41 protein-coding genes (2 of these 41 only partly in view) are annotated in these 57671 nt (G+C 51.4%); 8 read left to right on the top strand and 33 right to left on the bottom strand.

The features are described from left to right. A protein-coding gene (locus tag B5F83_RS03825; protein ID WP_087276345.1) for an OmpA family protein crosses the window boundary here: on the bottom strand, positions 1-322 show its 5' portion. 896 nt of this gene lie to the left of the window's left edge; only the first 322 of its 1218 coding nucleotides appear in the window; it begins with the start codon at positions 320-322; its stop codon lies off the left edge, out of view. Positions 323-572: 250 nt separating this feature from the next. Between B5F83_RS03825 and B5F83_RS03820 the strand changes: the two genes are divergently transcribed. The 4 genes from B5F83_RS03820 (at position 573) to B5F83_RS03805 (ending at position 7311) form a co-directional block, all read left to right on the top strand. Continuing rightward, positions 573-1784 (top strand): DUF2130 domain-containing protein, encoded by a 1212-nt coding sequence (locus B5F83_RS03820; RefSeq protein ID WP_087276349.1) that lies wholly within the window; start codon positions 573-575, stop codon positions 1782-1784. Between the two features lie 75 nt (positions 1785-1859). Then, on the top strand, positions 1860-3002 hold the full coding sequence (locus B5F83_RS03815; protein WP_239383816.1) for an efflux RND transporter periplasmic adaptor subunit: 1143 nt from the start codon (positions 1860-1862) through the stop codon (positions 3000-3002). An 11-nt stretch (positions 3003-3013) separates the two neighbouring features. Continuing rightward, entirely contained in the window at positions 3014-6136 is a 3123-nt protein-coding gene (locus B5F83_RS03810; protein ID WP_087276351.1) for an efflux RND transporter permease subunit, read from the top strand. Further along, positions 6133-7311, top strand: coding sequence for a TolC family protein (locus B5F83_RS03805; RefSeq protein WP_087276772.1), 1179 nt, complete (start codon positions 6133-6135; stop codon positions 7309-7311). Before B5F83_RS03810 ends, B5F83_RS03805 begins: the two co-directional genes overlap by 4 nt. 31 nt (positions 7312-7342) lie before the next feature. Here the strand turns inward: B5F83_RS03805 and B5F83_RS03800 are convergent, their stop codons facing one another. The 8 genes from B5F83_RS03800 to B5F83_RS03765 form a co-directional block, all read right to left on the bottom strand. After that, positions 7343-8635, bottom strand: coding sequence for an Ig-like domain-containing protein (locus tag B5F83_RS03800; RefSeq protein WP_087276354.1), 1293 nt, complete (start codon positions 8633-8635; stop codon positions 7343-7345). A gap of 18 nt (positions 8636-8653) precedes the next feature. After that, a complete protein-coding gene (locus tag B5F83_RS03795; RefSeq protein ID WP_158094139.1) occupies positions 8654-9952 on the bottom strand; it encodes an Ig-like domain-containing protein in 1299 nt (432 codons plus the stop codon). Between the two features lie 2 nt (positions 9953-9954). Next, a complete protein-coding gene (locus tag B5F83_RS03790; protein WP_158094138.1) occupies positions 9955-11508 on the bottom strand; it encodes an Ig-like domain-containing protein in 1554 nt (517 codons plus the stop codon). A gap of 11 nt (positions 11509-11519) precedes the next feature. Next, positions 11520-13040, bottom strand: coding sequence for a BACON domain-containing protein (locus B5F83_RS03785; RefSeq protein WP_087276364.1), 1521 nt, complete (start codon positions 13038-13040; stop codon positions 11520-11522). 61 nt (positions 13041-13101) lie between these two features. Continuing rightward, on the bottom strand, positions 13102-15444 hold the full coding sequence (locus B5F83_RS03780; protein WP_087276367.1) for an ABC transporter permease: 2343 nt from the start codon (positions 15442-15444) through the stop codon (positions 13102-13104). Positions 15445-15670: 226 nt separating this feature from the next. After that, positions 15671-16762, bottom strand: coding sequence for a butyrate kinase (gene buk, locus B5F83_RS03775; RefSeq protein WP_087276369.1), 1092 nt, complete (start codon positions 16760-16762; stop codon positions 15671-15673). A gap of 11 nt (positions 16763-16773) precedes the next feature. Then, positions 16774-17679 carry a phosphate acyltransferase gene (locus B5F83_RS03770; protein WP_087276372.1) on the bottom strand — a complete coding sequence of 302 codons (906 nt, stop codon included), beginning with the start codon at positions 17677-17679 and terminating at the stop codon, positions 16774-16776. A gap of 42 nt (positions 17680-17721) precedes the next feature. Further along, a complete protein-coding gene (locus B5F83_RS03765) occupies positions 17722-18942 on the bottom strand; it encodes an acetate kinase (protein WP_087276375.1) in 1221 nt (406 codons plus the stop codon). 81 nt (positions 18943-19023) lie between these two features. Here B5F83_RS03765 and B5F83_RS03760 point away from each other — a divergent pair, with 81 nt between their 5' ends. Beyond that, entirely contained in the window at positions 19024-19956 is a 933-nt protein-coding gene (locus tag B5F83_RS03760; RefSeq protein WP_087276378.1) for a ComEC/Rec2 family competence protein, read from the top strand. Between the two features lie 6 nt (positions 19957-19962). Here B5F83_RS03760 and B5F83_RS03755 read toward each other — a convergent pair whose 3' ends face one another. The 8 genes from B5F83_RS03755 to B5F83_RS03720 form a co-directional block, all read right to left on the bottom strand. Then, entirely contained in the window at positions 19963-22080 is a 2118-nt protein-coding gene (locus tag B5F83_RS03755) for a S46 family peptidase (protein WP_087276381.1), read from the bottom strand. Positions 22081-22160: 80 nt separating this feature from the next. Beyond that, on the bottom strand, positions 22161-23486 hold the full coding sequence (locus B5F83_RS03750) for a hypothetical protein (protein ID WP_158094137.1): 1326 nt from the start codon (positions 23484-23486) through the stop codon (positions 22161-22163). Positions 23487-23527: 41 nt separating this feature from the next. Further along, a complete protein-coding gene (gene gyrA / locus B5F83_RS03745) occupies positions 23528-26038 on the bottom strand; it encodes a DNA gyrase subunit A (RefSeq protein ID WP_087276775.1) in 2511 nt (836 codons plus the stop codon). Positions 26039-26159: 121 nt separating this feature from the next. Beyond that, positions 26160-27014, bottom strand: a complete 855-nt coding sequence (locus tag B5F83_RS03740) for an MBL fold metallo-hydrolase (protein ID WP_087276386.1) — start codon at positions 27012-27014, stop codon at positions 26160-26162. A gap of 45 nt (positions 27015-27059) precedes the next feature. After that, positions 27060-28361, bottom strand: coding sequence for a tRNA (N(6)-L-threonylcarbamoyladenosine(37)-C(2))-methylthiotransferase MtaB (gene mtaB / locus B5F83_RS03735; protein ID WP_087276389.1), 1302 nt, complete (start codon positions 28359-28361; stop codon positions 27060-27062). A 29-nt stretch (positions 28362-28390) separates the two neighbouring features. Then, positions 28391-28813, bottom strand: a complete 423-nt coding sequence (locus B5F83_RS03730; RefSeq protein ID WP_158094136.1) for a dihydroneopterin aldolase — start codon at positions 28811-28813, stop codon at positions 28391-28393. 31 nt (positions 28814-28844) lie between these two features. After that, positions 28845-29573, bottom strand: coding sequence for an SAM-dependent methyltransferase (locus B5F83_RS03725; RefSeq protein ID WP_087276395.1), 729 nt, complete (start codon positions 29571-29573; stop codon positions 28845-28847). Further along, positions 29573-34159 carry a translocation/assembly module TamB domain-containing protein gene (locus B5F83_RS03720; protein ID WP_158094135.1) on the bottom strand — a complete coding sequence of 1529 codons (4587 nt, stop codon included), beginning with the start codon at positions 34157-34159 and terminating at the stop codon, positions 29573-29575. The genes B5F83_RS03725 and B5F83_RS03720 overlap by 1 nt, the downstream gene beginning before the upstream one ends. 78 nt (positions 34160-34237) lie before the next feature. Between B5F83_RS03720 and tsaD the strand changes: the two genes are divergently transcribed. Further along, positions 34238-35266 carry a tRNA (adenosine(37)-N6)-threonylcarbamoyltransferase complex transferase subunit TsaD gene (tsaD, locus tag B5F83_RS03715; RefSeq protein ID WP_087276401.1) on the top strand — a complete coding sequence of 343 codons (1029 nt, stop codon included), beginning with the start codon at positions 34238-34240 and terminating at the stop codon, positions 35264-35266. A gap of 9 nt (positions 35267-35275) precedes the next feature. Then, a complete protein-coding gene (locus B5F83_RS03710) occupies positions 35276-36850 on the top strand; it encodes an FAD-dependent protein (protein WP_087276405.1) in 1575 nt (524 codons plus the stop codon). Between the two features lie 505 nt (positions 36851-37355). Here the strand turns inward: B5F83_RS03710 and queF are convergent. The 5 genes from queF to pdxA form a co-directional block, all read right to left on the bottom strand. Then, the gene (gene queF / locus B5F83_RS03705; protein WP_087276408.1) at positions 37356-37811 is read right to left on the bottom strand and encodes a preQ(1) synthase; all 456 of its coding nucleotides are present in this window, start codon (positions 37809-37811) and stop codon (positions 37356-37358) included. After that, complete coding sequence (gene queC / locus B5F83_RS03700) at positions 37795-38538, bottom strand: 7-cyano-7-deazaguanine synthase QueC (RefSeq protein WP_087276410.1); 744 nt, start codon at positions 38536-38538, stop codon at positions 37795-37797. Before queC ends, queF begins: the two co-directional genes overlap by 17 nt. 7 nt (positions 38539-38545) lie before the next feature. Then, positions 38546-39229 carry a queuosine precursor transporter gene (locus B5F83_RS03695; protein ID WP_087276413.1) on the bottom strand — a complete coding sequence of 228 codons (684 nt, stop codon included), beginning with the start codon at positions 39227-39229 and terminating at the stop codon, positions 38546-38548. 88 nt (positions 39230-39317) lie between these two features. Continuing rightward, positions 39318-39776: a ribonuclease HI gene (gene rnhA / locus B5F83_RS03690; RefSeq protein WP_239383815.1), complete on the bottom strand. Its 459-nt coding sequence runs from the start codon at positions 39774-39776 to the stop codon at positions 39318-39320. Continuing rightward, positions 39776-40858 carry a 4-hydroxythreonine-4-phosphate dehydrogenase PdxA gene (gene pdxA, locus B5F83_RS03685; RefSeq protein ID WP_087276416.1) on the bottom strand — a complete coding sequence of 361 codons (1083 nt, stop codon included), beginning with the start codon at positions 40856-40858 and terminating at the stop codon, positions 39776-39778. Before pdxA ends, rnhA begins: the two co-directional genes overlap by 1 nt. A gap of 81 nt (positions 40859-40939) precedes the next feature. Between pdxA and recG the strand changes: the two genes are divergently transcribed. After that, entirely contained in the window at positions 40940-43081 is a 2142-nt protein-coding gene (gene recG / locus B5F83_RS03680; RefSeq protein ID WP_087276419.1) for an ATP-dependent DNA helicase RecG, read from the top strand. Between the two features lie 90 nt (positions 43082-43171). On the opposite strand, the gene pyrF is transcribed toward recG, so the two are convergent. The 11 genes from pyrF to B5F83_RS03625 form a co-directional block, all read right to left on the bottom strand. Beyond that, positions 43172-43966, bottom strand: a complete 795-nt coding sequence (pyrF, locus tag B5F83_RS03675) for an orotidine-5'-phosphate decarboxylase (protein ID WP_087276423.1) — start codon at positions 43964-43966, stop codon at positions 43172-43174. 140 nt (positions 43967-44106) lie between these two features. After that, on the bottom strand, positions 44107-45453 hold the full coding sequence (locus B5F83_RS03670) for a dipeptidase (protein WP_087276426.1): 1347 nt from the start codon (positions 45451-45453) through the stop codon (positions 44107-44109). 100 nt (positions 45454-45553) lie between these two features. Further along, the gene (clpX, locus tag B5F83_RS03665; protein WP_087276429.1) at positions 45554-46888 is read right to left on the bottom strand and encodes an ATP-dependent Clp protease ATP-binding subunit ClpX; all 1335 of its coding nucleotides are present in this window, start codon (positions 46886-46888) and stop codon (positions 45554-45556) included. Positions 46889-46933: 45 nt separating this feature from the next. Further along, the gene (locus B5F83_RS03660) at positions 46934-47599 is read right to left on the bottom strand and encodes an ATP-dependent Clp protease proteolytic subunit (protein ID WP_087276432.1); all 666 of its coding nucleotides are present in this window, start codon (positions 47597-47599) and stop codon (positions 46934-46936) included. A 2-nt stretch (positions 47600-47601) separates the two neighbouring features. After that, positions 47602-48921 (bottom strand): trigger factor, encoded by a 1320-nt coding sequence (gene tig / locus B5F83_RS03655; RefSeq protein WP_087276435.1) that lies wholly within the window; start codon positions 48919-48921, stop codon positions 47602-47604. Positions 48922-48994: 73 nt separating this feature from the next. After that, the gene (locus tag B5F83_RS03650) at positions 48995-51025 is read right to left on the bottom strand and encodes an HDIG domain-containing metalloprotein (protein WP_087276438.1); all 2031 of its coding nucleotides are present in this window, start codon (positions 51023-51025) and stop codon (positions 48995-48997) included. A gap of 6 nt (positions 51026-51031) precedes the next feature. Continuing rightward, positions 51032-51850, bottom strand: coding sequence for an SDR family oxidoreductase (locus B5F83_RS03645; protein ID WP_087276441.1), 819 nt, complete (start codon positions 51848-51850; stop codon positions 51032-51034). After that, the gene (locus B5F83_RS03640) at positions 51850-53112 is read right to left on the bottom strand and encodes an aminotransferase class I/II-fold pyridoxal phosphate-dependent enzyme (RefSeq protein ID WP_087276442.1); all 1263 of its coding nucleotides are present in this window, start codon (positions 53110-53112) and stop codon (positions 51850-51852) included. Before B5F83_RS03640 ends, B5F83_RS03645 begins: the two co-directional genes overlap by 1 nt. Positions 53113-53181: 69 nt before the next feature. Continuing rightward, positions 53182-55164, bottom strand: coding sequence for a DNA topoisomerase (ATP-hydrolyzing) subunit B (gyrB, locus tag B5F83_RS03635; RefSeq protein WP_087276445.1), 1983 nt, complete (start codon positions 55162-55164; stop codon positions 53182-53184). Positions 55165-55207: 43 nt separating this feature from the next. Further along, on the bottom strand, positions 55208-56926 hold the full coding sequence (locus B5F83_RS03630; RefSeq protein WP_087276448.1) for a hypothetical protein: 1719 nt from the start codon (positions 56924-56926) through the stop codon (positions 55208-55210). A gap of 6 nt (positions 56927-56932) precedes the next feature. Next, positions 56933-57671, bottom strand: the end of a protein-coding gene (locus tag B5F83_RS03625) for a tetratricopeptide repeat protein (protein WP_087276450.1). 2279 nt of this gene lie beyond the right edge of the window; only the last 739 of its 3018 coding nucleotides appear in the window; the start codon falls outside the window, past its right edge; its stop codon occupies positions 56933-56935.

Below are 57671 nucleotides of genomic sequence, written 5' to 3'. Positions count from 1 at the left end.
AATCAGGATGCACCGTACCGTACTGGCCGCCCATGAGGCCGACCCTTACAGCTACAACCGGATGGAACCATTTTGCCGCGCTGATTTCGCCGGAAAATCCGAATTTCTGCCCGAAAGTACCGTAATTGCCACCGCTATAAATGGCAAAACCAGTACCTACGCTTGCTGAAAGTTCCCAGTTATCCCAGAACTTGTTCGTCATAAACCCTTTGAAGCTCGGATACTTGTCGACAGCGGCCTTAGTCGTGTCTGTTTCCGCAGCCGACAACGCAACCACGGAAAAAAACGATAACAACAGTGTTGCTAAAAGAAATTTTTTCATTGCCTTTATTGTTTTAGCTATTGCTTATTAAAATACACTGAAAATTCAATCTTGTGCAAAGATAATCCAAATAATAATATAACCGAATTTTTTTTTCAATTTTTATATAAAAATCTCTCACCTTCCGCCGCAAGACAACCTGCACGACAGCCGCAGCAAGGTTTGCATCGAGCCTTCCGTATCACTATATTTGCAGACACATATATAAAGACACATATATAAAAAACATGCAAATTTAAGCACAACAACCATGAACGAAATAAAGTGTCCGAAATGCGGAAACGTTTTTTCCGTGGACGAAGCCGACTACGCATCGATAGCCAACCAGATACGCAACAACGAGTTCAACGAGGAACTGGCCCGCCGCACGGCAGAGCAGGAAAAACGGTTCACGATAAAGCAGGAACTGGAGCTGAACAAAAAGGAGCTGGAGTTCCGGAAAATCCTGGAAAAGAAGGAGCAGGAAATCTCAAGGCTCGGAACGGAGGTCGCCAGAAACGACAGCCTGCGCAAAATGGCCGTGCTTGAAACCGAAAACAGTTTCCGCGAGAAATTGCAGGCCAAGGACACGGAAATCGCCGAACTCAAAGGGAAAATGACATCGGAAAAGGATGCCGCCATCATTCGCGAAAAAAGCCTGGCCGACAAATACAACAGCCAGTTGAAAGAAAAACAGGAACTTATAGATTATTATAAAGACCTGAAGACACGCATGTCCACGAAAATGGTCGGGGAAACACTCGAAATACATTGCAGCACCGAATTCAACAGGATGAGGATGTCCATGTACCCGAGAGCGTATTTTGAAAAGGACAACGACATCAGGGGAGGCACAAAGGGAGACTTCGTATTCAGGGACTACGACGAGGACGGGACGGAATACATCTCTGTAATGTTTGAAATGAAAAACGAGATGGACGGGACCGCCGTGAAACATAAGAATGAAGATTTTTTCGCAAAACTGGACAAGGACAGGAACGAAAAGGGCTGCGAATACGCCGTGCTCGTATCGCTTCTCGAACCGGACAGCGAACTTTACAATGCCGGAATCGTGGATGTCTCCTACCGTTTTCCAAAAATGTATGTCATAAGGCCGCAGTTCTTCATGCCGATAATCTCCCTGCTCACCCAGGCGGCGAAAAACAGCCTCGGATACCGGAAAGCTTTGGCAATAGCGCAGAAACAATCCGTCGACGTCACGAATTTCGAAGAACAGCTCAACGATTTCAAGAGCAAATTCGCGAATAATTACCGCCTCGCAAGCGAAAAATTCAGAAAGGCAATAGAAGAAATCGACAAGACAATCGACCATCTCCAGAAAATCAAGGACGCCCTGTTAGGCTCGGAAAACAATCTGAGACTTGCGAACAACAAGGCCGAAGAACTGACAATCAAGCGCCTTACCCGCAACAACCCTACGATGAAAGCGAAATTCGAGGAAGCCTCCGGCGGTACGCATTGACCCATAGAAGAATGCACTTTAGTTGCATCGGGATATGGATATCTTTGCCGCGGTAAAATGGAAAAACACACAGCTATGAGAAAATTCATGACCATGAATGCCGCCGCGGCCATATCCATATTATTGTCAATCTGCGGATGCGGGCATTCCGATGCAAACCATGACCACGGCCACGAAGCCGACGGCGGGCAACACGGAAGCGATGAAATCGTCTTCGAAGCGGCGAAGGCCGTCGAAGCCGGAATAACATGCGACACGGTACGGGCCGGAACTTTCAGGGACGTCATTTCCACAAGCGGCAAAATAATCCCGGCCACAGGCCATGAAACGGCCGTAATAGCGGGAAGGGCAGGAATAGTTTCATTTTCCTCCCCTGTCGCCGAAGGTTCCCCGGTGAACTCCGGAGATGTCATTCTCACGATTTCCTCAGGCAATCTACAGGACGGGGACCCCGCACAGAAAGCGTACATCGCCTACCAGACGGCCCTCAGGGAATACGAAAGGGCCGCAATCCTCGTAAAGGACAAAATAGTATCGCAGCAGGAATTCGAAAGGGTCAGAAGCAATTACGAAACAGCGAAAATAGCATACGAAGCCATCGGAGGCGGTGAAAACGGAGGGACTCCGGTCAAATCCCCGGCGACGGGCTATGCAGGCAAGATAGCCGTAAAGGACGGGGACTATGTCGCTACCGGACAGACACTCATGCGAATAACAAACCCGGACAGGATGTTCCTGCAGGCGGATCTTTCCGGAAAATACATTGACAGGCTCGGAAGAATCGCATCCGCCAACTTCAGGCTGCCGTTCAGCGACAAAATCTACCGCCTCGAAGAACTGGGAGGCAGACTCATAGCCGAAGGCCGCGCCCTGGACGAAACATCGGCGTACATACCTGTAACCTTCGAATTCGACGGGAAGGGGGAGATAATCCCGGGCACATTCGCTGAAATCTACCTGCTTTCCACGGCAAGGGACAATGTCATCTCGCTTCCGCTTACGGCCCTGATTGAAGAACAGGGGGAATACTATGTTTTCAAAAAACTGGATGCGGACTGCTATGAAAAGGTCCATGTCGGCACAGGAGCCTCTGACGGAACCAGAATCGAGATAACGGAAGGGCTCGAAGACGGTGACGTCGTAGTCACCGAAGGGGCGATGCGCATAAAACTCGCCTCGGCGGGCAATACCATTCCGGGACATACCCATAACCATTAAAAACAGGTCCGATGCTTAACAAAATCATACATTTTTCATTACAGAACAGGCTTCTCGTCCTGGTCGCATCCGCCCTGCTCTTCGTGGCCGGCATTTACTGCACCGTCAACGCCGAAATAGACGTATTTCCGGACCTGAACGCCCCTACCGTCGTAGTCATGACGGAGGCCAACGGCATGGCGGCGGAAGAAGTGGAACAGTTGGTCACCTTTCCGATTGAAACTGCCGTAAACGGAGCTACCGGGGTACGCCGCGTACGCTCTTCCTCCACTACGGGATTTTCCGTCGTATGGGTCGAATTCGACTGGGGCACGGACATTTATCTTGCAAGGCAGATTGTTTCCGAAAAACTTTCGGCAGCCGCCGGAGAACTGCCTGAGACGGCAGGAAACCCTACCCTTGGCCCGCAGTCTTCCATTCTCGGGGAAGTGCTCATCGTCGGTCTGACGGCGGACAGCACATCGATGCTCGACCTCCGCACCATAGCGGACTGGACTATCCGTCCGAGACTCCTTGCCACGGGAGGAGTCGCCCAGGTGGCGGTACTCGGCGGGGACATCAAGGAATACCAGGTGCTCCTGCATCCCGACAAGATGAAACATTACGGTGTCACCCTCTCCGAAGTCATGTCGGTCACGCGCGGAATGAACCTGAATGCGAACGGAGGTGTCATCTACGAATACGGGAATGAATATATAGTCAGAGGTGTGCTTTCGACCGACGATGTGGCGAAAATGTCGGCGGCCGTGATAAAAACCGATTCCACAGGGGCCCCGATAACATTGGGAGACGTTGCCGATGTAAAAACTGGGGCGCAGCAGCCAAAACTCGGACTCGCCTCCGAAAGGGGGAAACCGGCCGTCCTGCTTACGGTAACGAAACAGCCCGACACCGGGACAATCGAACTTACCGGAAAACTGGAAGCGGCCCTTGAAGACATAGGGAAAAACCTTCCGGAAGACGTAAAGGTTTCGACGGATATTTTCCGCCAGTCAAAATTCATCGAAAATTCCATAGACAATGTGAAAAGCTCGCTGTACGAAGGCGCCATCTTCGTCGTAATCGTCCTTTTCATCTTCCTTGCCAACGCACGCACGACCATAATATCCTTGGTTACGCTTCCCCTCTCGCTGATGATTTCCATACTCATCCTACAGGCATTCGGGATAACGCTCAACACCATGAGCCTCGGAGGACTTGCGATAGCGATAGGCTCATTGGTGGACGATTCGATAGTGGATGTCGAAAACGTATGGAAACATCTCAGGGAAAACAGGGCCCTCCCGGCGGAAAAACGCAGGCCGGTAACGGATGTCGTCTTCGACGCTTCGAGGGAGGTGCGCATGCCGATACTGAATTCCACCCTGATTATCGTGGCCAGCTTCGTTCCCCTGTTTTTCCTCAGCGGAATGGAAGGACGGATGCTCATACCGCTCGGAGTCGCCTTCATCGTCGCACTCTTCGCATCCACGATAGTAGCCCTTACGCTTACGCCCGTGCTTTGCAGCTACCTGCTCGCAAAAGGGAAAAAGGACGGAAGCGTTCCGAAAGAGGCTTTCGCCGCAAGGTGGCTGAAAAAGCATTACCGCAATTCACTGAACTGGGCCCTGGAACACAAGAAGACGGTGCTCGGGGTGACACTGGCTCTTTTCGCCACGGCACTCGGACTGTTCTTCACCCTCGGCCGCAGTTTCCTTCCGGCCTTCAATGAAGGCTCCTTTACGATAAACATAAGCTCGATGCCAGGCATCTCGCTCGAAGAGTCTGACAAGATAGGACGTCAGGCAGAAGAACTCCTGCTCGGCATACCGGAAATACAGACGGTCGCACGCAAGACAGGCCGTGCAGAACTCGACGAACACGCCTTGGGCGTGAACGTATCCGAAATAGAGGCCCCTTTCGAACTCGACGGACGTTCACACAGGGAACTGCTCAACGATGTCCGCGAAAAACTCTCGGTGATAGCGGGTGCCAACATTGAAATCGGGCAGCCAATCAGCCACAGAATCGATGCCATGCTGAGCGGGACCCAGGCAAGCATCGCAATAAAGCTTTTCGGCGAGAACCTGAACGAAATGTTCCGCATCGGCAATCAGATAAAAGAGAAAATCAGCGGAGTCGAAGGCATAGCCGACCTGAATGTGGAACAGCAGATAGAAAGGCCTGAACTCAAGATAATACCACGCAAAGACATGCTGGCCAGATACGGAATCCCTCTCCCCGCATTCTACGAGTTCATCACCGTGAACATGGCCGGTGAGACCGTATCCCAGGTATATGAAGACGGAAAGACCTTCAACCTCGTAGTCAGGGCGGACGAAGATTACCGCAGGGACAGGGAAGCCATTTCCAACCTGATGATAGACGATGCCGACGGATGCAAGGTGCCTCTCTCATACGTGGCCGACATAGTATCATCCTCAGGCCCGAATACAATCAACAGGGAAAACGTACAAAGGAAAATAGTGATTTCCGCCAATACCGACGGACGTGACGTCGGAAGTGTCGTGAACGACATACAACATATAGTGGACAGCGAAATCGAACTTCCGGAAGGATACCATATCGAATACGGAGGACAGTTTGAAAGCGAAAGGACGGCAAGCCGGACATTGCTGCTCACGTCCCTGATGAGCATCGTTATCATATTCCTGCTGATGTACATGGAGTTCAAGAGTCCAATGCAAAGCGGAGCCGTGCTCCTGAACCTCCCGCTCGCCCTCATAGGAGGGGTCTTCGCCCTGCTGCTGACGACAAAGGAAATCAGCATACCGGCAATCATCGGTTTCATATCCCTCTTCGGCATAGCGACCCGCAACGGAATGCTGCTTATCAACCGGTACAACGCCCTGGAACATGAAAACGGGAGAAACCGGCTGAGGGAAAACATAATCCACGGCTCGCTCGACAGGCTGAACCCAATCCTGATGACGGCGCTCTCAACCGCACTCGCACTGATTCCTTTGGCTCTCAGAGGCGACCTTCCAGGAAACGAAATCCAAAGCCCTATGGCAAAAGTGATACTCGGAGGATTGCTGACTTCGACTTTCCTCAACGCATTCATAGTCCCTATCGTATACGAATGGATGACTTCAAAGAAGGACAAAAGGACAAAAACAGAAGAATCGAGATGAAAAACATAATCGCATTTGCAATGCTTTTTACTGCAATATCGCAGTTCTGCCCGGCACAGGAAATAGACACGGTACTTGCAAACATAGAACGCAACAACCTGGAACTCCAAGCCCTGAGGCAGGAAAACGAGGCCTCCGCCCTCGAAATAAAGGCTGAAAACAACATACAGCAGGACCTTTCAGTATCCTACAGCCCGTTCTTCACAAACGGGGTCAACGGAGTCGCAAGCTCGGAATTCGTTGCATCCATGGGCTTCGATTTCCCTACGCAATACGCCGCCCGCAAGAAATGGGGAGACTTCCGCAGCGAAGAACTCAGGCGCCTGTACCTACTGCAACGCCGGGACATACTTTTCGAAGCAAAGACACTCTGCCTCGAATTAATCAGGCTGAACGCTGAAAAGAAACTCCTCGACAACAGGCTTGAAAATGCCGACGAGCTCCTTTCGCTTGTCGAAAAGCAATTCGATGAAGGCGGGGCCACCGTAATAGAAGTGAACAAGGTAAAGATGGAGCGGATGAATGTCCGCACCCTCAAAGCCCAGAATACCGCATCCCGCAAAAGCATACTCCGCAACCTTGAAACTCTCAACGGAGGACAGCCGTTGGACATAGAGCCCTCGGGGTATCCGGAACTCCCAGCAATACCGGATTTCGAGCAATATTGCAAATACATCGAAGAAGCAGACCTTGGCGTACAGTCGGCAGCCGCTTCCGTGGATGCCGCAGCACAGGAAATAAAGGTCAACCGGCAGAACTGGCTGCCGAAACTGGAAGTGGGATACAGGAGGAACACGGCACTCAACGAAGCATCCGACGGATTCATAGTAGGCATCTCGATTCCTCTGTTTTCCGGAATGAACAAGACGAAAGTCGCAAAGGCAAGGCACAGCGCCGCCCTCTCCAGCCTGGAAAACGCACGTCTCGAATCAATCAACGCGATACGTTCGAGCTATTATGAAATGGAGGAACTCGGCAACGCACTCAAAGAATACGACCTTCCTCTCATGCGCAATACGCTTGCCGCATTGAAGAAGGCCGTAATAAACGGTCAGCTGTCGATAATGGACTATTATGTCGAAGCCGACAATATTTTCACAAGTCTCGGAGACTATATCAATACCGAAAACAGATACCAGATTCTGATGGCGGAGCTGTACAAGAACGAGCTATAAAGCCATAACCGCACCCGCCGCCGTGACACCGTCAGAATGCCAGTACGTAACGGAGCATGCAATTCATCGCACCTTTGGTATTGTATGCCACAAGGCCGTTATAGAACCCGACACAGAAAGCGTTCTGGGCATCATATTCCGAACTGCACCAATACAGTTCCGGAGAGAACTGGTCGGCAAGTATCAGCTGCGAGAACGATTCGTTCAGGATATCGCGCACAGGCATATCGTTGGTATACAACCCGTTGATATTGCCTTCCATGTCGCCCACTATCATAAGGGTAAGTTCTTTTGCAGACGGAACGTACCAGCCGCTCGTACCCTCGGGAGCCGCAAATTCCTTGTTTCCGAGGAAAAACTGCAAACGTTTTACCATGTCGACCTTATAGCCGATATTGTCATAATCCGAATTGAAAGCCTTGATCGCCTGGGTATTGTTGTAACCGACAATCTTGTTCAGGTTGTCCTCCAGTTCCACCCCGGTAGTCGGCGACATGTATTCTGGAGCGTTTTCCGAAACCCATTCCCCTACGGTCGAATTGAACGACCTGTAATTGCTCTGCCACGTACTGGCCTCCTCTATCAGGGAAACGACGAGCCCGTGGGTACAGCCCGGGAAGTCCCTGCGCAGGGTCGGGTCGTCGGCCGTAGGGTCTCCTACCCAGAATACGACACCTATGGCATCCTTTTTAGAAAAAAGTTCTCCTGAATACGTACCGTCCGAATAGTAGAAATCCCCTACTTCCGGTTCTCCTACCACATAAACCTCACACGAGTCGGAAAGCCCGTCCACAGAAACCCTGACAACGGCAATCCCCTTGCCGACGGAAGAGACGGCGCCGTCCTGCGTAACCGTAGCAACAGATTCGTCCGAAGAACTCCATACTATGCCTTCTACACCTGTAGCAGGCACTGTTTCCAGAGTAAGCGATATATCCTCGCCGACTTCCAGAGTCACATACTCTTCCGTAATCGCAAGTGAATCAGCCACGCGCACATCTACAATCACGGTAGCGAATTCATTCCCGGCCCCGGCAGTAACGAACGCCCTCCCGGAAGCAATGGCAGTAACCAGACCGTCCGGCGAAACCGTTGCCACCGACTCGTCCGAACTGAACCATTCCACATCGACTTTCCCGGCGACATCCTCCGGATAAACGGTAGCCGTCAGTTGCAGGGTCTCCCCCTTGCAAAGCTGTGCCATGTCCGTATCGACGACCACATCGCCGACGACAATCATTTCCTCGGGTTCCGCGCACCCCTGGAACATGAGGGGCATCAGAACGGAAACCGAAACATATAATAAAAATCTACCTATTTTCATTTATTAAAATTTCTTAATCTAAAATGCGACGATAAAACGCAGCAGGCCGTTTTCAAAATTCTTCGGAGCTATGCTCGCACGGCCTCCGGAAACATTGACGAAATAAGCGTAGGATTCATCATACTCCGATGAAGTCCAATAACTTCCTCCGGCTATAACGCAGTCGGGACGAATTTTTCCGATAGAAGCATTCACAATATCCAGATTCGGCGAAGAATCATCCTGGATATCCCAAATGTTCCCTTCATGGACACCGCGCACAAGCAGGGACATCTCCTTGGCCGACGGAATATACCAGCCGCTCGTACCTTCCGGAAGGGACCATCCGTTTTCAATGATGTAATAACAATACTCTACCGCAGCAGCGACCTTCCAGCCGCGATTCGCCAGATCGGAATTGAAATCCAGCAGGGCCATGGTATTGTTGTAACCGCAAATCCTGTTCAGCGGGGCGCCGGAATCTGTCCCAGTAATCGGCGACTCATAATCCGAATTGTCATCGCACCAGTCCCCTACGGTCTTCCCGCAGGCCGAATAGGCCGGCTGCCATGCCGAAGTCAAATCCTCGCCTATCGAAACCGCAAGGCCGTGGGTACACTTGGGATGTTCGGCCTTCAATGCCGCATCTTCCGCTGTCGGATTGCCAGCATAAAAAACAACTGCCACAGGATATTTTCCCGGAAGCAGGACGGAACATACGCTTCCGTCATCGAAAAGGAAGTCTCCCGGCTTTATGGGCCCCTGCGCCACCCTTATCTTGCAGTTCGCCGTCTTTCCGGCAATATTCACCGTCACGAAAGACTCGCCTATGGAAAGTCCCTTGAACTCGCCGGGCCCTACGGGCATCACAACGGAACTGTCGGAAGAAGTCCATACGGTTCCGGAGGTATCAGCCGATGAAGGTTCGAATACAATGCCCGTAACCACCGTTTCACCGAGGGCAACTTCATATTCGCTTTCCGCAAATCCCACGGACTTCAGAGGACTTTGCCCCACCGTCACTATGGAAGTGGCAGATACCCCGTCCACGGTCACCTTGATCAAAGCCTCCCCCATATTTTCAGCGGTAATCACACCTTCCTGCGTAACGGAGACAATCTCAGGATTGAGGCTCGTCCATTCCACGGAAAAGTACTCCGCATCCAACGGCTCCACTACAAGGGTAAGCTGGTATGTATCACCCTGCATCAGGGACAAATCGCTTTCATAGATGTCCACGGACAACTGCACAGGCTCTTCCTCGACGGCCTTTTCCATACAGGAGGGCAATACGGCCGCCGCAATGAGCAGCGGCAGCATGTACAAAAAACGCTTCATGACTAAAACGCCAGGACACATCTGATACTACGAGGAGGATAGCCTTTGCTCTGAGGGCCTACACTGCCGTTAGACATGAGTACGTAAATGGCCTGCTGATATGCGGAAGATTCCGCGCTCGACCAATAATAAGATTCATAAGTCCCGCTCGGCGTAGTGTTGTTCAGAGGGGTCCCCCCGATAGCGGACAGTTTCCCGTTTATCACTTCGAGATTGTCGGTTTCATTGAAAATATCGTTTATACTTCCATTGTATTCTCCCGTACACAGCAAAGAAAGCTCTTTCGGAGAAGGCCAGTACCATCCGCTGCTGGTTTCAGGGGCGGCAACCGACTCCCTATAATCCAGAACGCACTGAATGGCGTCCACGTTCCAGTCCCAATTGGCCTCGTCTTCATTGAAAGCCTCGATAGCCTTGGTGTTATTGTATCCCATTATCAGATTTATTGTCTCATCATCCACGACCGTCGTCTTATATCCGGTACCGGAAGCTGTCACCCAGTCACCTACATGTCTCTGATAAAACTGGATTCTCAACTGCCAGTACTGCATTCCTGCATCCTTCAGAGCCACTACAAGGCCGTGCGTACAGTCGGGATGATCCCTCATCAGCGCTGCATCGTTTACGGAAGGGTCTCCCACATAAAAGACAACGCCCACGGGGGTCTTGCCCTCGACAAGTACCGGAGACGTGGTACCGTCAGAAAAATAAATGTCCCCTATATTGATTTCATCCGTAACCGGAACTTCCGACACAGTTACGGTGCAGGAAGCCTCTTTGCCTCCGGCTGTCGCAGTAATCACTGCCTCTCCCTGTGACAGTGCCACGACGGAACCGGCATCCACGCTCGCCACCGCCGCATTGGAAGATGTCCAGGTAATCCCGTCATAATCCGCATCTTCGGGCTGGACAGAAGCGTTTATCACCGCAGTCTCCCCCACCATAAGGTCCAAAGAAACCGGCTCCAGCGTTATGTTTTCAACGCCTACGCCCGCTACGGTCACCTGGCACTCGGCTTCCAGACCTCCGACAGCCGCCTTGACAGCCGCATTTCCGATAGCCACGGCAGATATCATCCCGTTTGCATCCACAAGCACCACGGACTCGTCTGACGAACTCCAGGTAACTTCCTTGTTATCTGCATCTTCCGGGGTTATTTCCACCGACAGCTGCTGCGTGCTTCCCCTCGTTATGGTTATCTCGGAAGGGACCACTTTCACACCGGTCACGGGAATTGCCGTAACTGTAACCAGACATCGTGCCGATACATTTCCGCACGTAGCCTTGATGACAGTCTCACCTATCGCCACGGCCGAAACCAGACCGGTCTCGTCCACCGAAGCTATGCTTTCCTTCAGAGAAGTCCACCGTACTGTCTTGTCTTCCGCATCCTCGGGAAGGACTTCGGCCGTAAGCCTAAAGGTATCTCCCTTTGTAAGTTCCAGAGTTTCACGGCTGAGCTTTATGCTCTCAGCCTCCACCGGAATGTTTTCATTCTGCCCGCATGAACAAATCGCGAGAAACAATGCCGATATGGCCAATATCCTGTTTTTCATAATTTCAGTCATTATTTTTTATTGATTTTATAGTCAGTCAGTACTGGAACCGGAGTTTCACGGTCCAATTTAAGATTAAGGCGTCCCGCTCCCACGGAAGACGTACCGCCGGACGGAGTGGTAAAATATTCCTTCACAAGGCCGGTTGTAACCGTGCCGCCGGAATAACCGAAAGCGAACATCACATATTCTGTTCCGGGGGCAAGCGGAGAAAGGCTTCCCGTAACATCCCCGTTTACAAGTGTTATCAGATTGTCGTTAATCAGAGCGGCTATGATCTGATCGTCCGCCATGCCTTCCACCTGCCTGGAATCCAGGGCGGCCAGTGCATACTGGTCGTTATTTGTCGTATATATCGCATACTCGGCATAGTCCGGCTCCAATTTGGTAATCTCGATTGTTATGACATTGTCAGAAGGCTGTGCGGACCCGGTACTGAAATCCTTGGTGGACACCTCGGAATTGAGATACCCGGACAAGCTTATACTTACGGCAAAGGCAGTATAGTCGGAATTCGGATTAAGATCCGCCTCTATGGCATCCGGACCGACATGGGCGATGCTCTTCACCGCATCCGCAGCCGACTGTCCGAGCATGGTATATATATTAATCACGTCATTGATATAAGTCTGATAGCTTTCCTTGAGCCATTCCCCGTCTATGCCGCGGCCTGAATATGCGTCCATGACATAAGGCACGGTATCATCGGAAGGGATGGCCTCTATCACCACATGGTTTCCGTCCACTGTAGGATTCAGATCGAAATCAATGTCGACGAAAGGCACGCTCTCGGTAACGAAGAATTCCGGCACATATCCGGTCAGACGTTCAGCCCCTGAAGTCACACCATAGACATATATGCAATATTCCGTATCCGGAGTGAGGCTGGTCACGGAAACGCCTATGGTATTTCCTGTTTTCAGGTTCTGCCTGAGCAATTCTTCCAGACTCAGGCCATTGGCCTGGGCTACCTGGTTGAAATAAGCCATGTCGTTTGCAAAACGTGTGTCTTCATCCTCGAACATGTCGTAAGATGCCTTATCCATCAGAAGATTGAGATAAGTCATCTGCGTATCCGAAGGATAGACACTGTAAATGACGGAAGATTCCTTTATCTGGTTGACGGTTATCTCGAAAATGGCATCCTCGCCATCATCTGGGATATCGGGCGAAGACGGGTCCCTCCCGTCCTGCATGACATAAACCGTTTCGGAGCCGCCGTACCAGCCTACATTGAGGACGGCAACACGGTCCGTAGTGTCGGGATTGGCTTCGACACTGACGATAATCTCCCCGGGAACATCGTAAATCTTCTCGGTAATCCAGGAACTCGGGCAATCAACTCCGATAGAAGCGATATTGTCCCGGCTTCCGGTAAAGGAATAAGGCGCCCTTGCATAGCCGCCTTCGGCAGACACATTGATTTCGGTAGAATCGAATGTGATAACGAACGGCTCGTCATCCGGCTCAGGAGTCTGCGTACATGCGGCGCAGCAGCAGATGGCGAGTGGCAGAAGCAGAAAGTTTTTCATTTCAATAAATAAATTACACGAATTAAAATTAAGCAGAAATTTTAAAAAAACTGCATCTGTCCTAATCTTTTTTCAGAACTTCCGCCGGATTTATGTTCACAAGCATGTAAACCTGCCTGAAAATCGAAATGAAAGCCACGGACAGCACCACGATGCAGCCTGCCGCATATACCCACCACAGTCCCTCCGCCTTGTCGGGATAGTTTTCGAGCCATCTCGAAACGATGGCGTAAGACAGGGGAACCGAGAGCACGGCGGCAGCGGCCACTATCTTCAGAAAACCTGAAACCGTCGACCGGAAAGCCGCTTTGCGCGAAAGGCCGAATATCTTCCTTATGGCGACATTGCGTGCATGTTGATGGGCATAGTAAGTACTCATCGCAAGCATGGCCATAGCCGAAAGCATCAGAGTCAGCGCCGTAAAAATCGCAATCAGCCATCCGTTGCTGTTTTCCTTCTCATAATAAAACCTGAATTTTTCGTCCAACGACCCGACCGTCACTGCCGTCGCAAGCCCGCGGTCCTCATAGAACTCCCTTATTTTCCTTACCGCCTTTTCCGTATCCCCGGATACTTTCACTATCATCTCCCTGAGGAACATGAAATCCTCGGGCGAATCCATATTCATGACATAATAGCATATATTCATTCCCTTGCAGTCATCTTCCGCCATATTGCCCTTGACGAAATCCCCCATGATACCGCAGACATTGAGACCCAGGGAATTCAGCTTCGGGCCGGAAGAACCGTAATCGGCCCCGAGGCCTTCCATTGCGCTTTCGGTAAGCCACGCCGTTCCCTCAACCGGCTCGGACATTACGGACACGGGCCTGAAACCGAGTATCCTGAAAGCGGCCATATCGCCGTAAAACCATTCTATGCTCACCCGCGAACCGTCTTCAAGGTCATAGCTGCCCGAAGTCCGTCCACCGTCGACAGGATCGAACTGAACATAACCTATATCCGACACCTCCGGCATGGCCCTCAGCTCATCGGCATAAAACTCCGCAGCGGAGCTCACCCCGTTCACATAGATTACGCCGTCCCGTGAATACCCCCTGTCCACATCGAGCATGTGCTTCAACTGGACGGACATGGCTATCGCAATGCACAATGCGGCCGCGGCGACAAAATTCTGGATGAAGACGAAAATATTTCCGAGCACCTGTTTTCCTCCTGCCACGGACTGGCCCTTCATTAGGTACACAGGTCTGAAACGCGAGAAAATCAGGGCCGGGACTATGCCGGCGACAAACGAAACCGCAACCACGAACAGGACAAGGATACAGGCCTGCGATATGTCCATATTGGAAAAAACATCCACTTGCTTGCCTAAAAGCCTGCCCATCATCGGCGAAAAAGCCGGAATCAGCGCAAGTGCGAGCAGGAAAGCGACAGCCGTCATTACAAAGGCTTCGGACAGGAACCTTGCCACTATCCCGGACTTACGTTCTCCGAGCAGCCTCCTTGCGGCCATTTCCTTTGCACGGAAAACCGTCTGGGCGACGGTAAGCGATATATAGTTGAGTATGGCGAAAACCAACAACAGGATGCCGGCCGCCACGAACAGGTTGATAAATCCTTTGTCGACACTGTCGGTGAAAGGCGCGCTGTATTCCATAGCCCCGAAATGAATCTCCTTGAAAGGTACGAGAAGGACGCGCGTGGATATTCCCGACACATAAAGATTGTCTTCTTTGTTCAAAATCCCCAATATCCCTTTTTCCAATCCGCGCAAATCCGCACCTGCATTTATGCGAAGAAAAGTATTCGCAGTCCCGTTGCCGTTGGAAAGCAATGCCGGAAAGGCCTGCTCGTACAGTTCAATCCTGTAAATCATGTCCACATACGGGAAAACGCTGTTTTTGAAATCTTCGAACACGCCGGTAACGGTAAGGGAAACCGTCTCTTTGTCGATTGTAATATCGAATGTCTTCCCTATTGGGGAGCCGTCTGGAAAATACCTCGCGGCAAAACTTTCGGAAACCGACACGGCATATTTTTCCGTCAGGGCCTTGTCCCTTTCCCCGGCAATGAACGGGAAGGTGAAAAAGTCGAAAAAGTCGGCATCGACCCCCAGGGCCTGCTGCTTGAAAGTCTCCTCCCCCACAGTGGCGGTCAAAGTAAGGCCTCCGAGGAAAGCGGTCGAAACCATCCTCGTCCCTTCCGTGATTTCCGGGAAAGCCCCTTCAATCTGTTCCATCATGGTCGCACTGCCGGACGGAAAGACACCATCGCTGAGCAAATATATGTCCTCAGTATCTTCAAGACAGGAATCGTATGACAGCTCGGAAAAAACATAGTATGAAATGAAAACTATGAATATCATTGCTATGGACAGGCCTGCCACCTCCACAGCCGTATAAAGTTTGTTCCTTCCGAGGAATCTGAAAAAAGAAATCATATCGCAGCCTTTATCATATCGCGGTTACACATAAAAATTTTCCCGGAAAGCCTCATGGCCTTCCGGGAAAACCTTGCAGCAAAAACCGTATGATTTTTATATAATTTATTTGCGATACTGATTTCCAGCGAGTTCCAATCCGGACGAAGTTTCAGTCATGTATAAAATTTTTACACTTCCGTATCCGGCTGTAAAAAAATCATACAGTCCGGCCGCTCTCGGAAATCTATTCGTAGATCCTTGCTTTGGTCTCGCCGTCGAGTACCATCTCGGCACACTCGGCAAGGGCCTGCATCTCGTCTTCACCCGGATAGTGAACCACCGGAGCCAGGAAGCTTACCCTTTCGGCTATCATGTCGCAAAGATGCCTGTAATATGCAATGCCGCCGGTAAGGATTATCGCATCGACTTTCCCGGAAACGGCAGCTGCAAGTCCGCCTATGGATTTTGCAACGTGGTAGGCAAGCGAATCCACGAATCTGATGGTTGCAGGGTCTCCGGCCTTGTAATCATCCTCGACCTTGAAGAAGTCGTTGGTTCCGAGATGGGCCACTGCTCCGCCCTCTCCTACTATCATCCTCTTGATCTGGTCATATGTGTATTCGCCGCTGAAACACATCTTGGCCATTGTCAGCGCCGTCACTCCGCCTGTACGCTCAGGGCTGAAAGGCCCCTCGCCGTTAAGGGCGTCATTGACATCGGTCGTCATGCCTTTCTCGTGGAGGGAAATGGATACACCGCCTCCGAGATGTGCGACAATGACATTCAGTTCATCGGCCTTCTTTCCGCATTCCTTTGCATAGCGCCTTACTACCGCCCTTGAATTAAGGGCATGGAAGATGCTCTGTTTCGGGAATTTCGGATGGCCTGTCATACGGGCAAGGTCCGAAAGTTCATCCACGGTGACAGGGTCGGCGATATATGCCTTGCATGCATCGTTGCCGTTCTTCAGATTGGCCTGCCTTGCTATGGTATCGGCGAGTATCGCCCCGAGATTGCTGGCGTGTTCTCCGTAAACCGCATTAGCAAGGTCGGATATCATCTTGTCATTCACCATGTATGAGCCTGCACGGTTAGGTTTTACAAGACCGCCGCGGCCCATTACAGCATCGAGGGTCTCCACGCCCACACCGGCCGTTTCCAAAGCCTTTACTATGGCCTCGTAACGGAAATCCTTCTGTGAACTGACGTTAGGGTATGAAGATATGACCTCGGTCGAATGCCTCAAAGTCTCTTTGTAAATCTGATTGCTTCCTTCGAAAATCGCTATCTTGGTCGAAGTGGAGCCTGGATTGATTACCAATATCCTGTGTGCCATGCCGATAAAGATTATTTAGCCGACAGGGCCGCGAGGGCTATCGAGTTCAACTTGGTGTCGATGGAATCGGCACGGCTTGCAAGTACGCACGGAGCCTTTGCACCTGCGACCATCGCACCCATCTTGACACCCTTGCAAAGTTTCGAATTGACTTTGTAGAATACGTTGGCGGATTCGATGTTAGGGAAGAGCAGGCAGTCCGCATCTCCGGCAACCGGACTTACGACTTTCTTGACTGCTACGGATTCGGCATCTATGGCGACATCCAAAGCAAGAGGGCCGTCGGCTACGCAGCCTTTGAGCTGTCCCCTGTCGGCTTCCTTGGCGATGATGGCCGCATCGACACATGCCTGCATGCCCGGAAGCATCTGCTCGGTAGCGGCGATGATGGCAAGTTTCGGTTTCGCGATACCCATTGCATGGGCTGTCGAAATAAGATACTTGGCTATGGCCTCTTTCTGTTTCAGGTCTGGAAGCGGAATGACAGCCATATCTCCGAGTATGAGGAGTTTATGATAATTTGGAGACTGCACTACGGCAACGTGGCTCAGCACCGCCTTAGGAGGAAGGAGACCGCGCTCCTTGTTAAGGATGCCCCTCATGAATTTGTCCGTAGAACACAGGCCTTTCATAAGGATATCGCCCTCACCGGCATTGATCATATCGACACCTGCCGCTATCGAAGCAAGCTCGTCCGTATTGTTTACGATATTCAGGATTGACGGATCGAGTTTCTCCGCCTTGCAAACTTCATGGATCATTTTCTCGTCGCCCACAAGGGTAACATCAACGATTCCCATTTCCGCCGCACGGTAGGCGGCAGTCACGGTATGGTCATCGACTGCCCATGCCGCTACGAGTCTTTTTTTCTGTTTGGACTTAAGCTCGGTAAAAATGTCCTCGAAACTTTTAATCATAAGATAGATTTGATTTTTATATAAAACTTATCAAAATCGGAATTAAGAACGCATACGTTCGCCAACGATTCTCAGGGTATCCCTTGCGATAACGAGTTCTTCGTTGGTAGTCAATGCCATGACTACGGTCTTCGCCCCTGGCTTAGTCAGTATCACGTCTTCGCCGGAAACGCTGTCGTTCGCCTCGTAATCGAATTCGACCCCGAGGAAATCCAGGTGTTCGCAGACCATGCGGCGCATGCTGCGGTTGTTTTCACCGATTCCTCCGGTAAACACCACCAGGTCCACACCGTCCATGACGGCCGAATACGCACCTATATATTTCAGTATGTCGTATGCAAGCTTTTTAAGAGTGAGTTTCGCCCTTTCGCTTCCCGCATCGGCGGCGTCGGTAAGATCCCTACAGTCGGAAGAAATTCCCGAAAGTCCGAGGAAACCGCTCTTCTTATTGAGTATCGTGTTCATTTCGGACGGAGTTATCCCCTCCTTCTCCTCGATGAAGGAAACCGCTCCCGGGTCTATGTTTCCGCTGCGCGTTCCCATGATAAGGCCTTCAAGAGGGGTGAATCCCATTGAGGTATCTATGGATTTGCCGTTCTGGATGGCGGTAATGGAGCTTCCGTTCCCGAGATGGCAGGTAATGATTTTCATCTTGTCGATATCCTTGCCGAGAATCTTGCAGGCCTTCTCCGCCACGAATTTATGCGAAGTCCCGTGGAACCCGTAACGGCGCACGCCGTATTTCTCATAGTATTCGTACGGTATGGCGTACAGATATGCATAGTCGGGCATTGAAGAATGGAAGGAAGTATCGAATACGGCCACCTGCGGAACGTCCGGCAGAAGTTCGGACATCGCCCTGATTCCGAGAAGATTGGCCGGGTTGTGCAGAGGGGCGAGATCGCAGCATGCCTCGATGTTCCTCTCGGCCTCCTTGTCCACAAACGCGCTTTCGGTAAAATACTCGCCGCCATGTGCGACACGGTGGCCTACCGCCTCTATTTCCTGTACGGAAGAAATCACGCCGTGGCCTTCGTCCAGCAATTCCTTGAAAACGCAGGATATGGCGACCTTATGGTCGGCAATCGGTTTCTCGATTACGAATTTGTCCGCGCCGGTCTTGCGATGCGTGAGGACGGACATGTCCATCCCTATACGCTCAACAAGGCCTTTAGCCTTCAATTCATAGTCATCCGCGCTCTTCATATCAAGCAACTGATACTTCAAGGAAGAGCTGCCGCAATTCAATACCAGAACTTTCATCTCGATAAAAATTAAAAATTATCGCAAAAATATAGATTAAATAATTAAATTGCAACGAAATTCCGTTTAAGAGAGAGAAAGATGAGAGGGGAAGGATTCGGAATCAGGGCAGCCGCGGCCTGCATCGGCATTTTATATCTCGCGGCCTTCGTTTACATAAGGATAATATCGGGCTCGGAACTGCCGGAGATGAGGAAAAACATCTCCGCGGCCCTTTACGCGGAATGCGAGACGGCCATCGAAGGCACGATGCCGGAAGACCCGAGGGGACGTGCCTTCGCAAAGGCGCTTTTTCTGGGCGACAAAAGCGAAATATCCAGGGAGGACAAGGAATATTTCCGCATAAGCGGCGTATCCCACCTGCTTGCCCTTTCCGGAATGCATCTCAGCATATTATACGGGATTTTCACCGTCCTGACCTCCTTCATCCCTTCAGGCAGGGCAGGGACCGCCGTCAGAAGCACGGTGAATGTCTCCCTTCTTTTCATTTATTCCCTCATGACCGGAATGGCCAATTCCATTGCACGCGCCTTCGTAATGATATTCATATACGAGACCGGAAAAATCCTCGGAAGGAAGCAGAAGCCCCTGTGGGTACTCGCGCTCAGCGCGATAATAATCCTTTCCTACAATCCGGAAGCCGCCGCCGACGTGGGATTCCAGCTTTCATACAGCGCCATGATAGGGATTTTCACGATTTTCCCATACCTTAAAGACCTGATATATACGAAAAACAGGGCGATGAAGTACATCTGGAACACCATCGCCCTGTCAGTAGCCTGCCAAATATCCACATTGCCGTTGATACTGTGGTATTTCGGCTATTTTCCCAAATATTTTCTGGTCACCAACCTGCTTTGCGTACCGCTCAGCTCCGTAATACTCGCCTTGATAATGACCTCGATGCTGGCATTCGCAATCTGGCCTCCGGCCGGGATATTCTGCGGAAAAATCCTGTCATGTTCCATAGACATCCTCGTATGGATTACGGAATCCGTATCCGCCCTCCCGTGAGCCGTGTCAATCCGCGAAAACTATTTCGTCCATAAGGTTACGGGCTCCCGCATACTTGTCTATGATGAAGAGCACATACCTTATGTCGAGGGATATGTTACGGCAAAGTTCCGGGTCGAAATCAAGGTCGCTCATGGTGCCTTCCCATACCCTGTCGAAATTGACCCCGACAAGATTGCCGTCCGCATTTATGACAGGACTGCCCGAATTGCCCCCGGAAGTATGGTTGGTGGCAAGGAAACATACCGGAACAGTACCTTCCGTTTCCCATCTGCCATAGTCCTTGGCCGCATACAGATCCCTGAGTTTCTGAGGGATGTCATAATCGAAAATATCGGGATTGTCCTTTTCGATTATTCCTTCAAGGGTAGAGACCGGCAGATATTCGATGCCGTCCGAAGGCTCGAAGCCGGCCACTTCCCCGTATGAGACCCTCAGGGTAAGGTTGGCATCCGGATAGAAGGCCTTTTCCGAATCGAATTCCATCTGCCCCCGCATATATGTCCTGTTCATAAGGGCGATCCGCCTGTTGATTTCCATTGCAGGTCCGGACAGTGCGGCATATTCGGCATAGAACGAGTCGGCCAGCCTGTAAAGAGGGTCGGAAGCCACCGCCTCCATCGCCTTCGCCGAATCGAGGGCGGCAAGGGCGAGTGTCTTTTCCCTGTCCGTGAAAATGGACACGGCAAATACCGAATCGGCCACGGCGGCCGTCGAGCCCAGACGGGTAAACTCCTCCTTCAGATATTCCGGCTTGAATTCGTCCGGCACGTCTTCCATGAACCTGTCGGCCGTAAAGATGAAAATCTCCTCATCGATAGGATAATAATAGTCCTTGAAGAAGGCTTCCGCATAATCGGCAAGGCCCTCCGTACCGTTCAGTCCGATATAACGCCCCACATTCATGGCAAACCTGAATGCGTCGACACCGTTCAGCGACTCCACATAATAGTCCATCGCATACGAATAAGGACGGACCTGGGCGTATAGCCGTGAAAGTTCCTCTATTACGCCGGCATATTCGTCATGTCCTCCGCTGAGTGCCCATTCCGTAAAAGCCTTCTCGGACTCCTTCTTCACCGAACGTGTCTCTAATTTTATCAGACCTTTCAGCTCGCCCTGCCATTTCTTCCAGGCATTGGCGACATTTGCCTGTTTCGAAGAATAGCGTATCCTCACATCCTGGTCGGCGGACATGTATTTTTTCATTATTTCCAGCCTTCCGTCCCTGAGCGCTATCTTCTTGGGATTCATTTCCTCGATGTATCCGATGGCATCGGAATGCACATATTCCTGGGTACTGCCGGGAAAACCGTACACGAAGGTAAAATCGCCTTCATTCACTCCTGCCGTGGAAATCTTGAAAAATTTTTTCGGCCTGTAAGGGACATTGTCCTCGCTGTAGGCTGCCGGATTGTTGTCCTTGTCCGCATATATCCTGAAAATCGAGAAATCCCCGGTATGGCGAGGCCACATCCAGTTGTCCGTGTCGCCTCCGAATTTTCCCACCGAAGAAGGAGGGGCGCCTACAAGCCTTACGTCATCGAATTTCTGATAAACGAAAAGAAAATACTGGTTGCCGTAATACATGGATTCGACCGATGCCTGATACGACGGTCCTTCCGCCATCGCCCTGGCCTCTATGGCCGCGGAATTGGCCCTTACCAGCGAATCCCTCCGTGCCTCGTCCATCGAGCTGTCGTACCCCTGGAGCACCGCATCCGTCACATCCTCCATCCTTATGAGGAAGCTGACCCAAAGCCCGTCGTTCGGCAGTTCTTCATCGAGCGACATGGCCCAGAAACCGTCTTTAAGATAGTCGTGTTCCACGGAACTGTGGCACTGGATTGCACCGTAACCGCAGTGATGGTTGGTAAGCAGGAGCCCTTGATTGGAAATGAGTTCTCCGGTACATCCGCCGTTGAACAGCACGACGGCATCCTTCAATGATGCCTGATTGATACTGTAAATGTCCTCCGCATCGAGCCTGAAACCTTTTGCCTTCATATCGTCTATCCTTTCCGATATGAGGACCGGAAGCCACATTCCCTCATCGGCAGAAAGCTTTACAGGGAAGATGGCGAAAACGAGCGGGACAAGTAAAATGCTAAACAGATATCTCATACGACTTTCAAGTAAAGAGGCGGCAAAGGAAACCTCACACTGCCGCCTCTGATTTTTATCTAGATCTTAATTATTGCCGGTTACTGGTTCTGCTGCGAATTGAGATATGAATTGTATTTTTCATATCCGTCCATGTATTTCTGATCCCTGTCGCGGAAACGGAAATTGATGCTCTTCAGGTATTCTGCGGCGATTGTCTTGAACTCGACATCCTCGGTAGCATTGAAAAGTGTCTCGAAAGGCTCGATGGCATTGACCATATAGCCTTCGAATTCTTCCACGAGGGCGTTGTACTTCTTATCGTCCATTTCGCTCTGTGCAATTTCGGAAACCCTTACAGCTTCGTCATACCAGAGAGTACCTGCCGCATAGAGGCCGAATACGTAGTTAGGGTCGATTTCATACGATTTGTAATAGCATTCCAGGGCCTTCTGAATGTCTCCGAGACCTTTGTAGACATTTCCTTCCACATAGTAAAGGGAAGCATTGTTAGGCTCGTTGGCCTTTGCCTCGGCTATGAGGGAGAAGAGGGTCTGAGGATCCTCGTTGTTGTCAAGATAATAATTGATAAGTCCGATTATTATGGCCTGGCTCGAAGGGAAAAGCTTGAAGCCTTCTTCGAGGATGGATTTTCCTTTTGCGTTGTCGCCTTTGCCGATATACAGGCCTGCGAGGCTCGCAAATACGTCACCGTTTTCATAGTAACCCAGTTCCACGCATCTTTCGAACATCGTGATGGCCCTCAGGGTATCGGAAGCGAGGTTGGCCGTAAATGCGGCGTTGAAAACGGAGAGGGTGTCGATGTTGCCCAACAGCGGCAGCTCTGAAATCTCCACGCATTTCATGAAGTCGTCCGAAGCAGCACCGTATTTTTCAAGGCTGTACATGGTCATTGCATCGCTGAAATACAGGGAAGATACGTTCTGGAGGTGTGCCTTCACCTTCTCAATGCCTTTTTCCTTGGTCTCGAGCTCGCCAGCCTTCACGAATGCGTTGATGGCTTCAGCGAGAGGGTCGATGTCGGTATATGCAGCCTTGGTGACCTCGACTATGGCCAGTACGCCGGTACCGTCATAATAAAGGTTGAACTCCGGATAGATGTCAACATGGTAAGGGATTCCGCCCATTATCCTGTCTTCCGAAGAAACCGGGGCCATTCCGCCGAGAAGCATGGCAATCTGCGGCTGAGGCATGCCTGTGACTACGGCAGGGGCCGGTGCTTCGAAAGCCTTGATATAGGCCTCGCCGAGGTTTATCCATGAAGCCGGTTTTACGGCTTTCTTCGGATTGGCCAATGCCTCCTTTGCCTTATCGACATCGCTTATGGCGTCGACTACTGCTTTTGACTGTGCACCTGCCAGCTGTACGGACAGGAGCAACGAAAGTGCAATAAACAATCTTTTCATTGAAATATCATTTTTGTGGTTAATATTCATATTTTCAGACATCATTCCTTTTCTTCCGCGGCACCGGTTCCGTCGGTATCCTTGTTGTCGACTGTACATACGGCGGCTATTCCGTCCCCTTCCCGGATATTTATCAGTCTGACACCCTGTGTCGAACGGCCTGCCACCCTTATGGCGGACACGGACAGCCTGATGGTTATGCCGGAACGGTTGATTATCATAAGGTCGTCATCTTCGGAGACTTCCTTCAGCGCAATCAGGGCTCCGGTCTTTTCCGTAATGTTTATGGTCTTCACACCCTTACCGCCACGGTTTGTCTTACGGTAATCTTCCAGAACGGAACGCTTGCCATAACCGTTTTCACTCACTGCGAGGATGGTCTTGGAGGACATGTCCTCGGATGCCGGATCCACGCATACAAGGCCTACGACCTCGTCGTCTTCATCTATGGATATACCCCTGACACCTGCACCGGTCCTGCCTATGGCCCTTGCATCCTTTTCATCGAAACGCACGCAACGTCCTTTCTTTCCGGCAAGCAGAATCTCGCAATTGCCGTTCGTAAGCACGGCCCCGTGCAATTCGTCGCCTTCGCGGATAGTTATGGCGTTTATGCCGTTGGCACGCGGTCTCGAATAGGCTTCGAGGGAGGTCTTCTTTATGGTTCCGCGCTTCGTGCCGAGGATTATGTAGTTGTTGTTGATATAGTCTTCATCCTTCAGGCTCCTGACATTGATATACGCGCAGATTTTGTCGTCAGGCTCGATGTTTATCACGTTCTGCAATGCGCGGCCCTTCGAGGACTTGGCCCCTTCCGGAATCTCGTAGACCTTGAGCCAGAAGCATTTTCCCTTGGCCGTAAAGAACAGCATGGTACTGTGCATGTTGGCCACGTAGATATGCTCTATGAAGTCTTCGTCCCTCGTGGTACTGCCCTTGGCGCCCACTCCTCCCCTGTTCTGGAGACGGTATTCCGTAAGCGGGGTACGTTTGATATAACCGAGGTGGGATATGGTTATCACCACATCCTCGTTCGGATAGAAGTCCTCCGGATTGAACTCGTCTTCGGAAGGCTCTATTACCGAGCGCCTTGCATCCCCGTATTTTTCTTTCAGATATTCAAGTTCCTCCTTAATGACCCCCATCTGCAAGTCGTAACTTGCCAATATGGCTTCCAGACGGTTGATTACCTTCATCAGCTCGTCATATTCGGACTGGAGCCTCTCGCGTTCCAGACCTACGAGCTGCGACAGGCGCATCGCGACTATTGCCGCGGCCTGCGGTTCCGTAAAATCGAAACGGGCTATGATTGAAGACTTCGCATCGTCCACTGTACGGGAAGCGCGGATCATGGCTATGATTTCATCTATGAAATCCAATGCCTTCAGGAGGCCTTCGAGTATGTGCGCGCGCTTCTGTGCCTTCTCCAGCTCGAAACGGCTTCTGCGCACTACCACGTCATGCCTGTGGCGCACATAATATTTAATAAGGTCTTTCAGGTTCAGAAGCCTCGGACGTCCGTCCACGAGAACCACGTTGTTTACTGAAAAACTCGATTGCAGCTGGGTATATTTGAACAGCGTATTCAGCACGACATTGGCAACCGCACCCTGTTTCAGACGGATGAGGATGCGCATGCCGTGGCGGTTGCTCTCGTCATTGACGTATGTGATTCCGTCCACCTTCTTGGCCTCCACGAGTTCGGCTATTTTCTCAATCAGCTCCCTCTTGTTTACCATATAAGGTATTTCGGTAACGATTATCTGGTCCCTTCCGTGGGCATCCGTCTCGATTTCGGTCTTGGACCTTATCACTATCTTTCCGCGGCCGGTCTCGAATGCGTCCTTAATCCCCTGGATTCCCTGGATAATGCCTCCGGTAGGAAAATCGGGGCCGGAGATGTGCTGCATCAGCCCTTCCGTGGTTATGTCCGGATTGTCTATATACGCTTCTATGGCATTGCACACTTCAGTCAGATTGTGAGGCGCCATGTTTGTCGCCATGCCGACAGCTATGCCGGAAGAACCGTTTACGAGCAAAAGGGGAACTTTTGCAGGCAATACCTTCGGCTCGTCCAGGGACTCGTCGAAGTTCTTCTGGAAATCCACCGTATCCTTGTCCAGGTCGGCAAGGACCTCTTCGGCTATGCGCTGCAACTTCGCTTCGGTATAACGCATTGCAGCCGGAGAATACCCGTCTATGGATCCGAAATTACCCTGGCCGTAAACAAGCGTATAACGCATCGACCAGTCCTGTGCCATGCGCACCATGGTATCGTACACGCTCGTATCGCCATGAGGATGGTACTTACCGAGGACTTCACCCACTATACGGGCCGATTTCTTAGTCGGTTTGTCGTAAGTAAGGCCGAGTTCGGACATTCCGAACAAAACCCTGCGATGAACCGGCTTGAGACCGTCCCTCACATCCGGCAGGGCACGAGAGACGATAACGGACATCGAATAGTCGATATACGCGCTTTTCATCTGCTTGTCTATATTCACGGTTTCTATCCGCCCCGTCCCCGTCGTCTGGTTCTGATCCATATCCATAATCAAGTCTATATTTTTTGAAGCTGTTTTTCTAAATCAAAATAACCGTCAAAAATAAGGCTTTTTTCCGAAACAGACAAATCTATTTTCACAAGAAGTTCCCCGGAAGCGCCGGTACCGCTCAATCCCCGAATGTTATTTCCAAACCGTCATAGGCCGGCATGATGCGCTGTCCGATATCATCGGGAACAGGCTTTCCGGCGGAGACAAGCTGGCGGGAGGCCTCCTCCACTATCAGTCCCTCAAGGACCGAATGTTTTTCCAGCTGGTGGGACAGATGGGTAAGGTATGTACGTTTGGCGCCGACCTTCAACGCAACGGCTATGGCCTGTTCGAAGCTGAAATGGGACAGATGGCTTCCGTGTCGTACACAATTGATTGTCATGACATCGAGACCTTCCAGTTTGCGGAACTGGTCTTCCGGAATGCAGTTCATGTCGGTCAGATAGGCCAGTTTTCCGAAACGGAAGCCGAGGACCGGCAGCCTGAAATGCATTCCGCGCACGGGTATGACAGTGACGGGCTTCCCGGCAGAAGGGCCGCACGGAGATACGGGAAACGGGGTTTCCGACGATATAAGGTGTATGTTCCATAGCGGAATGCCGGGATAATGCGGCTCGGAAAAAGCATACGAGTACTCGCACCTCAGGGAATCCTCGACATATTTTTCGCAGTAGATGTCCACCGCCCTTTCTTCAAGATAATTTATGGCCCTGACGTCATCCAGTCCTCCGGTATGGTCCTTATGGTTGTGTGTCAGAAGGATGGCATCGAGATGCAATATGTCTTCTCTCAGCATCTGCTGCCTGAAATCCGGCCCTGCATCAACAAGGATGCGACAGCCTCCGTATTCGACATAGAGGGAAGACCTCAACCGCTTGTCGCGGGAATCGGATGACATGCACACTTCGCACTTGCATCCTATCATGGGCACCCCCTGCGATGTGCCGGTCCCTAAAAATACAGCCCTGTTCATCTTATCTTCACCTGTTCATCTTATCTTCACCTGTTCAACTTATCTTCAAATCACTGCCTCGATTATTCTACCTATCGCATCCGGGTCGAACGGGCGCTCGACACGTATGTAATTCCTCGTATAGCCGTACATCCTGCCGCCCTTGTCGGAACTTTCGAACAGGACTTCCTCCCTGCGGCCCGAATTGGCCTTTACGAAATCCGCATGCAAGATATCGCTCAGGGCCATAAGCCTTTCGACCCTCGAATTCTTCACTTCTTCCGGCACCTGCCCCGGCATGGCGGCAGCCGGTGTCCCGGGACGTTTCGAGTACGGGAAAACATGGAGGAAGGCAGGCTTTATCCGCGAAAGGAGATTGTACGTATCCATAAAATCGGCCTCGGTTTCTCCGGGAAAACCGACTATCACATCTATTCCGAAAAACACCCTGTCGCTTCCGTCTTCGCCGCGTTTTTCATAAAAATCCCCGAATGCCTTCCTGACATAATCCAATTTCCGCAAAAATCCGTCGGCATCGTACCTGCGCCCCATGGCTTTCAGTATCCTGTCGGAACCGGACTGGAGGGGGATATGGAAATGGGGCATGAATTTAGTCCCCGAGGTTATCCAGTCCACAATCTCCTCCGTGAGCAGATTTGGCTCGATGGACGATATGCGGTACCTGTCGATTCCCTCCACCCTGTCCAGGGCCTTCAGCAAATCAAGGAAGGACTCTCCGGTGGTTTTACCGAAATCCCCCGTATTCACCCCGGTCAGGACTATTTCCCTTACTCCGGAAGCCGCTATGGCAGAGGCTTCCGAAACAATGTCACTTACAGGGGCGTTCCTGCTCTCCCCCCTGGCGATGCATACCGTACAGTAGGAGCAGTGGTAATCGCAGCCGTCCTGCACCTTGAGGAAGGCCCTCGTCCTTTCTTCGCCCGAAGAATAGGCGAGGAAAAATCCCCCGGAATCCCCCGAGACTTCCGGAGCAAGCGGAGATACGGGGCCGGCAAGATAATCCCCGAGCACCCTCGCCGCTATCCCCTTTTTGCTTTCATCGGAAGCGAAAACGTATTTTACTCCCTCTATCCCATATATCCGCTCCTTGCCCAGACGTGCGTAACAGCCGGTGACGACAATCCATGCGGAAGGCGAAATCCTGTGCAGTTTCCTGATTATGCTCCTGCATTTCCTTTCGGAAGTCTCCGTCACGGCACAGGTATTCACTACAAAAATATCCGCCCCGTCCCGCCAGTCGGAGACCTTGCAGCCCAAGGAGACGAACTGCCTCTCGATTGTGGACGTTTCGGCATAATTCAGCTTGCAGCCGAGCGTTATGAAAGAAACCCTGACACTTTTTTCCATAAAACTGATTTTCAATACGGAACAGATTTTCACAATACGGACACAAGGGTGAACTCGGCATAACCTTCGCCTATCCCCTCTATCGGAGGCGACAGTTTTTTCACCGTCACGGAAACCTCCCCGAGATCCGGATATTTTTCCGACACCCGGGACATGATTCTTCCAGCCACATTTTCTATAAGGTCGGAAGGAGACGACATCACATCGGATATTATACCGTATATTTCAGAATAATCCAGAGTATCCCCGAGGGCATCGCTCGCCGCCGCCCTTACCAGGTCTACGCCGCCCGCACGCCCGTCCGTCCCGCATTGGGAGGCGGAAAAATCCACGACATACTCACCGCCCTTCTCCCTTTCGAAGCCGAAACATCCGTGGAAGGCATGGAATCTCAATCCCTTCAATGCAATCGTGCCGGACAACCTCCGTCCGGACCGCTTTAAATTTTCCATAGTACCGCTGTTTGCCATAAATTGTCATATATCAAAAACCGTCCGAAGCCGACAATACGAATACGCACGGGCGCTTGCCTATCCTGAATCCCCCCGCGAGCTTCCTGCCCCAGGCGGCGACATCCATGCTGAGGATTGTCTGGGACTCCAGAGTAAGGTCGGCGGCAACGGAAACCATCGTGGAAGGCCTGCAATGAGAGGCTATGTCGGACAGCATGGAATCGTTCCTGTAAGGGGTCTCGATAAAAATCTGCGACTGTCCGGACAATGACGATATCCGTTCGATGTCTTTCAGTTTCTTTCTCCTTTCATCCGCCTTGACGGGAAGATAGCCGCAGAAGGCGAAAGACTGTCCGTTCATTCCGGAGGCCATGAGCGCAAGCATGAGGGAAGACGGCCCGACCAGAGGGACTACCTCAATCCCGCAGCGGTGCGCCAGAGCCACCAGTTTTCCTCCCGGATCGGCCACTGCCGGCAAACCCGCCTCCGAAACGAGCCCTACATTCCTCCCTTCCTCGAAAAGATGCCGGTATCCTTCCACCGCTTCATCGGGAGTATGCTCGTTAAGTTCATGGAACTCCACGCCCTCCAGCCTTCCCTTCATTCCGATTGAAGAAAGGAAACGCCTCGCTGTCCTCGTCTCCTCGACTACGAAACAGTCCAACGAGCAGGCCGTATCCACGGTCTTCTGCGGAAGCACGTCCCCCGGAAGGTTGTCCCCGATAAAGGAGGGAATTAAAAACAGTTTTCCGTATTTCATCACTCAATCTCTATAACTATCTTGTCATCGTCCGTTTCCTGCCGCTCCTGCCTCATCCTGAGCTCCTCTTCTTCGGCGGCCCTCTTGCGCTTGCGGCTCCAGAACATCTTCCGCCACAACTCTCTGAACGTGGAGAATTCCTGCTGGTAGGTAATACCCACGCCGCTCCGCTGCGACTGGTCCAGATAAGACGAATATTGGTCGGCCGAATGCGAGAACAGATTCAGCCTCAACACTCCGCGACGGTCCAGTTTTATTTCTATGTCTATATCTCCGGCCACGCCGTTATTGCCGGTGACCGTGTTCTGCCTGTTCCCTATGTTGCCGTTCACTATGACCCTGTTGTTGAACAGCTGCGTGGACACGGCTACGTCGAAAATATCCGTGCCCGTATTGGATTGCTGGTAGTTCACTCCCAAATCCAACGGTATGTCGAGCTTCTGGAAGACGGAACTTATCTGTCCGGACACTATCTCCGACACATTCGAGAAAAGCATGGAGGAGTTGTTCACAATATTGGACTGCTCGTCGGGGATGAAACTGTTGGAAATTATGAGGGAGAGGAACTGTTTCTGTACCTTGTCCTCGGTCGAAAGCGCACTTTCCACACGCGAACGCACCATAGGGTCGACATCCGGGATATCTATGCCGAACTTGAGGGCAGGATCCGACAGTTTTCCGGAAATCCCTATCATGCAATCCACCGTCCTTCTCGAAGAGACCGAAGACGTATCGGCTATTAGCGTGCCTATCGAAGTTTTCGTAGAATATATCGCATTGATGCTCAAATCGGAGTCCATTATGTCGCCGTTGAAGCGGATATAGCTCCCTTCGTCTATGGTAAAATCCCTTGAGATGATTCCTCCGGCCGAAAAACGGAAACTGCCTTCTTCGAGCGTATAATCCCCTTTGATGTCAAAAGGACTGTCGCCTCCTGCCGTAATGTCGACAGTTCCGCTTCCCTGCCCTCTGAAACGGCTTCCGGACATGCCGCCCATCTCGACAAAGACAGCCGCATCCGGAGTCACCGACAGATGCATGCCCACCGACAGGCCGCCTTTCCGTGACTGCTTGCGGTTAAGATTCGAAAGCATTACGTCATAAGGGTCCGCCTCGGTCTCGTCCTGCGAATAATCCTTGAAGGAGAGTATACCGGAACTGCCGGCTTCGGCCCCGGAACCCACAGGCACATAGAACAGAGTATTCTCCATCGTTGTGGCCATTGCACTGAGAGACAAATCGTCGAACGGCCCGGTAAGGCGCAGCGTACCGGTCGCGAATGCCGTTCCGTAAAAGGACTCCGCCCTTTCCCTCGGAATGTCGATACATTCCATCCTGTTGAATTTCAGATCCAGACCGAAGTCCATATTCTTGAAATATTCATAGTCCACGCCGCCGCCCAGGATTCCACGGTGCCCGTAACGGTCTTCGACTATGATATTGTCGGCCCTTATTCCGGTTTCGTCCATCGAAAGGGACCCGTTCAGCTTATACTGGACATTTGTATAATTTACCTTGAATACAAGATCTTCCATCGCTATCCTCCGGCTGCGCAAGGCCAGTTTTCCCGGATGGCCTGACAGCATGAGGTATCCGGAAAAACGTCCGGACACATCCGACACCACAGATGCCAGCAGCGGGCGGAAATATCCTGCATTGAAACCGTCAAGCCCCATATTGACATTGACGTACCTGTCTTCCGGATGGAAATAGCCCGTAGTGTTCACCGTGGTTTTCCTTCCTATGTAGTTTCTGAGGTACACGTTGAACCTCTCGTTCCGCTCGTCCCAACGGCTCATGATTTCGACATCTCCGGCCTCCACCCCGCCGACACTTACGGAATCGCAGTGTATGTCGGCAATCAGCCCGGGATTGTTGAAAATATCAGTTATCCTGGCCACGCCGGAAACCGTCCCCCTTATATCGTAACCGTCGCCGAGCAGAGGCGACAGGGAAGACATGTCGAAACCGCCCAAGGATATATCGAGGGTATCCGACCGTACCGGCCCCGCACCGAAACCGGTAGTATTTACCACTATGCTCTGCAAGCCGCAGCATATCGCCAGCGAGTCGATATCGAACCTCTTTCCGGAAACGGAGGCACGGGCCGGGATTATGTCCCATCTGTCCCCGTTCACATAAAATTCGGAACTTCCTATCCTGATATCAGAAACGAGTTTTCCGTCCAGGGTATCCCGTGAAAAATCCGCCCACACGTTCAGACGGCCGCTGTTTACGGTATCCTTGCCGGGATCCGAATATACGAGCCTTGCATAAGCCGAATTGTCCAGCAGGGCCAATGACAGGCGCGGCCTTTCAAAAAGGAAAGAAGCCACCTTTGCCTCCGAAGTACGGATGAGGCAGTCCAGGGTACTGTCCGGATTGAACGCCTTGAAAGCGAAATCCTTCAAATAATTCCCGCCGAGGGCGATTCTCTGCGAATTCACTTCGGCATCTATGTTCCCTTCAGCATCCAGCTCCAAAGACAGCCGGCTTCCCTCCGCCACATACAGCCCGGGCTTGATGAAGCCGCATACAGCCATCGAATTGCCGGTAGAAAGGCCGAGGGAATAACTGTGCCCGCTCCACACAAGGGCATCCGGCGGGCAGAGCACATCGGCGGCCATACCGGTCGAAAGTGCCTGGACATCCTTGAGGAACTGACGGAAAGGGGCCGTCCCGGAAAATTCGGCGTTCAAAAAGTCCGAACGCATCGAGATTACGTAATCGCGGGGATTATTGACCGCTTCGATATATATGCCGCCGGCATTTTCCCTGTCGGAATCATTTTCCAGAACCAGGTCGGAAATGCTGATTTTTCCAACCACTTCTCCGCTCCCGTCCCGCATGAAGTTGGAATTGACTTCGAAAGATACCGCCGACCTTCCGTTCCTGTCGAGATTCATCGCGCTCAAATCGGCATAACCTACATTGGCATAAAACTCATAGGCGGCACCTGCGGCGTACGGGTCGATGGAGGCGCTTCCCTGGAACAGGAAACTCAGCGCGGGATCATCGCTGACGATTCTCCCTTTGAAAACGCCGTCTTCGAGCATGCCTTTGGCCCGGATTCCCGAATATGCATGCCCGTTTGCCACGAGCCTCGAAACATCCAGCCTCCTGACATCGAGTTTCCCGCCTTCCGCCGATGAAAAACCGAAATCCGCGTCCATGCTGAGCTCTCCAAGAAAATCCACGCCGGAAAATTTTCCGATATCCGCCCTGTCCGCGTACACTTTCCCCGAAACGCCCACTGGCCTCCTTTCATCCATGAGGCCGGAGACCGAAACATCGAAACCGAGTTTTCCCGAAAGCGACGACATCTCCCCGACTGCGTGGAATGAAGAAATCCCGCCGGAAAATGTTCCGTCGAAAACAAAACCGCCGCGGTAAGAAAAATCTTTCAGGAAGTCCACGCTCTCCCCCGCGCCGAACATCTCCGCGGCCCTGTAGGCCGATGCGGCATCGAACGACAGCCCGAGCAGCCGGATATCCATGCGTGAAGACCTTATGTCCGGAAGGCCTTCCACGCCTCCCTGCAACTCGAATGAAATGCCATATCCGTCAATGCCCACGGACAGGGAAGAAGTGCGGAGGTTCCTGACAGTCCCGGAAGCGCTTCCATAAAGCGCCGCATCGAAACCGAGTCCGGAAACCGCCGGGGCGAAAAAGGCCAGAGTCTTCATGTTCAGCCTGCACGTATCGGGAAAACTTATCGACATGACCACCTCGTCCAGATATTTCGAGAAGGATTTGCCGGATTCGTAAATCATGGAATAATTCCCCACACGCACATCCGAATAGTCGTCCACTATCCTCAACCCGTCAATCGAGGCGAGACCGTCCCCAACACGCACATCAGCGGAAATATTGCGGCAATTGAAACCGCTGCGCTCCCTGAAAGAGCCCGAAACGACCTTGCCGTACATGATTCCGCCGACCATTTTCATATCCTTTATATGAAAATTTATGTCGCTGATATTCATGTTGCGCCAGTTTATCCCTCCCTTGGCTTCCTGTTTTTCCACATCCGCCGTCAAATCGTACATATTGAAGGCGAAGTCCGTGATTTTCACGTTTTTCAGATTGAAAAGCGTTTTTATTCCCTTTACCGCCGCCGTGTCCTTTACGACTTTCGAAGTATCCTTCGCGAGTCCGAAAATCCTCGTCAGATTGGTATTGTAATATTTGCCGTCCACAGGGGTGTCGTAATCCTCCAGGACGAGGTTCATTCCGCCGCCGCTCACGGACACCCTCGACACTTTGGGGCCTTCTTTCGAAAAGAGGCCGCGCAGCGAATACTGCAAGGCTATTTTTTCTGTATAGAAAAGCGTATCGGAGACAATCGGGGACATTTTGGCATCATCAATCACCGAAACATCCTGAAGCAGCACGTTGTTCAGAAACCGCACATACACGCGCCCGACATTTATTTTTCCGGACAGTCCGCTGCTGAGGGAAGAAAGCATCCGGTCTGCAACATAGGTCTGTACCACAGACGTCTGCAAACCCACGAAGACAGCCGCCGCCAGAATTATTACGGCAACGTCCACCCTCAAAAATATCTTAAAAAACCTTCTTCTCACAATTACGGATGATAATAACTTACAAAAATAGCAAAAAATAAAGTATTTTTGCAGGCACATAAAATTTTAAAGGAAGATATGGCTATCACTATACTCGGAATCGAATCGTCATGCGATGACACCTCCGCGGCGGTCATCAGGGACGGTTACCTGCTTTCCAACCTCCTTGCCAGCCAGGAGGTACACAGACAATACGGGGGCGTAATACCGGAGCTCGCTTCACGGGCCCACCAGCAGAACATAGTACCCGTCGTATCCCAGGCCCTTTCACAGGCCGGGACGACCATGGACGACATAGATGCGATAGCCTTTACCGTAGGACCCGGCCTGCTCGGTTCGCTGATAGTGGGGACATCGTTCGCCAAAGGGCTTTCCCTGTCTGCCGGAAAACCGTTGGTGGAAGTAAACCACCTCCAGGGACACATACTCTCCCACTTCATCAAACAGTACGGGAAAGAGAACAGGCACCCCGCTTTTCCTTTCCTCTGCCTGCTCGTATCCGGAGGACATACGCAGATAGTGGCCGTACATGACTATTTCAATTTCGAAATCATCGGGCACACGATAGACGACGCGGTCGGCGAAGCATTCGACAAATGCTCCAAGATGATGGGGCTCGGCTATCCGGGAGGCCCGATTGTGGATAGGCTTGCAAAAGAGGGGGACCCAAAAAGGTTTTCCTTCGCGAAACCGCATGTGGAGGGCCTGGATTTCAGTTTCAGCGGGATAAAGACATCGCTTCTGTATTTTCTCAGGGACCGCCTCAAGGAAAACCCCGATTTCATCGAGGAAAACAAGGAAGACATCTGCGCTTCTTTCCAGAAAGCGCTCATAGACATACTTATGAAGAAACTCATAAGGGCATCGGAATCGACTGGTATCAAGGAAATAGCATTGGGCGGAGGGGTTTCCGCAAACTCGGGACTCAGGAGCGAGGTGGAAAGGCTCGGGAAGAAAAAAGGATGGAACACCTATCTTCCGGAATTCAGGTTCACTACCGACAATGCGGCGATGATTGCCATTTCGGGCTACTACAAATTCATGGAAGGATGCAGGACGCCTTTGTCCGTAGCGCCTGTTTCAAGGGCGAGGGATTTTGAAATATAAACCGGTAAAATGAAAGAATTCGAGATAGCTTTTCCGGCGAGCAAAAGCCCGGACATGGAGACGATAAGGGAAACCGCGGCGAAAACCATGGGGACCGTCGTCGGGAACATAGGCGAAATCAGGTTTCTGCGCAAATCCTTGGACGCCCGTAAAGACATAGTTTACAGGTACAGGTGCGCCGCATACCTGAAAAACGAGAAGCCGCAGGACGACTATGTCCTCGGAGAATACCGCGACGTACACGAAGCCGAACCGGTGCTGATAATAGGCTCCGGGCCGGCAGGAATCTTTTCGGCCCTCCGCCTGCTCATGGAAGGCTACAGACCCGTCATCCTCGAAAGAGGCAAGGACGTGCATTCGAGAAAGGCGGACAATGCGGCCATCAGCCGCGAAGGGACAGTGAATCCGGATTCGAATTATTGCTTCGGAGAAGGAGGTGCAGGCACTTTCTCTGACGGAAAACTTTTCACCCGCTCGACCAAGAAGGGCGACATAAGGGAAGTCTTGCACCAGCTCGTGCGTTTCGGAGCCAGCCCGGACATACTGCTGGAAGCCCATCCGCACATAGGCAGCGACAAATTGCCGGCCATCATGGAAAATATCCGCAAGTGCATCACGGAGCACGGCGGAGAGTACCATTTCGGATGCAGGGTTACAGACCTGTCGCAAAGCGACGGAGGATGGATAGCCGCATGCTCCGACGGCAAGACTTTCGGGGCCCGCAATGTCATACTCGCCACCGGGCATTCGGCAAGGGACATTTACGGGATGTTTTATGACAAGGGCTGGGAAATAGAGTGCAAGGGTTTCGCTCTCGGAGTACGTGCCGAGCATCCCCAATCGCTGATAAACAAAATCCAATACCACGGAAAATACCAGCCTTACCTTCCGAATGCCGAATACTCCTTCGTTCAGCAGGTCGAATTCGAAGGCCGCGAGCGCGGGGTATTTTCATTCTGCATGTGTCCGGGAGGCCTGCTCATCCCATCCGCCACGGCGCCAGGAGAGACAGTACTGAACGGAATGTCCAATTCCGAAAGAAATTCGAAATGGGCCAATGCCGGAATCGTGGTGTCGGTAGAGCCGGAAGACATAGCTGAATACTGCCCTGAATACGCAAAGGAAGGCCCGCTGGCCCTGATGAGATTCCAGCAGGACATGGAAAAATCCATGTTCGATTATTCCTCGTCCTTGAAGGCCCCTGCCCAGAGGATGATGGATTTCTGCCGGCGCAAACCGTCGGACAACCTCCCGGCATCATCATATTTTGCCGGAACGGCAAACGCCCCGCTCCATGAAATGCTTCCTCCGTTCATCTCGATGAGGCTCAAACGCGTATTCCCGCAAATCAACTACAAGATGAAAGGGTACTATACAAACGACGCCCTGCTTCTCGGCGTGGAATCCCGCACCTCCTCCCCTGTAAGGATTCCGAGGGATCCTGAGACCTTGCAGCACATATCCCTGAAAGGCCTCTACCCGGCCGGAGAAGGGGCCGGCTACTCGGGCGGCATTGTTTCATCCGCCTTAGACGGGATAAGGTGCGCTATGAAAATCGCCGGCACTGCCGGGACCTTGCAGTAACGGCCACAAAAAATAGTCGTTTACAGACAATGCGGTTAAGTCGGGGCTTCCCGGTTTGACACTATTTTTGCACGCCACTATTCCGCTTCCGGTAGCCCGAGAAACCACATCTCTGCCTGAAAAATGATGGGAAAAGGGATGGAAGCGAATGGAAGTGGAATGCAAGCGGAATGCAAGCGAATGGAAGCGAATGGAAGCGGAATGAGGAGGGAAAATAGGATTTTGTCGTGTAATTTTCCACCCCACAGCCATCCAACCTCTTCCGAAATAATTAATAATCAATAACTTACAAAAATACAGGCTGCTTTTGGGTGCTTTCTGAGGTACCCAAGCGCAGGGGTAATTTTAATAAAATATTGACTATCAACACATTGCAAAGACACCAGCTGGCTATGGGGTGAAAAAAGTTGATTTTTTTTTCCGGGGTCACGGGCGAAAAATGAGGCTACGGAAGATTCCGACCGGAATTATCCGCTGGTCAATTTTTGTGACCACTACTGTAAGTTTACATGCCGTAATTGTCCATACGGTACCTGGCAAGTTTTTCATAGTCGGTACCGGGACGGCCGTAATTGCAGTAAGGATGGATTGAAATGCCTCCTCGCGGAGTGAATAAACCGGTGACTTCGATATATTTGGGTTCCATGAGCCTTATCAGGTCTTTCATGATAATGTTCACGCAATCTTCATGAAAATCGCCGTGGTTGCGGAAGCTGAACAGATAGAGCTTGAGGCTTTTGCTCTCCACCATGCGCCTGTCCGGGATATAGGATATCCTGATTTCGGCAAAATCCGGTTGTCCCGTTATCGGGCACAGGCTCGTAAATTCGGGACAATTGAAACGCACCCAATAATCATTTCCGGGATGCCTGTTTTCAAAAGTCTCAAGGACTTCCGGGGAATAATCATCCCTGTATACGGTCTTTCGGCCAAGGGCCTTGAGTTCATCTTTCCTTTCCATACTTTTCCTTCAGATATTTTTCAAGTCCTTCACGCCTCAACCGACAGGACGGACAATGCCCGCAGCCGTCCCCGGGAATGCCGTTGTAACATGTCACTGTTTCGTTACGTACAATATCGAATATCCCGAGTTCATCGGCCATTTTCCATGTCTCCGCCTTGTCGAGCCACATCAGAGGCGTATGAATTACAAACTGGGCATCCATTGCAAGGTTCAGGGTCACGTTCAATGACTTGATGAAAGTGTCCCTGCAATCGGGATAACCGCTGAAATCGGTTTGCGAGACACCCGTAACTATATGGTTAATGCCAAGTTCCCTTGCCTTTACGGCCGCAACCGAGAGGAAGAACAGGTTCCTGCCCGGAACAAAAGTATTGGGCAGTCCGCCATGCACACTGCTGTCATGCACACCGCCGTCCATGGGAACAGAGCCGCCGTCCATGGGAATCGGGCCGCTGCCCGTAAGAACGGAGCCTTCGTCCATGGGAACAGACGTGTCGGTAAGGGAATTTTTCCCGAGACGGCCTATGACTGGAATCTCCATTATCTCCAAAGGCACGCCCGCCTTGTCGGCTATGGCCCTGGCGCACCCGATTTCCGACAGATGCTTCTGCCCGTAAACGAAACTCAGGGCCGAAACCTCGCTGAAATGCTTTTTCGCCCACCAGAGACAGGTAGTCGAATCCTGTCCGCCACTGAAAACCACAAGGGCGGAGGAGTTATTCATAGAGGGATTATAATTCATTTATTTTAAGTATGTTATAAGAAATATCACTGTCGTATGCATCACTTCCGTCGATACGTTTTATATACTTCACGACACGTACCGTGACAGGAAGCACGATTATTTCATAAAGGGTTTTCAGCAATGCCTGGACAAGCATCATTTTCAACAGCTCCCCGACCGGCATCAGCCCTCCGAAAGCTATCGGGAAAAATATGAGCGAATCAGCGCTTTCGCCGGCAAGGGTCGAGACTACCGCCCTGACGGAAAAATGTTTTCCTTTGGAGCGCACTTTCATTCTGCTCATCACGTATGCATTCAGAAAGGACCCGACAAGAAAGGCCGCAAGGCTGGCCGCCGCTATCCGCGGTGCAAGTCCGAAAACGAAATTGAAGCTCTCCTCTCCTTCCCAGAAAGGGGCGGCAGGCATCATGACGGCTATCTGCCCCAAGCCTACCACCATGAAATTCATGAGAAAACCCATCCAGATGATAAGGCGGGACTTTCTGAACCCCCATACTTCCGCTATGCAGTCATTGATTATGTAGGATACGGGGAAAACTATCATCCCCGCCGTGATTGCAAGAGGCCCGAGCCTTACTACCTTGGCCTCCAGAAAATTGGCCGCTACGAGGCATACGCAGAATACGATGCCGAGCAGCATGAACGATACTGATACTGTCTTTGTCTTCATTTTTCCTGTTTTTTACGTGGTTCTCCTGGAATACACGGCCGCCCTTTGCGCAGGCGGCATTATTTTTTTCAATAAAAATCAATAAAAATCAGTCGGCATAACCCGTATCTTCGGGAAGTCCGTCCGCCGATGCGGCCTTGACCGCCAAAGCATCGCACCTCTCATTCTCGGGATGCCCCGCATGCCCCTTTATCCAGTGGAAAACGACCCTGTGCCTGGAAGCGACCGCGAGATACCTCCGCCACAAATCTTCGTTTTTCTTCTTGGAAAACCCGGACAGCACCCATTTTTCTATCCAGCCCTTCGTTACCGCATTCACCACGTATGACGAATCGCTGAATATTTCGACATCCGCGCTCTCCCACCTTATAGCCTCCAGCCCGACAATCACGGCCAGAAGTTCCATCCTGTTGTTCGTCGTGCGGCGGAAACCTCCTGAAAATTCTTTTTCATATCCCCCATAACGGAGTATCGCCGCATAACCTCCCGGCCCGGGATTGCCGCTACAGGCACCGTCCGTATAAAGATATATCGCACCCTTGCCCACTATGCTATCTGCGGTTTGTTGGATGGAGTGTCTTCCTCTTTTTTCTCCTCTATGAGGCGGCCTTCCATCAGCCTGTCATAGGAGAGCCTGTTGTTGAAAATATCGATGGCCATGTAAATCGCCGACTTCATCGACTGCGGATCCGCCATGTCCTTTCCCGCCATTTCGTAAGCTGTTCCGTGATCCGGAGAAGTCCTCACTACAGGAAGGCCGGCAGTAAAGTTCACCCCGTCTTCGAATGAAAGGGCCTTGAACGGAATGAGCCCCTGGTCATGGTACATTGCCAGGGTAGCGTCGAAGCGGCTGTAATTGCCGAGGCCGAAAAATCCGTCAGGAGAATAAGGCCCGTATGCATTGATGCCCTCTTTCTGCGCCCTCTTCACGGCCGGGAGTATGATGTTCTGCTCCTCGTTTCCGAGCAGCCCTCCATCCCCGCAATGCGGATTGAGGCCGAGCACGGCTATCTTCGGGGACCTTATCCCGAAATCCCTTTCCAGCGAATCGCACATCGCCAGCAATTTCATGAAAATCTTTTCTTCAGTAATGGCGGAAGGCACATCGGCAAGCGGGATATGGCCCGTTACCACTCCTACCCTGAGCCTGTCGCTGCACATAATCATTATGGCATTCTCCGCTCCGAAAGCCTTTATGAGATATTCCGTATGCCCCGTATGGCCGAAACCTTCGTTCACCATGGCGCGCTTGTTTATCGGGGCAGTCACAAGGCAGTCTATCAACCCGGCCTTCAAGTCCTCCACAGCCGTTTCCAGGGATTTCATCGCCGACTTGGCAGATTCCGGAGTCGCCCTTCCCGGCTCGACGAAAACATTTTCAGGCAAGCAGTTGACGATATTCACCCTTTTTGGATATGCATCCGAAGCCGCGGCTATGATGTTGGTGTTAATCTGGTCTATCTCGTGCAGCTGTTTTTTATAAAATCCGAACAATTTGGATGAGCCATAGATGACAGGTATGCACATTTCCAACATCCTCGTATCGGACAAAGCCTTGATAATCACTTCATATCCGATTCCGTTCCCGTCACCCTGGGTTATTCCAACTACTATTTTCCCGTTTATCATAATCCTATCCTTTATCTCATTTTTCACAAAATCCGGCGCAAGTTACGAATTTTTCTGGTGAAAAGAGTATCTTTGTTTTCAATGGACATCTTGAATACAGAAATACAGTTCCTCCCGGGCGTAGGGCCGAAAAGGGCCTCATTGCTTGCCAAAGAACTGAATATCATCACATACAGGGATATGTTATACACATTCCCTTTCAGATATGTGGACAGGACGAATATCCAGAACATCGCAGATATCGTCCCGACCATGGCATACGTCCAGATAAAAGGCAAGGTGGTTGCCAAGACCATCGCCGGAGAACGCAGGAAAAGCCGCCTTGTAATAACGGTCGCCGATGCAACCGGAAGGCTCGACCTCGTTTTCTTCCAGGGAATCAAGTGGATGAACGACAGGGCGCGCATAGGTGACGAATATATCGTCTTCGGAAAACCGTCCGTATTCGGGGGTGAAATCAACATGGTGCATCCGGAACTCGAATCGCCGGGGGCCAAGGCCGCGACCTATGGAAGTTCGCTTACGGGAGTATACCCAAGTACCGAGAGGCTGAAAAATTCGGGGATTACCAACAAGGTGTTTACCAAGTTAATGGCTACCCTCCTCGGAATCGTGGGAAACGGCATTCAGGAAAACATTCCGGAATATATCGTAAGGAAAAGCGGGATAATCCCCCGGCGCGAAGCCCTGAAATCCATACATTTTCCTCCGGGAACGGCGGAACTCGGGAAAGCCTCCTTCAGGCTTAAATTCGAAGAACTTTTCCTCTTGCAGCTGTCCCTGCTGAAACAGAGGTACAGCCGCATGTACGAGGAAGACGGCATCAGGATGCCAGCCGTAGGGGAAGCCTTCAACAAATGCTACAACGCCCTGCCTTTCGATCTGACAGGAGCGCAGAAAAGGGTAATCAGGGAAATACGGGACGACATGAAAAGCGGGCGGCAGATGAACAGGCTGCTTCAGGGCGATGTGGGAAGCGGAAAAACCCTCGTCGCACTGATGACGGCCCTCATAGCCATCGGCAACGGTTACCAGGCCTGCATCATGGCCCCTACCGAAGTCCTCGCACAACAGCATTTCGGCAATCTGAAAAAATATCTTGCGCCGCTCTTTCCCGTGGATTGGACCGAAAACGAGGCCGAAGGCGGATTCGGGATAGCCCTGCTTACCGGAAGCAGCAAGGCAAAGCAGCGCCGCATGATAGACAAAGGGCTGCGCGAGGGGCATATAAAAATCATAGTAGGCACTCACGCCCTGATTGAAGACAACGTGGTCTTCCGCTCCCTCGGCCTTGCGGTAATTGACGAACAGCATCGTTTCGGAGTCGCGCAACGCTCGAAACTATGGAACAAGACGGAAGGTTCCGCCCCTCCGCATGTACTTGTAATGACAGCCACCCCTATTCCCCGCACACTCGCCATGACACTGTACGGAGACCTCGAAGTTTCAGTCATAGACGAACTTCCACCGGGCCGAAAGCCTGTAAGGACAATACACGCTACGGAAACAAAACGCGCCGCTATGTACAATTTCATACAGCAACAGATTGCCCTCGGGCGGCAGGTTTTCATAGTCTACCCGCTTATCTTCGAATCCGAGAAAATGGATTATGCCAATCTCGAAAAGGGATATGAAGCCATTGTCGAAGCCTTCCCTTTCCCGAAATACAGGACTGCCATAGTCCACGGAAAACAGTCTAACGAGGAGAAAAACCGGAACATGAAAGCCTTTGTCGAAGGCCGGGCCGACATACTTGTAGCCACATCCGTCATAGAGGTCGGCGTAGACGTCCCAAATGCCACAGTCATGGTCATAGAAAGCGCCGAGCGTTTCGGTCTCAGCCAGCTGCACCAGCTCCGCGGCCGCGTAGGGCGGGGCTCGGAAAGTTCATACTGCATCCTCATGACCGATTTCAGGATTAGCAGGGAATCCAAAAAACGCATCGACCTGATGTGCAGCACGGAAGACGGTTTTGTTCTCGCAGAGGAAGACATGAAGATGCGCGGCCCAGGAGACATCGAAGGAACCATGCAAAGCGGCATGCCGGTGGACTTGAAAATAGCATCCCTCGGCAAGGACGGAGACATCCTCGAATTTGCCAGGAAAACAGCAAGGGAAGTACTCTCAACCGACCCGCTATTGCAGATGGAAAGCAATGCCCTGTTGCTCAGAAGCCTCGCCACATACCGCGACACCCCCGCCGACTACTCAAAAATCAGCTGATTACCCCGAATCGGCCAGCTACATACAGACGAATGATTGACAAGCGGGATTCGTAACAAGCGGGATTCTTACCCGGGACCCGGGCTGGACTTATGCTATTTTCATTCCTTCAACCATGCCCTTCGCGGCTTCCGAAGCGGCATATTCGAAATCGTTGATTCTGTTTCCGGCATAAAGTATCGAACGGGATGCATTTATCAGCAACCCGCCTTTGCCATTGGAACCATATCTGATTACATCTTCCATGGAACCTCCCTGGGCCCCTATGCCTGGGACCAACAGAAAGTTGTCCGGCGCTATTCTGCGGACTTCGGCAAGTTCTGCCACATGTGTAGCACCGGTAACGAACATCATGTTGTCCGGAGTGGATATTTTCATCATTTCTTTCACCACCTTATGATACAGAGGCCCGTCACCGCAATCGAGATATTGGAACTCGGAAGCGGAGGCATTGGAGGTGACGGCAAGCACTATCGCCCATTTTCCTTTATATTCAAGGAAAGGCTTCACGCTGTCCGAGCCCATATAAGGTGCCAGGGTGACAGCATCGAAGTCGAGATTTTCAAAAAGCGCTTTGGCATACATCTTTGCCGTATTCCCGATATCTCCCCTCTTTGCATCGGCGATGATGAATATCTCCGGATAATTCAGCCTAATGTATTCGACCGTCCTTTCAAGGGCTTTCCAGCCTTCCGCCCCCTCGGCTTCGTAAAACGCGAGATTCGGTTTATAGGCCACCGCATATCTGGCAGTGGCATCTATTATGGCGCGGTTGAAATCATACATCGTGATTCCTGCCGGAATCTTCTTCATGTCCGTATCCAACCCTACGCACAGCATGCTTTTTTTCGATAATATCTGTTTGTGAAGCCCCAATCTGTCCATACTAATGTCCCCCAATTATTAACTTATAACTATACAATCCGGTAAATCCGGTAAATCCGGTAAATTCGGTAAATCCTGGGAATCCGGCAAAACCTGGAAATCCGGGAAAGGATTCTCAACGGATTTCCCGGACGGATTCGTTAAAAATATTCATAGAAAAGTACGATGGATTCCATTCCGGCTTCGAGCTGCGAGATAAGGTAGCTCTCATTCGGAGAATGAATCGTATCCCTTTCAAGGCCGAAGCCCATGAGCAGAGGGTCTATTCCGAGAATCCGCTGAAGGTCGGCAAGGATAGGGATGCTTCCGCCGCCGCGTGACGGTACAGGCTGGATTCCGTAAACCTCTCCCATGGCCCTTGAAGCAGCCTTGTAAGCAGCCGAAGATATCGGAATCAGGAAACCGTTTCCTCCATGATGAGGGAATACCCTTACCTTGACACCGGCAGGCGCTATGGATTCAATATGCTTCATGAACAAATCCGCTATCTTTCCGCAATCCTGGTTAGGCACGAGCCTCATCGAGATTTTCGCATGGGCTTTCGACGGAATTACAGTCTTGGCACCTTCTCCGGTATAACCGCCCCAGATTCCGTTGACATCGAGCGAAGGACGGATTCCGGTACGCTCCAGGGTCGTATAGCCTTTCTCGCCCTTGACGGCATCTATCTTCAGGAAATTCTTGTACTCCTGCTCGTCAAAAGGGGCACGGGCCAATTCTGCCCTGTCTTCTGCGGAAAGTTCCACCACATCGTCGTAAAAACCTTTTACAGTAATATGCCCGTCCTTGTCTATCAGAGTGGATATCATATCGCAAAGGGCATTTATGGGATTGTATACCGCTCCGCCGTAATGTCCCGAATGCAGGTCCTTGTCCGGGCCGGTCACCTCTATTTCGAGATAGGCGAGGCCACGCATTCCGCAATTGATTGAAGGGACTTTTTCCGAAATCATGGTCGTATCGGATACAAGGATGATATCCGCTTTCAGAAGCTCCTTATGCTCTTCCGCCCAAGCTGCAAGGGAAGGGGAACCTATCTCCTCCTCTCCTTCGAAAATGAATTTTACATTGTGCTTCAGCCGTCCCGTAGCCATAAGATATTCGAAAGCCTTTATATGCATGAAGGACTGCCCTTTGTCGTCATTGGCACCGCGCGCATAGATGGCACCGTCCCTGATGACAGGCTCGAAAGGATCGGAATTCCACAATTCGATAGGGTCGACCGGCTGGACATCGTAATGCCCGTAAACCAGGACCGTCTTTGCCGAAGGGTCTATGATTTTCTCACCGAATACGACAGGATGCCCCGAAGTAGGATATACGGAAGCCCTGTCCGCTCCGGCAGCAAGAAGGAGTTCCGTCAAACGCACGGCGCAACGCTGCATATCTGGCTTGTGCTCCGGGAGGGAACTTACCGAAGGAATACGGAGCAATGAAAACAATTCATCATAAAAACGCTCCCTGTTCTTGTCAATATACTGTTTCATAAATATGGATTTAATATAATTTTCATTTAATTTTTATAATAATCGGTCGCGAATGGCAATCGTAACGCGAATGACAATCGGGCCACGGACGGCAATCGGATTACGAAAGCACCTCGCCGGTTATGGTAGAAAGATGTTTTTTCGCATAATCCATTGTAACGCGGAATTCTTTCTTCGAAGATGTCGGGGCCTCGTACATGGCATCCGTCATTATCGCCTCGCAGATGGAACGCAGCCCCCTCGCGCCGAGCTTGTGCTTTATGGCCGTATCCACAATCAGGTCGAGGACATTGCCGTCCACGACGAGTTTGATTCCGTCGAGCTCGAAAATCTTCTCGAATTGCTTCATTATCGCATTCTTCGGCTTCGTCAGTATGTCCAACATGGCCTGCCTGTCGAGGGAACCGAGGGTGGCGATGACTGGCAAACGTCCGATGATTTCCGGGATGAGGCCGTATGAGCGCAAATCCTGGGGAGCGATGTATTTCAGAAGATTGTCCGTATCGATATTGTCCCTTATCTTCTGTGCCCCGAAACCTATCACCTGGGTATTCAGCCTCTGGCCTATTATCTTTTCTATGCCTTCGAAAGCGCCTCCGCAAATGAAGAGGATGTTTTTCGTGTTTACCGGAACCATTGCCTGCTCGGGATGCTTGCGCCCGCCTTTCGGAGGGACATTGACAACGGTGCCTTCGAGAAGTTTCAGCATCGCCTGCTGCACTCCCTCACCGGAAACATCCCTCGTTATGGACGGGTTGTCGCCCTTGCGGGCTATCTTGTCTATCTCGTCCACGAAGACAATGCCCTTTTCCGCCATTGCAACGTCATAATCCGCATCCTGCAACAGGCGCGTAAGGATATTTTCCACATCCTCGCCGACATATCCCGCCTCGGTAAGCACCGTGGCGTCCACTATTGCGAAAGGCACATTGAGCAGACGGGCTATGGTTCTGGCCAACAATGTCTTGCCTGTACCTGTAGGGCCGACGAGAAGGATGTTCGATTTTTCGATTTCGACACCCTCGACATCCGATATTTCACGGAGTCCCCTGCCGGTCTTTTTCCCGTCCTTACGGCCGCTCTGGCTTTCGTTGTACTTTATCCTTTTGTAATGGTTGTACACGGCGACGGAGAGCAGTTTTTTCGCCCTGTCCTGCCCTATGACATACTGGTCGAGAAAATCATTGATTTCCTTCGGACTGAGAAGCTGCAAACCTTTCTTCTTGTCTATTCCCGGTTCCGCCTCTTCCTGCTGGTACGCTCCGGGGTTGGGCACGCCCATGTTTTTCAAATAATCGGCAGCCGTATAAACGCAATCCGTACAGATAAAGCCGGATTCGCCCTGAAGCAGCATGGCCCCGTCATCCTGGGTCCTGCCACAGAAAAAACAGCGGGGAAGACTGCCGTTGCCGGTATTTGTCGTTTTTTTAGCCATATAATCAATCAAAAGAAGGTGACTAAAAATAGCCGCCTTCCCAAATTATTTCTTTTTAACCAAAATCTCGTCAATCATCCCGTAATCGAGGGCCTCCTGTGAAGTCATCCAGTAATCGCGGTCCCCGTCGGAAGTAATCTTTTTGATTGTCTGCCCGGTATGCTCGGAAAGTATCTTATAAAGCTCTTGCTTGGTCTTGGAAATCTCCTTGGCTGCAATCTCGATATCCGAAGCCTGCCCCTGGGCCCCTCCCAAAGGCTGGTGAATCATGGTCTTCGAATGAGGGAGGGCAAAACGTTTTCCCTTGGCACCGGCGCAAAGAAGCACTGAAGCCATGCTCGCGCACATCGCCGTGTTGATGGTGGAAACGTCCGAACGTATGAGCTGCATGGTATCGTATATCCCGAGACCGCTGCTTACCGAACCTCCGGGGGAATTGATATAAAGCTGAATGTCGGAAGAATCGCTCGAATCGAGGAACAGCAGCTGGGCCTGGATTATGTTGGCAACGTCATCATAAATCGGCACTCCCAGGAAAATAATCCTGTCCATCATCAGCCTGCTGAACACATCCATCTGGGCCACATTCAGCTTCCGCTCCTCGATAATCGTAGGATTGATATAATCATCGAAGGCGGACCGGTACCGGTACAAGTTCAATGAACTTATGCCAAGATGGCCCCTTGCATATTTTTCGAATTCGGTCTCCATGACTATCCGTTGAGCTCGCGGAGCTTCTCTATGGTAATGTCTTTCTTTTTAAGGGTTATGTGCTCCTTGACGGCAGCTATGCACTTATCGTCTTCGGTCTTGTCGTATATGCGCGAACTTTCCTTGTCATGGGCGAGCATCTGCTCGGCGAACTTCTGCAACTGGTCTTCAGGAGCATTGCTGATTCCGTACATCGCGAACTGGTATACGGCAAATTCCTTGGCCGTAGCAAGAAGGTCTTCCTTCGACACCTTGACCTCGAACTTGTCCAGGAAATACCTGCGGAGCATCTGCCAGCGGTAGTCCTTCAGGAACAGATCAAACTCTTTTTCGATATCCTCCATGGTGAATTTTCCGTCATTGGCATAATATATCCACCTCTTCATGAAGTTTTCAGGAAGCGAAATGGCCGCTTTATCGAGCAGATATTCCTTTACATCGAGCATGAACCTGTAATCGCGCTCGCGGTCATACTCCTCACGCAGCCTCTCCGTTATTTTCGCATCGAATTCCTCTTCGGTCTTGACAACGTCCTTTCCGAAAATCCTGTCGAATGTATCCTGGTCGGCCTTGGCCGGAACAAAATGCTTGATGTTCTTGACCGTCATTTTGAATACAGGCTGTATCCCCGACAGTTCTTCCTTCTTGAGTTTCAACATGGAAGCACGGTCGGTCTCGTTCTCGAACCACAGGTTCACATCCACATCGATGACATCCCCGGATTTCTTCCCGACAATCTCCTTCTTCCCCGCTTCCGACATGCTTCTGACAGCGACGTAAGTATCCTCGACCTTTGTCCCTTCCTGCTCGAAATCGGCAGTGAAGAAATCGTCCTCGCCGACCGATTCGCCGTCTTCAAGCGAACCGTACTGGCCGAGCAGGCTGTTCCTCATGGAATCCTTGGCCTTCTTGTCTATTTTCACATTATAATAGGTCACGCTGTCCTCTTTAGAAATCTCGAGATTTATCTCAGGCGAAACGGCAATGTCGAAATCGAATTCGAAATCCTTGTCCTTCTCCCAATCGACGGCTTTCCTGTCCTCGGACGGAAGCGGCTCGCCGATAATGTTCAGTTTGTTTTCCTGAATATAATCCTGAAGGGCCTTGGAGAGGATGTCGTTCACGGCCTCGCTGCGTGCTGACACCCCGTACAGCCTCTGTATGAGGGAAATCGGAGCCATTCCTTTCCTGAAACCTTTTATCTCCGCATTGCGTTTGTAAGCGGAAAGTCTTTTCTTCACATCGTCTGCGTAATCCGCTTCATTCACGTTGACGCTCAATCTGATATCGAGCTCATCGATTTTGTTGCTTTTAATTTCCATAATCTATATACTATTTTTTCTATTTTCAGCAAAACAGGGCGCAAATATACGAAAAACGCGCATAATACGCAATCTATTTTTGCGGCCTCTTCGGATAAGCTATCCTCGCATGGTTTATCTGCATCAGATATTCCACCAGCACGGACTTCAGCACGCTTACCTCCTTGAGGGATATTTCGGCATCCTCCAGCTGCCCGTCATCCATCTTCATTCCGATTACACGGTCGACGAGTTCAGTGACACTCTGCTGCGAATAATCCTTTAAGGACCTCGACGCGGCCTCTACGGTGTCGGCGAACATGAGGATTACCTGCTCCTTCGTCTTCGGTTTGAATCCATGGTACTGGAAAAGTCCGGCCTGCGAAGGGTCGCCACCGCCGCGGAGATACATATTATAAAAATATTCCGTCTTCGTCGTCCCGTGGTGCGACAGGATAAAATCTATGATTATCTGCGGAATCTTCGACTTTTTCGCAAGGGCAACACCGTCGTCCACATGCTTGATGATATCCCTCGCGCTCTCCTCCGGAGTAAGCCCTTCATGGTAATTTACACCAGGAGCGGCATTCTCCACAAAACACTGTGGATTGACCGTCTTCCCTATGTCATGGTACAACGCACCCGTCCTCACAAGCTGCACGTTGGCCCCTATGGCACGGGCGCAGGCATCCGAAATGTTCATGACCTGAAGCACGTGCTGGAATGTCCCCGGAGCCTTCTCCGCCATAAGCCTCAGAAGCTTGTTGTTGGTATCGGCAAGCTCAAGGAGCCTCGAATTGGAAACGAGCATGAAAACCCTCTCGAACAGGAAGATGAGCGGATAACCCGCCACACAGAACAGGCTCGCGAGTCCGAGGTAGAATATGTCCCGGTAATCGCGGTACTGCCCCAGATCCTCGTTCTGCAAAAACACGAAAGCGGTATAGGAAAGCGAAAGGGTCATGAAAATAAAGAACGCGTTCACGAACTGCAACCAGCCCCTGTTGAAACGGGAGTATGATATTATTGCCACGATACCGGCCAGCAGGTTTATGAAAAACAGCTCGGTACCTTCCGCCGTAACCACGAGCAGAGGCAGTAGAAGCACGGTATAAAGAGGAAAGACAAAATTCCTCTTGAAAAATGCGAGCATGTAGAGGGCGAACAGCGGGAACGGGATAAGGTGCATGTAGGAAGTATTGCCCACGGCCCCGAGCAATTCGATGATAAGTGTCGAAATCACATAAAGCGTAAGGAGGAAAAAATATTTCCGCGAATCGCTGAAGACAGTCCTGTCGACAAATAAAATTGCAGCAAAAAACGCCAGAAGCGACAGGAGGAGCAACAGCCCGTTTCCTACGGCAATCAGGATGGTATTGCCCGCTATGCCCATGTCCGAAAGGTATTCCGCCCTGTACGAATCGAGCAGCTGGGCGATTTCGGAAGTGACAATCTCGCCCTTGGACACAATCAGCTGTCCGGTATATATGATGCCCTTCGTCGGGGAGATATAGCCGGCGGCCTCCTTATGAATCATGTCGGTAGTAGCCTGGTCGAAAATAAGATTCGGGACAAGGTAATCCGAAAGCCCCATTGCCGCGTAAAGCGAATCGGCCCGCTCCTCACCCATCCCGGCCGCAAGCTGTTTCCTTATATATTCCCCCGCATGGGCTATATCGAAAATGTTTTCCACAGGAACCTCGGCGGCCCTCCTGTCCTTATGTACGAAGACCATCCCGTTTTCTATCTCCTGGGCGGAGAGCGAAGAGACAACCCCGTAGTCATACACGTCATCGAAAAGCGACAGGACGAGGTCCGCATCGGCCGAAAGCGTATCGATGGCTTTGGACAGCCTCTCGCCCACCTCCTTCCTTATTTTTTCGTCATACCTGAAATACGGGATTACGGAAGAAGAACGCTCTTCGCGCTCATCCATAAGTTCCCTTTCCGTCTTCAGGATAGGAAAATCTATCGGGGAGATCAGGGTCTCATACGCCCACGGGCGCCCTATCTGATAATGGTACTTGAACTTTCCGACATTCGGAAAGAAGAACAGCATTATCACGAAAATCACGATGAGAGGCAAATATACCTTCCACCCTTTCGGGAAAATATCCTTTTCCATAACTCTTTATTTTTTCTTGAAAGGGGAATCGGGCTCCTTGGCCATGTAGGAAAACGTAAGCCGGTCGGTCAGCCCCGGAAACATCCGGTGCATGAGTACGGTCAGTTTCCCTATCGGCGTAAGTATCACCCTCGATTTCCTCCTGTCTATGGCACGGGCCATTATTTCGGCCACCCTTTCCGCGCTCATCATCTTCGATTCATCGCGCGGGGATTCCCCCTGCTGGGAACCGTCGGCAGCCAGGGCGGTATTACGGATATTCGAAGCAGTAAAGCCCGGAGCCATTACAAGCACATGCAGACCGTCATAAAGGTGCTCTATCCTCAACGTATCCAGAAAACCCCTTATGGCGTACTTCGAAGCCGCATACCCGCTGCGGGCCGGAAGGGCGGAATAGCCGGCTATGCTTATCACACCGACTACGGAGCCTTTCGTTTCAAGCAAATACGGAAGAGCGTACTTGGTGCAATATACTGTTCCCCAGAAATTAACGTCCATAAGCCTTTTAAGCACGGACAGATCCAGGTCCCTGAACATCGCCCGCATGGAAATGCCGGCATTGTTAATCAGTATGTCTATCCTGCCGAACTTTTCCACGCATTTTTCCACGAGGTTGCGGCAATCCTCCTCTACCGAGACATCCGTCTTGACACACAGGATATTGTCCATGTCGCATCCGAAGGAAGCGGCCTCTTCCGTCAGCCTGTCCACGGAGCGTGCGGCCATCACCACCCGATAACCGCGGGAGGCATATAATTTCGAAGAAGCCAACCCTATACCAGAGCTGGCTCCCGTTATTATCACGACCTTACCGTCAGTATTCATTATCTTATAGCTCTGTCCTGAATATCGTCTGCATCGTAAAAGCCGCGGGCGAGTTTGTCCCTGACTTCGGCAAAGGCCTTCAGAGTCCTGTCGACATCTTCGAGCGTATGCACTGCCGTAGGTATTATCCTGAACATCAGCAACCCCTTAGGAATTACCGGGTAAGTCACTACCGAGCAAAATATTCCGTAATTTTCCCTAAGATCCACGACAATGTTCGTAGCCTGCGGGATAGTCCCGTGGACGAAGACCGGCGTAACGCAGGCCTGCGCGAGACCTATATCGAAACCGAGATTCCTGAAACCGTCCTGGAGGGCCCTTGTGACAGTCCAGAGTTTCTTGCGGAGTTCATCGCCTTCCGCGCTGCGGATAATCTCCAGACGTTTCAGACATCCCTCGACTATAGGCATAGGAAGCGATTTCGCATATATCTGTGAACGGAGATTGTACCGGAGGTAATCTATTATCGAGTGAGGTCCGGCTACGAAACCTCCGATAATCGCCATCGACTTTGCAAACGCGCCGATATAGAGATCGATGCCGTCCATGCAACCGAAATGCTCCGAAGTACCGCGGCCGTGCTCGCCCATCACGCCGAAGCCGTGGGCATCGTCAATAAGTATGCGGAACTGGTATTTCTGCTTGAGGGCCACTATCTTGTCCAGAATCCCGAGGGCGCCCGTCATGCCGTACACGCCTTCCGTGATAAGGAGGACTCCGCCGCCTGTCTCTTCGCAGACTTTCAAAGCCCTCTGTATCGTCTTCTCGCATTTCTCGATGTCGTTGTGCGGATAAACCATCCTCTTTCCCTGATGCAGGCGGCAACCGTCTATAAGGCAGGCGTGCGCCTCAGAGTCGTATACTATCACATCGTGCCTCGTGCAAAGGGAATCGATAGTGGAAATGATGCCCTGGTAACCGAAGTTGAAAAGGAAAGCGTCTTCCTTCTTCTCGAAATCGGCAAGCTCGCGCTCCATACGCTCATGAAGGGAAGTATGTCCGCTCATCATACGGCTTCCCATCGGATAGGCGAGGCCCCATCTTACGGCCGCTTCACCGTCAATCTTCCTTATTTCCGGATGGTTTGCAAGGCCAAGGTAGTTATTGAGACTCCAGCAAAGCACTTCCTTACCGTTAAAACGCATGTGAGGGCCTATTTCCCCCTCAAGTTTCGGATACATGAAATAACCGAAGGCTTTTTTCCTATATTGCCCGAGAGGACCACCTGAATCCTTCTCGATCCTGTCGAAAATATCTGTCATAACACAAAATATTAAGGATGAATAATCTATAAAATCTTACCGGCTCGCCAAAATCTCACCGGTCTGCCGTCAGGCATCTATGTTGGCATATTTCGCGTTGGCTTCGATGAACTCCCTGCGCGGAAGCACGTCGTCCCCCATCAGCATGGAGAAAGTCCGCTCCGCTTCGGCGGCATTGTCTATCGTAACCTGGCGGAGTATCCTGCGCTGAGGGTCCATGGTAGTATCCCACAGCTGGACGTCGCTCATCTCTCCGAGACCTTTGTACCTCTGGACGGTGACACCCTTGTCGCTTCCAGCCCCGAGTTTCTGGATGGCTGCCGAGCGCTGTTCCTCCGTATAACAGTACACCTGCTCCTTTCCTTTCTGCACCAAATAGAGAGGAGGGGTCGCAAGATAAACATATCCGTTGAAAATCAAATCCTGCATGTACCTGAAGAAAAATGTCAGAATCAGCGTGGCTATGTGGCTGCCGTCGACATCGGCATCGGTCATTATTATCACTTTATGGTATCTCAGCTTGCTGAGGTTCAACATATTCGGGTCTTCTTCAGTACCCACCGTCACCCCAAGGGCCGAATAGATGTTCCTTATTTCCTCGCTTTCGAATACCCTGTGCTGCATCGCTTTCTCGACATTCAGGATTTTTCCCCTGAGGGGCAGGATGGCCTGTATGTTCCTGTCGCGGCCGGAGATTGCGGTTCCGCCTGCGGAATCTCCCTCGACAAGAAAGAGTTCGCATTTTTCAGGATCCCTGTCGGAACAGTCCGCGAGCTTGCCCGGAAGCCCGGCGCCCGTCATGACGGTCTTGCGCTGCACCATTTCACGGGCCTTCCTTGCCGCATGCCTTGCCGTAGCCGCGAGTATCACCTTGTCTATGATAAGCTTGGCCTCGCGCGGATTCTCTTCGAGATAATTCTCCAAAGCGGCTGAAGTCGCCTGCGATACAGCCGCATCGACCTCGCTGTTCCCGAGTTTCGTCTTCGTCTGGCCTTCAAACTGCGGTTCCGCTACCTTGACGGAAATCACGGCCGTAAGCCCTTCGCGGAAATCCGAGGCTTCGAGCTTGAATTTCAGCTTTGAAAGGAAGCCGTTCTTGTCCGCATATTTGTTAAGCGTGGTCGTAAGGCCCCTCTTGAATCCTGTCAGGTGCGTTCCGCCTTCTATGGTATTGATATTATTGACGTATGACTGGATAGTCTCCTTGAAGCCCGTATTGTACTGCAAGGCGATTTCGATAGGGATGATTTTATTGGTTTCGAGACATATCGGCTCCGGAGTCAGGGTCTCGGCCCCTCCGTCCAGATATTTCACGAATTCCCTCAGACCGTATTCTGAATAAAACACATCCTGCCTGTAACCGTCGGCCGTAACATTGAAATCGTCCCTGTTCTCGACCGGCTTCCTCATATCCGTAAGCGTAAGCCTGATGCCCTTATTGAGGTAGGACAGTTCCCTCAGCCTCGAAGCGAGGGTATCGTAATCGTAAACGGTAGTCACCGTAAAAATCTCGGGATCGGGATGGAAGGTTATGATGGTACCCGTCCTGTCCGCCTCGCCTACGGTCTTCACCGGATAAAGAGGCTTTCCCTTGGAATATTCCTGGACGAAAATTTTTCCTTCCCTGCAAATCTGGGCCTTCAGATAGTCCGAAAGGGCATTCACGCAGGACACTCCGACACCGTGAAGACCTCCGGAAACCTTGTAACTGTCTTTGCTGAACTTTCCTCCGGCATGAAGCACCGTCAGCACGACTTCGAGGGCCGAACGCTTCTCCTTCTCGTGCATCCCTGTAGGTATGCCTCGGCCGTTATCCTCGACCGTTATGGAATTGTCATGATTGATAGTCACCTCTATATCCGTACAGAACCCGGCAAGTGCCTCATCGATACTGTTGTCCACAACCTCGTATACAAGATGGTGCAATCCTCTCTCCCCGATGTCCCCGATATACATGGACGGCCTTTTCCTCACGGCCTCAAGCCCTTCGAGCACCTGTATGCTGTCAGCCGAATAATTCTGCGCGGCCTCATTCAAACGATTTTCCTCCATTCTGTCATTTTTAAATTTGAAACAGGCAAAGATACGAAAAATCTTACAATTTCAAGCCGATTCCGGCCATAAAATTAATTCCGGACACCGCCTGCAAAGGCTGGTACTGAATCGTATCGTTCAGAAGGTTCCCTCCCGACACGAAAACAGAGAATTTTTCATTGAAACGGTATTCGACTTCGGCGCGGAGGTCCACCCATGCCGGTATCACATAAGGCGCCGTCCCCCATTTTCCCGAGAAAACCGCCCCCACGGAAATGAAAACCCGCTGCCTCCAGTTGTATTCGACAGAGCCATTACCCCTGACCGCGGGAGGAAGCAGCTCATTGCCGTTGCCACGGACATTGAAATAGTCGTCATACTCGAAACCGGCCTCCACTTTGACAGTCTTCGAACTGAAAGACAGCGAAGTCCCGGCATTGAAAAAATCCGAAGAGAGCGTATAGGACATATACGGGGTAAGGGCGTCCGCCATCGCAAATGTCGCCATGCCCCTCTGCCTGCCGTACCTCACGTGGGCTTCATAGGAGAGCCACGACCTGACACGGCCCGACAGTTTGAAAGACAGTCTGTAAGGAGTTACCGTAAAATTCTGGAAAGACCCGTAAATCCCGCCAGGGGCAAGGAAAGGATATTTTTCGACAAGCTCCGAATGACGGTTCAGACCGTTGCCGCCGTCGGCCGCGACTCCCAGCCACAGATAATCCTTTACGGCCATGAAGCTGACATCTGCGGAAGGGAAAATCCAGTTCGTCCCGTTGGTTCCGTCAGGCATGGCGGCAGAGGCCGCCGCATCGGTGAAGCACACCGAAAAACGCACGCCTGCGGCTATATTCCACCTCCCCTTCGAATAATGGTAACGCGGGACAAAATCCACGGCCGCAACCGTAAGGTCGCGATATCCGGAATAGGCGGCGAAACGCAGCCCGATATCGGCAATCACCCCGTGATGGCGCCTGAAGACCGGACCGATGGAAACCAGGGCATCCGCCTTGTTTTCTATAATGCCGGATACGGCAGCCCCCGGATATGAATACCTGTCATCCGAATACGAATAGCCGACATCGGCCCTGTAATAAAAATAATCCGCATCCGTCCTGCACGAAGAAACCCCTATGGTACCCGACAGCGAATTGAAGTCCCTTCTTGCGGCGGACTGTCTCGACATTATCCCGTAATAATCCACACCGAATCGGAAAGCCCCCGTCTTCCACGAATATTTGCCGGAGATTCCCGCCGAATTGCCCATATCTATGACATCGTTATATTCGACACCTGTCTTTTCCGACACTCCCGTATCGAAGGACAGCTGGCTGAGATTCCCGAAATACCCCCTGTGGCTGCCATACACCGCCAGTGAAAAGTTTTTCCCAATGGGCAGGGCAAGATCCATGGCGGCATGGCTCAGGAACGGAAACGCCGCACCCGTACCCAGGCCGGCATCGAAAAGGAAAACCGGTTCTTTTTTCCCCGATGGCAGGTTCACCGCCCCGAAGGCATTCGGGATGAACTTCCGTCCTTCACCGAGCCCCCGGTCGAAAACCGAATAATCGAAATCCAATGTTCCCGACATCAAAGAGTCGAGGGCGGACAGCGCCAGCGGCGATTTGTGAATCTCCTTCAAGGAGGTTTCGAAACGGCGTGTCACCTCTACTGTAGGATTGAGCGACTGGGCCGAAGCCTGCCCCGGGAAACCCGCCGCGGGCAACACGGCCGCAAACATCCAAACCGACAATATCCTTATAATATTTTTCTTTCCCATACCCGATCAATTTTTCAACAATCCCATTTCTTCCATCATGTCCAGACGCATCTTCACCTGGGCCTCGATATCATCTCCTCCCTGAGGAGCCTTGTAGTTTTCCTGAATGCTGCGGAAAGTGGCTTCGGCCTGCTCCCACTCGTCCCGCTCGGCGAACGAGTCGCCCAACACCACGAAGGCCCGGGCGAGAAAATATGCCTGTCCTCCGGCTTTTTCCGCAAAATCATAAACCAATTGTTCCACATCTTCGAAACGACCGGAATCATAGACCTCCTGGATGATGAGGTAGGAAGCCTCTGCACCCTCTGGAGTGCCAGGTTCCTCGGCAAGGGCCGCAAGCAATGGAGCGGCCGAGTTACGGTCCGACAATGCTATGTAACTCTTGGCCTTGATATAGGTCAGTTCCCTGAGGGCGGCCGCATCGCAATAAGGCGAAGCTTCAAGATCGGCCGCGGCATCAATGGCCCTTTCGTAATCGTTAAGTTTGTACAGCGAACGCATCAGCCCGAGCAGGGCGGCATATCTGTTGTTGTCGAGGCGGGCTATTTCCGCAAGTGTGGAAAAACCTTCGTATGCCTGCATATAACGCTCAAGCCTGTACGAAATCCCCGCATAGTTTGCGGTAGCCGATTCCGCAAAAGCTCCTTCACCTATCTGCATCACCTTGTAATATGCGTCTAAAGCCTTTTCATAACGGCCGAGAGCCTTATGGGATTCGGCGATATAGAAATAGGCCTGTGACCGT

Origin of the sequence: Muribaculum sp. An289, from assembly GCF_002159555.1 — a bacterium.
GTDB classification, from domain to species: domain Bacteria; phylum Bacteroidota; class Bacteroidia; order Bacteroidales; family UBA932; genus Merdivivens; species Merdivivens faecigallinarum.
Note: the sequence above shows the minus strand (reverse complement) of the source record. Positions and strands in the feature narration are given on the sequence as shown.

Excerpts from the sequence above, each read along its gene's own strand:
- B5F83_RS03630 (WP_087276448.1), bottom strand. The coding sequence starts at position 56,926 with ATGGGAAAGAAAAATATTATAAGGATATTGTCGGTTTGGATGTTTGCG.
- pyrF (WP_087276423.1), bottom strand. The coding sequence starts at position 43,966 with ATGGACAGATTGGGGCTTCACAAACAGATATTATCGAAAAAAAGCATG.
- B5F83_RS03650 (WP_087276438.1), bottom strand. The coding sequence starts at position 51,025 with ATGGAAAAGGATATTTTCCCGAAAGGGTGGAAGGTATATTTGCCTCTC.
- mtaB (WP_087276389.1), bottom strand. The coding sequence starts at position 28,361 with ATGGAAAAAAGTGTCAGGGTTTCTTTCATAACGCTCGGCTGCAAGCTG.
- B5F83_RS03740 (WP_087276386.1), bottom strand. The coding sequence starts at position 27,014 with ATGAACAGGGCTGTATTTTTAGGGACCGGCACATCGCAGGGGGTGCCC.
- B5F83_RS03815 (WP_239383816.1), top strand. The coding sequence starts at position 1,860 with ATGAGAAAATTCATGACCATGAATGCCGCCGCGGCCATATCCATATTA.
- B5F83_RS03800 (WP_087276354.1), bottom strand. The coding sequence starts at position 8,635 with ATGAAAATAGGTAGATTTTTATTATATGTTTCGGTTTCCGTTCTGATG.
- B5F83_RS03710 (WP_087276405.1), top strand. The coding sequence starts at position 35,276 with ATGAAAGAATTCGAGATAGCTTTTCCGGCGAGCAAAAGCCCGGACATG.
- queF (WP_087276408.1), bottom strand. The coding sequence starts at position 37,811 with ATGGAAAGGAAAGATGAACTCAAGGCCCTTGGCCGAAAGACCGTATAC.
- pdxA (WP_087276416.1), bottom strand. The coding sequence starts at position 40,858 with ATGATAAACGGGAAAATAGTAGTTGGAATAACCCAGGGTGACGGGAAC.
- buk (WP_087276369.1), bottom strand. The coding sequence starts at position 16,762 with ATGGCACACAGGATATTGGTAATCAATCCAGGCTCCACTTCGACCAAG.
- B5F83_RS03780 (WP_087276367.1), bottom strand. The coding sequence starts at position 15,444 with ATGATTTCTTTTTTCAGATTCCTCGGAAGGAACAAACTTTATACGGCT.
- B5F83_RS03770 (WP_087276372.1), bottom strand. The coding sequence starts at position 17,679 with ATGATTAAAAGTTTCGAGGACATTTTTACCGAGCTTAAGTCCAAACAG.
- B5F83_RS03785 (WP_087276364.1), bottom strand. The coding sequence starts at position 13,040 with ATGAAAAACTTTCTGCTTCTGCCACTCGCCATCTGCTGCTGCGCCGCA.
- B5F83_RS03765 (WP_087276375.1), bottom strand. The coding sequence starts at position 18,942 with ATGAAAGTTCTGGTATTGAATTGCGGCAGCTCTTCCTTGAAGTATCAG.
- B5F83_RS03730 (WP_158094136.1), bottom strand. The coding sequence starts at position 28,813 with ATGGAAAATTTAAAGCGGTCCGGACGGAGGTTGTCCGGCACGATTGCA.
- B5F83_RS03795 (WP_158094139.1), bottom strand. The coding sequence starts at position 9,952 with ATGAAGCGTTTTTTGTACATGCTGCCGCTGCTCATTGCGGCGGCCGTA.
- B5F83_RS03725 (WP_087276395.1), bottom strand. The coding sequence starts at position 29,573 with ATGAAATACGGAAAACTGTTTTTAATTCCCTCCTTTATCGGGGACAAC.
- B5F83_RS03750 (WP_158094137.1), bottom strand. The coding sequence starts at position 23,486 with ATGAAAAGATTGTTTATTGCACTTTCGTTGCTCCTGTCCGTACAGCTG.
- B5F83_RS03805 (WP_087276772.1), top strand. The coding sequence starts at position 6,133 with ATGAAAAACATAATCGCATTTGCAATGCTTTTTACTGCAATATCGCAG.
- B5F83_RS03640 (WP_087276442.1), bottom strand. The coding sequence starts at position 53,112 with ATGACAGATATTTTCGACAGGATCGAGAAGGATTCAGGTGGTCCTCTC.
- B5F83_RS03660 (WP_087276432.1), bottom strand. The coding sequence starts at position 47,599 with ATGGAGACCGAATTCGAAAAATATGCAAGGGGCCATCTTGGCATAAGT.
- tsaD (WP_087276401.1), top strand. The coding sequence starts at position 34,238 with ATGGCTATCACTATACTCGGAATCGAATCGTCATGCGATGACACCTCC.
- queC (WP_087276410.1), bottom strand. The coding sequence starts at position 38,538 with ATGAATAACTCCTCCGCCCTTGTGGTTTTCAGTGGCGGACAGGATTCG.
- B5F83_RS03645 (WP_087276441.1), bottom strand. The coding sequence starts at position 51,850 with ATGAATACTGACGGTAAGGTCGTGATAATAACGGGAGCCAGCTCTGGT.
- gyrB (WP_087276445.1), bottom strand. The coding sequence starts at position 55,164 with ATGGAGGAAAATCGTTTGAATGAGGCCGCGCAGAATTATTCGGCTGAC.
- B5F83_RS03810 (WP_087276351.1), top strand. The coding sequence starts at position 3,014 with ATGCTTAACAAAATCATACATTTTTCATTACAGAACAGGCTTCTCGTC.
- B5F83_RS03760 (WP_087276378.1), top strand. The coding sequence starts at position 19,024 with ATGAGAGGGGAAGGATTCGGAATCAGGGCAGCCGCGGCCTGCATCGGC.
- tig (WP_087276435.1), bottom strand. The coding sequence starts at position 48,921 with ATGGAAATTAAAAGCAACAAAATCGATGAGCTCGATATCAGATTGAGC.
- B5F83_RS03755 (WP_087276381.1), bottom strand. The coding sequence starts at position 22,080 with ATGAGATATCTGTTTAGCATTTTACTTGTCCCGCTCGTTTTCGCCATC.
- recG (WP_087276419.1), top strand. The coding sequence starts at position 40,940 with ATGGACATCTTGAATACAGAAATACAGTTCCTCCCGGGCGTAGGGCCG.
- B5F83_RS03670 (WP_087276426.1), bottom strand. The coding sequence starts at position 45,453 with ATGAAACAGTATATTGACAAGAACAGGGAGCGTTTTTATGATGAATTG.
- B5F83_RS03820 (WP_087276349.1), top strand. The coding sequence starts at position 573 with ATGAACGAAATAAAGTGTCCGAAATGCGGAAACGTTTTTTCCGTGGAC.
- B5F83_RS03695 (WP_087276413.1), bottom strand. The coding sequence starts at position 39,229 with ATGAAGACAAAGACAGTATCAGTATCGTTCATGCTGCTCGGCATCGTA.
- clpX (WP_087276429.1), bottom strand. The coding sequence starts at position 46,888 with ATGGCTAAAAAAACGACAAATACCGGCAACGGCAGTCTTCCCCGCTGT.
- gyrA (WP_087276775.1), bottom strand. The coding sequence starts at position 26,038 with ATGGATATGGATCAGAACCAGACGACGGGGACGGGGCGGATAGAAACC.
- B5F83_RS03790 (WP_158094138.1), bottom strand. The coding sequence starts at position 11,508 with ATGAAAAACAGGATATTGGCCATATCGGCATTGTTTCTCGCGATTTGT.